Source organism: Arthrobacter sp. FW306-1B-F12A (genome assembly GCF_058781865.1).
In genome coordinates this window covers 1-44,477 of sequence record NZ_JBYSXD010000041.1, presented here as the reverse complement: position 1 = coordinate 44,477, position 44,477 = coordinate 1, and the positions used below count along the sequence as shown (strand labels likewise).

The window sequence follows — 44,477 nt, the reverse complement described above, 5'->3', positions numbered from 1 at the left end:
CTCCCCGGCGCCGCAGGGGACGTCCCGCCGCCGGATCCGGCTCCAGCCCCGACCAAATCCTCCCCCGCGGCCGTCCCGCTCGTCTCAGCGCAAGCATTGGTCAATGACGACAATTCCGCCCAGGTTCTGGCCGTGTTCAACGCCATCAATGCCTACAGGACGTCGCTTGGCTTGAACCCGGTGAAGTACAACCCCACGGTGTCCAGTCTTTCGCAGGACTGGTCCAACAACATCGCCAGCCGCCAAGTGATTGAACACCGCCCCAACTTCTGGACCGATCCCAGGGCCTTGAACCCCAACAACGGCGCAGGTGAAGTCATCGCTGTCCGCTGGGATCGGGATGCCGCCCAGCTTGTCGAATGGTGGAAAAGCTCGCCCGCCCACGACGCACTGCTGCGTGATCCACGTTTCAACGTGATTGGCGTCGGCATCACTTTCACGGACGGCAACTACCAAACCACCCCCAATAGCTACACGATGTGGGGCGTGGTCAATCTCTTCGGCTACACGACTCTGCCCGCCGGCACAGTCAACAGCCCGGGCGCGGGCACAGCCCCTCCCCAACTTCCGCCACCGACGGTCTGCGACCCCATCGTGAAGCACGAGCCGCCCACGCTGGACCTCAGTGCGGCAGCCATCCGCAGCGCAGGTGACCTCGTCGCCGTCGACCCTTCGGGAAACCTGAGGGACTACCCTGCACTTGGCAACGGCACGTTCGGTCCTGCCCGGACAGTCGGGACCGGTTTCGCCGGGGCGAAAGAAGTGATGACCACTGATTGGGACCGCGACGGCGTGATCGATGTCCTCGTCCAGATGCTGGACGGCAGGCTCCTCCTCTACCCCGGAGTGGTGAGCGGAGGGTTCAAGGCCCAAGTGGTGTTGGGCCTATCGGGTTGGCAGTCGATGACCATGGCCGTGGGCATCTGGTGCGGCAACAACCGGCTCCCGCAGATCCTCGCCATTGATTCCAGCGGCGCGCTTTACCTGTACCGGAACGTGGGGCTAACCGCCATGGTGGGGCGGACTCAAGTGGGCACGGGCGTCAGTGCCATCCGGCTCAGCATGGTGGACTACGACGCCGACGGCTTCCAGGACCTGCTGGCCGTGGAAGCAAACGGGAACCTGCGCCTCTACCGCGGCTCCGGGCTCACCACGCCGAAGTCGGAGGCAAGGCTGGTAGTGGGAACCGGATGGACGGACTACTCCGGATTGCGCTCGCTCAACGGTGTCACGGGCCTCAACACGACTGGAATCGCGGGCCTCCTGAGCAACGGAACGATCGAATATTGGGACCTGACCGGCGGACGCCTCACGACGCCGAGCACTCCGGTCACCGGCTTGGGCGGACTCAAGCTGGCGCAGTAACTGGGCCCTAAGCCTCGGAGGTCTGCTCCTCGATGACCGACTTGAGCTGCTCCAGCTGGACGACTTCCTCTTCCATGGTCTTCTGGATCATGCTGTTCATGAGTTTCTGCAAGCCCTTGGGGTGGTACTCCAGCGCGAACCGCAGGCGGGTATTGGGCCCCTCGGTGCTGAGGTAGTAGCCGCCGGTGGGCCGCGCAGGACCGGCAACGACGGCGAAGCGCACTTCGGCGCCCGGCCTGGCTTCAGTGATTTGGAAGTCAGCCGCGATCGGCCGCCCGCCCGGCCCCGCCAAAGTCTGCTGGTAAACGGCGCCTTTTTCGCCGGCATGTCCGGAACGGAGGGAAATGCTGCGGATTCCACTGCGCCACAGGGGATTGTTGAGCCCGTCCACCAGGAACTGGTAAACGGTCATGGCGTCGCGACCAATGAGTACTTCATGCTCTGCAAATGCCACGGAATCCTCTTTCGGCGTACGGCTCTTGGACATAGCCGGGTTCCCCATGACACAGCAGCTAACTGCTACAGAATAGTCAGGCGTGGCGCAGCGCAACACACCCACGTCGAGCCTTAACCGAATCTTTACGAGCCCGGCAGGGAATTTGATCAGACCGTGATACCGGTGAGTCTGTGTCCGGATCAGCGCGCCATCTGCGCTAAGCTGGGATCTGCTCCGGCTGGTTTGCGGAGCAATGCGGGCGTAGCTCAATGGTAGAGCGCTAGCTTCCCAAGCTCGATACGCGGGTTCGATTCCCGTCGCCCGCTCCATTTCTGCCCTGATACAAGGTGCCCAAGCCCTTGGGTGTATCGTCAGGAGCTAGGAGCCATTTCGGCTCTGCTCTAGGGAGCGATCATGGCTGACAAATCACCTCGCCAAGCTGCATCGAAAAAATCCGGCAAATCCATCAAAGAAAAGCGCGCGGATAAGAGGGCTTCAGAGTCCTCCGCAACCACGGTGGCCAAGCCGGCAACCGGCAACAAAAAGTGAGCGGCCATATAGGCGCCATGACCCTCGGCATCCTGTCGACATCGCGGAAGCCGGACGAGCGCCGGCTGCCCGTCCATCCCCTGCATCTGGAGCGCATTGCTCCGGAACTCCGGCAACACATCCGGCTGGAGCGCGGCTACGGCGAGCGCTTCGGCTTTTCGGACAGCCAACTTGAGCCGCTGGTCGGTGGCATGGCAAGCCGTGAAGAACTGATCTCGAACTCGGATGTCATCCTCCTGCCCAAACCGCAGCCGGAAGACCTGGCCGACCTCCGCGACGGGCAAGTCCTCTGGGGTTGGCCGCACTGCGTCCAGGACAGGGCCATCACCCAACTCGCCATCGACAAGAAGCTGACCTTGATCGCCTTCGAGGCGATGAACCACTGGGCCAGCGACGGCGGCTTCGGGCTTCACGTGTTCCATAAGAACAACGAACTTGCAGGCTACTGCTCCGTCATCCATGCCCTTGCCCTGACGGGCTCGACGGGTGACTACGGGAGGCGGCTGAGCGCCGTCGTGATTGGTTTCGGAGCTACGGCGCGTGGCGCGGTCACCGCCCTGAACGCGCACGGCATCCACGATGTCCAGGTGCTGACCAACCGCGGAGTTGCGGCGGTCGGTTCGCCCATCCACTCGGTGCGCATAGTGCAGTTCGACCACGACCAGAACGCCCCTTTCCTGAGCGAGGTCATTACCGATCGCGGACGCAAGCCGCTGGCTCCGTTCCTTGCCGCCGCCGACATAGTGGTCAACTGCACGCTGCAGGATCCGAACTCGCCGCTGACGTACCTGCGGACCGAGGACCTGGATGCGTTCCAGCCGGGCAGCTTGATTGTTGACGTCTCCTGCGACGAAGGCATGGGCTTCAGTTGGGCGCGGACCACGACGTTCGCCGAGCCCATGTTCACGGTGGGCGACCACATCAACTACTACGCCGTGGACCACAGCCCGTCCTACCTGTGGAACTCGTCCAGCTGGGAAATCAGCGAGGCGCTCCTGCCGTTCCTCGAGACTGTCATTTCGGGCCCCGAGGCCTGGGACGCCAGCGAAACAATCTCGCGAGCCATCGAGATCCGCGACGGCATCATCCGGAACCCGGACGTGCTCCAGTTCCAAGAGCGCTCAGCCGACTACCCGCACCTCGCGGCGTAGTCGCCTCGTAACCTCATAATGCGGCTGAGCCGGGCGCCTTGTGGGTGCCCGGCTCAGCCGCGTTTTGGCGACACTCCGCTACGCCGACTGCGGGACGATCCGCACCATCCGGCGTCGGTCCCGGACATTCACTTTGAGCCGCAACTCAGACTTCCGGGCCAGCACGACGGCGACCGTCGCCGCGGCGAGCGCCGGCACCCCGCCTGACACCAAGAGTGCAGCGTGCGGGTTCAAGTGCTCGGCAAGCCAGCCCATCATGGGTCCACCGATGGCTTGGCCTCCGATGAGCACCATGATGTAGAGGCTCATGACGCGGCCGCGGATGCTCATGTTGGCGCTGACCTGGACCAGCTGGTTGGCGGCGGTCAGGAACATGAGGCACCAGAATCCGGAGAGGACCATGGCAGCGGAGAGCCACACCATCGATGGCGCCAACGCGGCCAGGCACAGCATCAAGCCATACATCCCGGCGCACAGCACCACCGAGCGCAGGCGCAACTGGCGGCGGCGGGCCGACGTGATTGCTCCGGCGAGCGCGCCAAGGGCCACCATGGCGTTGAGCAAACCGTAGCCGCCGGCACCGGCATGGTAGATGTGGTCCGCGAAGGCAGCGAGGAGCACGGGCAGGCTCATCGCGAAGACCGCTACAAAGCCGGCCATGAGCCACGGCCAGTAGATCGTGGGCTTGCTGAGTGCGTATCGCAGTCCCTCCTGCAGCATCCCCTTGCGTTTTGGCACGGGCGTGCTGACATAAAGTTCATTCTTGCGCAGCATCAAGAGCATGGTGACCGTGGAGCAGCAAGCCACCGCGTTCGCCGCGAAGGCCCAGCCCGCTCCGACCGCGGTCAGCAGCACGCCGGCCAGGGCGGGACCAATGAGGCCGCCCAACTGGAATGTGGTGGAGTTGACGCTAATCGCGTTGCGCAGGTATTTCGGCCCCACGAGTTCGTTGACGAAGACCTGCCGTGCGGGCTGGTCGAGGACCGTCACGAGGCCCAGGACAAAAGCGATCACGTAAACGTGCCACACCTCGATGTGGTGGCTCAACGCCAACACGGCAAGGATGGCAGCCAGGGAGGCCGCGACGCTTTGGCACAGGATGAGGATGCGTCGCTTGGCGAAGCGGTCCGCCATCATGCCGCCCCAGGGGCCCAGGAAAAGCGACGGCGTGAACTGCAATGCCACCGTTATTCCGACGGCGGTGACGGATCCGGAGAGCTGTAGTACCAACCAGTCCTGGGCGATTCTCTGCATCCAGAGTGCGATGACAGCTACGAAGTGGCCTACGGCGAAGATCCGGAAGTTGGGTACTTTGAGGGAAATGAAGGTGTGCCGCCAAGGCAGCCGTTCGTTGACGAGGGCGATCGGCTGGGTGACCGTGTCAGGGTCGGCAGCGTGCGGAATTCGGCTGCTTGCGGCGAGTGAATCGATGGCAGGTTGGCTGACGTTTGCCGCTGAGGGCGGTGGGGGTGCCAAAAGTAGTCCTTGGATAGGCGTTTCGCTGGGATGCCTTTAACGCTAGGGTTGGCCGCGGTGATTATGGAAGTGAATTGGCCGTATAACTAGGATTGCGAAGTGCAATACGCCGGCGTGAGCGGCGGTGAAGGTAGCTATCCAAGGAGTCCCGTGTTCGAACCCGTGCAGCTGCGGTCCTTCCTGGCCGTGGCCGAGACTTTGAGTTTCACGAAGGCAGCCGAGCGCCTCGGCCTGGCCCAACCCACGGTCAGCCAGCATGTGCGAAAGCTGGAGATGGCGGCCAAACGGGCGCTCGTAGCCCGCGACACCCGGGATGTCCGGCTCACCGACAATGGCGACGCCATGGCAGGCTTTGCCCGCAACATCCTCTCAGCGCACGATTCCGCGGCGAGGTACTTTTCCGGTTCAGCCATGCGCGGCCGTTTGAGGTTCGGAACCGCCGACGACCTCGCGATCACGGGGCTGCCTCGGATCCTGCGCGAGTTCCGGCAGCTGTACCCCCAGATCAACCTTGAACTCACGGTCAGCCAGAGCGACCAGCTCTACAAACGGGTCAATGCGGGCCAGTTGGATCTCGTCTTCGTGAAGTGGGTGGGCGAGGCGAAGGACGGCACGGTGGTGCGGCACGACAAATTTGCCTGGGTCGGGGTCGAACAAACGGTGCTGGACCCGGCCAGCCCCGTGCCGCTGATCTGCTATCCGGCTCCGAGCGTCAGCCGGAAACTGGCCATCGACGCGCTGGAGGCCATGGGCCGGACGTGGCGGGTCACCTGCTCGACCAAGCAGATCGCCGGTGTCCTGGCAGCGGTGCGTGCGGGCATCGGCGTCGCCGTGATGCCGTCGTCGTTGGTTCCCGAGGACCTCACGGTGATCACCAAGCGCTTCGACCTCCCGCCCGTGGGCGACGTCGACTTCACCTTGATCCGCAACCCCTTGGCGAACGCCGAGGTGGTGGATGCGCTGACGCAGGCGATCATCGGCAGAACACTCAATAAGCAGGCGTAGCAAGGGCCACCAAACCGCGCGTGGCTAAACCGCGCTGCGCTCCGGGGCGAGCGCCTGCGCGGCGAGAAGGACGGTCCGGACGATCGCCTTCCGGCGCCGCTCCGCCCTCATTGGCCCCTTGCTGCCGGCCATGAGGCCATCCAGCTCGGGCAGTACCGGCCACGCGTCACACAACGCAATGATGGTGAGCATCAGATCGGCCGCGTCTTCCTTGGACGTCCCCGGCATGGCCCGGATGACACCGTCAACCTTGTTCCTGCAGTTCGCGGCCCGGTCCGGACGGTTCACCACATATTCGCCCCGCTCCAGGCCCTCCCAAAACAGCAGCCTCGGAAGGGTGGCGTCCTGGTGGTGATGGTCGAACAGGCGTCCGGCGTAATCGGCCAAGGCTTCGGGACCGGCGCCCTCGATGCGGACTTCGTCCACCACTTTGCTGAGCTGGGACGCGATCACGGCGTCGAAGAGAAGATCTTTCTTACCGAAGTACTGATAGATGCGTTCCTTGTTGACTCCGGCCGCAGCAGCGATGCGGTCCACCCTGGCGCCGGCGAGTCCGAATTGGCAAAACTCGGCAGTCGCCGCCTCAAGGAGGAGTCGCTTGGTCCGCTCGGTATCCCATGCCATGTGTCCACCTTAACAGATTCCAACCAAGTAGTTGCAGTTTTCGAGGGTGGGGTCTAGTCTGAACTCACGCCGAAAGCAACCAATTAGTTGGAGAATGTCATGAACACCCAAATCCCCGTTGCCGCATCCGCGGACAGCGCCGCGGTTGCGGCGTTTGCCGAGCCGGCCGCACACGCGCACTCTGCGCATCTGCCTTCCATGCACACACCGTCGGTGCATATGCGTGCCGTGATCACCTGGCTCGCCATTTTTCCCCTCGTGGCGATCGGCATGACGATCCTCGCTCCGCTCACGGAGTCATGGCACCCCGCGCTGCGCGCCCTCGTCCTGACCCTTGTTGTGGTTCCTACCGCCGTCTACCTCGTTGTCCCCAAACTGATCGCTGGCTACGGCTCGCTGAAGAGGCGGCAGGCACGGAAGGCCGCCGCCAAGGCCTAGCGTGTGTCAGGCATCACCCGGCGATCCGGCGGCCACACGCTAAACTTGTCACGTTATGAACCGCACAATGTTTAAGTCCAAGATCCACCGTGCCACGGTGACCCATGCCGATCTGCACTATGTAGGTTCAGTAACGGTCGACCTGGATCTGCTGGATGCTGCGGATATTCTCCCCGGCGAGCTCGTCTCCATTGTTGACGTGACGAATGGCGCGCGCCTGGAGACTTACACCATTGCCGGTGAACGCGGCTCCGGCGTCATCGGCATCAACGGGGCCGCGGCGCACTTGGTGCACGTGGGCGACGTCGTCATCCTCATCACCTACGCGGAGATGACCACCGAAGAAGCCAAGGCCTACCAGCCCAAGGTTGTCCATGTGGACAGGGCCAACAAGATCGTCCAACTCGGCAGCGATCCCGCCGAAGGCATCACTCCGGGCATCATGCGCCCGCCGCACGCCCTCAACAACGCCCAGCTGAACTAGGCTTCCCGTAGTCGCGGGGCACCTCCTTACGTGGTCCACATGGCGGAACATGCCGCCGTCGTGCCTTACGGGCGAATAAAGCTGATTTAGGCTGGGACTGTGAACCCACGCCGCCCCGCGCCCGTCCCCCTCCGGATGTCGTAGTGCTGGGCGTCCTTTCCGGGTTCTTCGTGGTGTGGGCCATCATCCTGGTGGGCATGTTCGTCGGCAAGCGCGGGATCCTGGGGGACAATGCGCGTTCGGTCCTCAGCGGCCTGACTTTCTTCGTCGCGAGCCCTGCGCTTCTCTTTGAAACCCTGGGCAAGGCCCGTCTTCACGATGTCTTCGCCGCTCCACTCCTGGTCACGGCGGTGGGCGCCGTCGCCACAGGCAGCCTTTTCTTCATCGTCGTGAAGTTCTGGCTCAAGCGTTCCCTGCCCGAATCGCTTATGTCCTCCATGAGCGCTTCGCTAGCCAACTCGGCAAACCTCGGCATCCCTATCGCGGTGTTCGTCCTCGGCGACGCCAGCTATGTGGCGCCCCTGCTGATCTTCCAGCTCGCGTTCTTCACGCCCATGTACCTGATGGCGCTCGATGCCAGCACCAGCAGCCACCGCACCACTCCCCTGCGCTTCGTCCTGATGATCGTCCGGAACCCGATGATCGTAGGATCCGCCCTCGGTTTGGTGGTCGCCGGGACGGGCTGGCAGGTGCCTTCGCTCATCATGGAGCCGATCCATTTGATCGGCGGTGCCGCAATTCCCGCGATGCTGATGGCGTTCGGGATGAGCTTGAATGGTTCGCGGCCCCTGCAGAAGGACACGGGCCGCCGGACGGATGCCCTCCTGGCCAGCGGTTTCAAGCTCTTTGTCCACCCCACGATGGCGTACCTGTTCGCCCGCTTCGCGCTGGGCCTGGAAGCGCACGCGTTGTTCGCCGTGGTGGTCACGGCGGCCCTGCCCACCGCGCAGAACGTGTTCGTCGCTGCGAGCCGCTACAACACGGGAATCACCGTGGCCAAGGATACGGTCCTGATCACCACGGTGGTGGCCGTCCCGGCAATGATCGCCGTGGCCCTCCTGCTTACCTAAGCCCAACTGACTCGCATTTGTTGTCGTTTTGGGCGCCGAAAACGACATTAAGTGCGAGTCAGTTGGGTGGGGCGGCTGGCTGGTGTCCTTGCGCCTACTCTTCGTCCACTGAGTCCAGGTACCTGTCCAGGAGCTGTGCGCAGCGGATGAAACCCAAATGCGAATACGCCTGCGGGTGGTTTCCCAAGTGGGTTTCCGTGCCGGGATCGAACTCCTCCGGAAGCAGCCCGGTAGGACCGAAGAGCGCCACCAGCTGGTTGAACAACTCCAGCGCATCGTCCAGCCGGCCCACCGCCAGATACGCCTCAATCAGCCAGGTGGTGCAGATGTGGAACCCGCCCTCCAAACCCGGCAGGCCGTCGTCGTACCTGTACCGGAACACGGTGGGACCCACCCGCAGTTCCCGCTCGACCGCGGTGACGGTGTCCAGGAAGCGCTGGTCGCGGACGTCCAGCAGGCCTGAAAGCCCGATGTGCAGGACAGCCGCGTCCAGGTCGGGGCTGTCGTAGGCCACGGTGTAGGAGCTCGCGGAATCATCCCAACCCTCCCGGAGGACCTCCGAGCGGATGGTGTTGGCCGTTTCCTCCCACTCGGCCCCGATGGGGCGTCGGAACCGGACCGCCGTGTGCATGGCCCGGTCCAGCGTCACCCAGCACATCACCTTGGTGTAAATGTGGTGCCGCGGCGCGCGCCGGGCTTCCCAGATGCCATGGTCAGGTTCGTGCCAGCGGGCCAGCACGGCGGACGCCATCTGTTCCATGAGCTGCCAGTGCTCGTCCGGCAGCGTGCCGCGGCGCCTGCTGAGGGTCTGGATGAGTTCGGCGATCGGGCCGAAGACGTCCAGCTGCACTTGGTGGTCGGCGGCGTTCCCGATCCGCACGGGCCGTGAGCCGGCGTAACCGGGCAGGCTCTCGATAATTGCCTCGGTGGACAACGGGGAGCCGGTCACGGAGTACAGGGGGTGCAGCCATTCCGGCCCGGGCGCGTTCTCCAGGATGCGGCCCAGCCAGCGGAGGAACCCGTCTGCCTCCTCGGTGGAACCCAGGTCCACGAGCGCATTGACCGTCATGGAGCCGTCGCGGAGCCAGCAGTAGCGGTAGTCCCAGTTGCGGGTGCCGCCGATCCCTTCCGGCAGCGACGTGGTTGGAGCCGCGAGGACGGCCCCGGTCGGCTCGTGCACCAGCGCCTTGAGGACCAGTGCCGAGCGCCGCACCAACGAAGGTTTCATGTCGGGCAGTTCCAGCCCACGGACCCACTGCCGGGATTGGTGCGCGACGGCGGCCCGCCGGGCAAGCTCTCCGGCGGGGTCCGGCGTCGTCGGCTCAGTGTCTCCGCACCTCAGGTTCATGACGATAGGACCGTACGCGAGGCTGACTTCAGCGGTGGCGGTTCCGTACTTGCCGTCGCTCGTGACTGTGAAGGACACTCCGGGGGCGAACAGGATGATGGGATCCGAGGTGCCCACGACGTGCAGTTCTTCGCCGCGGATCTCCATGTTGAACGGAGCGTTGGCGTAGTCCGGCCGCGGGGCGAAAACAATCCGCGCGCTGCCGGTTCCGGAGAGGACACGGACCAGGCTGGTGATGCCGTCCGGTGCCGGCTCAAGGTAGTCGGTGACCGTGACGTCCGCCCAGCGCGTCTCCACGATCATGGTGTTGTCCACGTAGCGCTGGCCCAGCACCTTCGACGCCTTGACCGGTTCCACACTGAAGTGGCCGGCCGGGTCTCCACCCAGGATGTGCGCGAACAAGGACCCTGAATCCGGGAGGGGATGGCTCATCCAGCAGATCTTGGCCTCCGGGGTGAGCAGCGCCGTCGAGGTCCCGTTGCCGATCATCGAATGCCGCTCCAGCCCCACTGCGTCCTCGCCGAACAGCCACGCTCGGCGCAGTTCGAACAGGATGGCGAGCACTTTGGCGAAGGATTGCGGGTCCGGCAAGCGGTGGCGCGCCTTGGTTTCTCCATCCCCTACGTGCAGGCCAAGATCCGGGCCCCGCAAGGTGGCGATCGCGAGCTCATCGCTGTCCGCGTCGCCGGCAAACAGGGCCGCGCTGGCCCCCAACTGTGTACGCAGATGCTCCAGCGCGGCGTCTTTGGAGGGTTCCACGATGGACAGGTCCAGAACGGATCCGTCCACAATGAAAAACAGTCCCACTTCACGGGCGATCTGGTGCGCCTCCCGGGTCACCCTGGCGACCACGGCAGGCGTGGCCGGCCGGGTGTGGATGGCTACCGCCACGGGCTTGCGCTCGATGCTGATGCCCTTTTCGAAGCCAATGGATTCGTTGAGGGCCGTGGCTGCCTGTTGAAGGACGGCTTCCGTGGCCATCGAGATGCTGTACGCGTAAGTCATGTCGAACTCGGCGCCGTGCGAGCCCACCAAGTGGACTTCCGCCGGCAGCCGCGACACTGCGGCAAGGTCCCGCAGCGACCTGCCGGAGATGACGGCAGTGTGCGTGTTCGGCAGCGCTGCCAGTGCCCGGAGAGCGACGGCGGCACTCCCCAACGGGAGTGTCTCAGTGGATACGCCTTCCGCGGCGCAGAGTGTTCCACCGTAGTTGCAGGCCACCAGGAGTCCCGGAGTGCGGGCCAGCATCCTCAGTTCCGCGAGCAGCTCCGGAGTGATTCCATCGTGCGCGGCCTCGGATTGGACTGCCGTCCGCAGGAGACCCAGCGGAAGCGATTTTGTCAGCAGTGCCGAATCGGCCACGGACAAATTGAGCGGAGTAGCCATGGGGACGATCCTTCCGGGGTGGATTCGTCCAGTTTCCGCCCGGCGGGTTTCGCCTCCATGACCCGCGTATTGCCGGGGTGTAACGAGTTTGCCTAGTTACGTTTAGGCGGCGCCCTACACCCGCGTCAGCCCCACGGCCTCCGCCACCAGCTCCACCGAACGCAGGCGCTGCTCCGTACCCGTGCTTTGGTGGGCGACGATCAGTTCGTCGGCGTCGGCGTGGCGGGCAAACTCGTCAAGGTAATCGCGCACGACTTCCGGCGTACCCACTGCCGAGTACTTCACCATTTGCGCGATGTGCTGGCCTTGGGGCGAATCGAGGATGAGGTCCGCTTCGGCGTCGGTGAACTCGCGTCCACCGCCCAGGAAACGGGAGACGCGGTCCCGCTTGACCTCAAGGAAGAGCCGTTGGGCTTCAGCCGCCGAATCCGCGGCCACGACGTTGACGCCCGCGATCACGTATGGCTCCTGCAGCTGCTCGGACGGCTTGAACTCGCGACGGTAGACGGCGACGGCGTCCTGCAGCGCATTGGGTGCGAAGTGCGAGGCGAAGGCGTAGGGCAGGCCGAGCTGCGCCGCCAAATGCGCGCCGAACAGCGAGGACCCGAGGATGTAGAGCGGCACGTTGGTGCCCTTGCCCGGTGTCGCTTCGACCCCTTGGATCCGGGTGGGTCCCGTGAGGTAGCCCTGCAGCTCCAGTACGTCTTGAGGGAAGGTGTCCGCGGCCATGGGATCGCGGCGGAGTGCACGCATGGTGTTCTGGTCGCTGCCGGGCGCCCGTCCGAGGCCGAGGTCGATGCGGCCCGGGTGCAGCGTCTCAAGGGTGCCGAACTGCTCTGCGATGGTGAGCGGCGAGTGGTTGGGCAGCATGACGCCGCCTGCACCGAGTCGGATAGTGCTGGTGTTGGCCGCGATATGGGCAATCAGCACGCTCGTAGCCGAGGAAGCGATCGAGCCCATGTTGTGGTGCTCCGCGTACCAAATCCGGCGGTAGCCGAGCCGTTCGGCCAGTTGCGCCATGGCGACGCTCCCGGCGAAACTCTCCGCCGCCGTCTGGCCTTTGCCGATGATTGCCAGGTCGAGGATGGAGAGGGGAACAGTCACGTGATGCCGGCCTTTCGAAGGTGGTTTCGTTCGAGGGGCCGGTCTCCCGGCCACTCTTGCGACAACGACGGCGGTGCCCGGGTTATTTCTCCAGCTTGCGTGGGTTCCGTCTCAGCTCGCGAAGATACTGCACATCGTTGAATTCGACCAGCACGCGCTCGTCTCCTAGCGAAGAGAACCATTCGGCCGCCATCGACCGCCAAGACTCGATTCCCGTGTATTGCCATTGCCCCCAGGAATCGTAGATGTGGACGTTGTCGTTGTAGAGCGCCGCGAATGCGTCAACGTCCTTCGCGTGGACAGCGGCTGCGTAAGCTTCCAGCGCCTGATTGACCAGGGTTTGCTCGTTGCTCACGAAAAATCTCCTCATGTGTCGGCAGTTGTGTGGGAAGCCTACACCGCGGTTGTTTTGTGACCCTTCGGGACCTCGAATGAACCCCAGTTAACCCTTGTATCCCCGCGTTTCAGAGCGCTTTGACCGGCTCTTGGCGCTGCCGGATAGTTGCAGCAACGCACACCATCCATCACTTTCGAAGGGGATTCCATGGCTATTTCACGACTCAAAACAGGCGCCGCACTGGCACTCGCCGTGACCACGACTCTCGGCCTCGCTGCTTGCTCTGACCCGGGCGCCTCAGCGGCGTCAGCGCCGTCGTCGTCCGCTTCCGCGGGCAAGACTTTCAACCTGTCGCCGGAGCAGAACCGCTTCCCTGTCACCAAGGACGACGCCGCTGCGGCGCTCGTCCCGGAGGCCATCAAGGCTGACGGCAAACTCACCGTGGTGACCACAGGCGGCACCGCTCCGTTGAGCCTCTTCGCGACGGACAACAAGACCCTCATCGGCAACGAAGTCGACCTCGCCTACGCAGTCGGAGAAACCTTGGGCCTAAAGGTTGAGGTCCTTCCCGTGGCTTGGGCCGATTGGCCCTTGGGTATTGAATCGGGCAAGTACGAGGCCGTCCTCTCCAACGTCACCGTCACGGAGGCGCGTAAGGAGAAGTTCGACTTCGCCACCTATCGCACGGACCTCCTGGGCTTTTATGCCAAGAGCGACTCCCCGATCGGTGAGATCAAGGAAGCCAAGGACGTGGCGGGCAAGCGGATCATTGTGGGCTCGGGCACCAACCAGGAAGCAATCCTGTTGCGCTGGGACGCCGAGAACAAGAAGAACGGCTTGAAGCCGGTTGAATTCCAGTACTACGACGACGACTCGGCTTCCTCGCTCGCCGTGCAATCCGGCCGCGCGGACCTGACGTTCGGCCCGAACGCTGGAGCGGCGTACAAGGCCGCAAAGGACGGCAAGACCAAGCAGGTGGGAACAGTCAACGGCGGCTGGCCTCTTAAGGCGGACATTGCCTTCACCACCAAGAAGGGCAACGGTCTTGCCGTTGCAGCCCAGGCAGCCCTCAACAAACTGATCCAAAACGGCACGTATGGAAAGATCTTGGACCGCTGGGGGTTGTCTTCGGAGGGTATCGCGAAGTCGGAACTGAACCCGCCGGGCCTTCCGAAGAGCTAGCGCCGGCTCCGGGGTGTAGCTTTCCACGTATCCGGAACCGCTGCGGACCGGACAAGCGAAAGGGAGTTCCATGGGCCAGCGCCTTGCCATCCTCGACGACTACCAAGCCGTGGCCTTCGACTACGCGCCGTGGGCCGAGCTCGCCGAAGACGGCGTCGAAGTCACCGTTTTCGGCGAGCCTCTGGCGGACGTCGCGGACTCGCTCCGCGACTTCGACATCATCATGGCAATGCGTGAACGGACCACTTTCGACGCCGGGCTCTTCCGGCAACTGCCGAAGCTGAAGCTCCTGGTCACCACCGGGATGGCCAACGCGGCCATCGATCTACTCGCGGCCGCGGAGCAGGGCATCACGGTCTGCGGGACGGGCGGCTCGCCGGCCGCGGCGCCCGAGCTCACGTGGGCCCTGCTCCTGGCTTTCGCACGGAGAGTGCCGTTCGAGGACCGCCGGCTGCGCGCCGGAAATTGGCAGAGCACCGTGGGTTTCGAACTGTCCGGGAAGACCTTAGGAGTACTTGGACTCGGTAAGATCGGGAGCAAAATCGCCGGCTACGGCAAGGCGTTTGGCATGGAGGTCATTGCTTGGAGTCCCAATCTCACGGAGGAAACCGCGGCTGCGGCGGGTGCGCGCAAGGTGGGCAAGGAAGCACTCTTCCGGGAGTCCGACGTCGTTAGCGTCCACGTGCGGTTGTCGGAGCGGTCCCGGGGGCTCGTCGGGGAGGACGAACTGCGGCTCCTCGGGCCCAACGGTGTCCTGGTGAATACAGCCCGTGGGCCGATCGTAGACGAGGCCGCGCTCCTCCGCGGACTGAACGAGGGGTGGCTCGGCGGAGCGGCCCTGGACGTGTACGACGTCGAGCCCCTGCCGGCGGACCACCCGCTTCTCATGGCGCCGCGCACCGTGCTGACGCCGCACTTGGGTTATGTTACTTCGCAAAGCTACGCCCGCTTCTACGGCGAGGCCTTCGAGGACGTCCGGGCGTGGTTGCGGGGCGATCCGTTGCGGGTGCTTACGGGTTAGTGCATCAGTTGGGCTTAGATTGTCAGGTGCCTGCCGAATTCTCGCTCCGCCCCGCCCTGCCCGCCGATGCCGCGTGGATCGCGGAACTGCGCGCCGTCGTCATGCGACCCGATTTGGAGCGGCTAGGGCGTTGGGATCCGGTCCGCGTCAGGGAGCGTTTCTTGAAGGCGTTCCAGCCGGAACACACCTTTGTCATTGCCGTGGAAGGGCAAGCTGCAGGTGTCATCGCGGTGCGCCCGGAACCCGACGCTCTGTGGATCGAACACTTCTACCTCGCTCCTGAGTTCCAGGGGCAAGGGCTTGGTGCCGGCGTGCTCCGGCGGGTCATGGGCGAGTCCAAGGACCACCGGCCATTCCGTCTCAACGTGCTCCAGGGCAGCCCGGCCCGACGCCTCTACGAACGCCACGGCTTTGTCCTGGAAACCGAGGATCCGGTGGACGTGTTCATGGTCGCCGCGCCTGTCGGGCACTGTTAATCGATCCGTGTCGGACTAAGTGACATCGCAGTTCGCCGGGCGTGTTCCAAGCGCGCGCAGAAGCCTGCCGGCACTTGAACTGGCAATTCATTGATCGGGAACCAGCGGACGTCATCGCTTTCTTCACTCACGGCGATCTCCACATCCGGGTTTGCTGTCGCGGCGAACCCCACATCCCAATGGGCGGCACATGAGAATCCCCCATGCAGATCGTGTCGGTCAAGATCCACGATTGCTGGAGAAAGCAGGACCAGGTCATCAATTCCGGACTCCTCGCGGGCCTCCCTCTTTGCAGCTTCCGCCACCGACGCGTCGTTCGACTCGACGTGACCGCCGAACTGCACCCAGAACTGCCCCTTGCGATGGAAACACAACAGAACACGATCGAATTCAGGCGAAAACACGAAGCAGGACCCGGTGACATGCTCCGGCCCACCATTTCGACGCAACGCGGCGTCCCCCGCCAAGTTCAGGAACTGCAGATACGCGTCCCGTAATCCCGATTCAGGAAGTGTCCTGAGGCTGGCAAGCAGATTGGCAAGAGGCATCCTGCTATTTTGCCGCACAGGGCAACGAACAACTCAATGCCACGACAAGGGGTGTGATGCGTCGGATAGATGTCACCCTAGGTGCCCGTTAGCCGATCCTTTACCGGGGTGGCGCTAGGCGTCCCGGAGAAGGTTCCGCTACGGGGCGCCCTCTCGAGTCGAAGAACATCATGCTGGACATCGAAACTACGCTCTTGAAACGCCCCGATGAGACCCGTTCTCCTCGGGGCTTCTGCCCGGAAACCAGAACCGGGGCAAACCTAGACGCACGGCCCAGCTGAGCCTCATTTGCTCGGGCGGCCGGTCCTTGGTCGACGTAGGCCGAGCACCACCAGGATGATGCCGACGACCACGACGATCAGCCCGATGGAGAGCCACATTCGGTTACCGGTCATGAAACTTCCCGGGATCAGGTTCATTCCCTGCCCGGCGAATACTCCACCGATGATCACAGCGATCACACCGATGGTGATGAGGGCGATGCGCCCGACACTGCTGTTCACGCTGCCCAACTTCCGTCAACCAGGGGAAGAACCGGTACATAGAAAACGGTACTGGGTTTCGCTACAAATTTCGGGACTGCACCGGATTCTCTGTGTGACTCGCAGCGATAAATGGTGGTTTTTTCGCAGCGCTATTTGTCACCCTTCAGCAATTAATGGGATCGTCTATCGGCACGCTTGAAAGAGCATCAACTGCGATCGCCCATCGTCGGCGGTAACCCCGCGAATCTCCGCGAACCGACCGACAAACTGGAAACCCAGAGCCTCGTGCATTTTGATGGAAGCCGTGTTGTGTTCGTTCGCGAAGTAGTAAACGGTCGAAGACCGAAACCATATCCACTCCACACGCGCCCGGGTGAGAGCAGAACCAATTCCCCGCCGACGGGAATTTGGAGGGACGACAACACCTCCTAGATAGTGGCCAGCAGGGGCCTCGCCATCCGGTTCGCCATGGAAGTGGGTCTTCGCCACGCCGACGATCTCATCTTGCATGGCCCCTACCAACACGACCCGCTCGCTTTTTGGGGCAACCATTTCTGGCGTCCAGCGTGCGCGGCCGCTGGCATCGCAGATCGCGCCCACATGTTGCAGGTCGTCCAGGTTCGCCTCGCGTATCTGCATCCCTAGAGCTTACAGAGGGGCTTAGCGAGGCCGTTACGGTTGCCCCGGCCGGTCGTAGATCAACCGCTGCTTCGCCGCCCGGTAACGGATCCCTCAACGTGCATAGGATTTCGAGCATCGACGACCGCAGGAAGCCGCGGTGCGGCGAGTTCAGAATGGCGGTTTCCGGGCCACGTCCAAGGGCTGCATCATCATCGAAACCGGCACGAACTCCTACCGCCTCGCTCACACCGCTGCCCAACAAACCGCTGGCTAGTTTTCCGACAGAAGCAAGGCTGTGGCGATCACCATCGGTAGGGCGAATTTCAACTGGCACCATATGGTCGCATCTGAAGAGCGACTGCAAAGAACCAGAGCATAAGTACCACGGCGATGACTACGGCTGGATGATTCCATTTGGTTGTGACGCGCTCTCCATGTTGCCCGCTCGAACGCCTGTTGAGCCAGGCGGTGGTTACGGGATCCTGGCCTGACGGAATCTCCAGTGAGTCCCCCTCCTCGTCGCTTGTTGTCGTGGAGTCGGGAACAGGGATGTACGTACGGCTTCCCACGGCATTGCTGCCGGGAGGAGCACTCACTTGGCTGACATATTTTTTGCCCCCTGCCTTGATGATGACTTTGTACCGGTTTTGGAGGTCATCGATCGCCGAGAAAGGGATGCAGAGGGTCATCAGCCCGTTGCGCATTTCCAACCCGGATTCGGCAATCGTCACACGAGGCAGCCATGCATTGGCGAAAACCATCCAGGACATGAAGGCGAGCCACGGGATCACGACGCTGCCAAAAGCGTCGTTCCCGTTGAGGAGAAGCTGCGCTCCAATTCCGATAGCGGCGACGACCCAAACGGCCACCGTCAATTGGCGTCCCAGGTGCCTCCGAAAGGTGAGGGACGCTTCGATGGGTCCCTCTTCGTCGTGTGCCATGGACTCATCGTGCCAGACAAGACCCAAGAGGTATCGCCGTATTACTGTCCGGAAGTGCCGGCGTTTACCCCGGCAAACACGGGCCTGACAGCGAATCAAGAACAGTAACGCGGCTCATGTCCTGGCACTGGAGATATTGGCTAGGCTGACGGTAGGGCAAACCGAGCCAGGTACCGTTGTCGCTCGTGGTGAAAGGGACGAACATGGACGCAGATTTCGTGGGAGGTTTGCGCTTCCCTTGGTTTCAGGAAATGGCTCGTCCCTATGTCCTGATGACCATCACGGAAGAGCAGATTGGATTCCATCTCCGCTACGGGTTGAGGCATCTATTCGGAGGCCCGTGGCTTGTCGAACGGCAGCGCATAGCCACTGTCTATCCCGAGCGGCGTGGACTCCTGTCGAACGTCAAAATCATTGAAAGGGGTGGCCTCGCCTGGAAGTTTTGGACATCGCACCCTGACGACGTGGTGCATGCGCTAGGTGAGTGTGGTTACCCCGTGGTAGCCGATGCCCCAACTTCCAGATAGCAACACACAAGCCATAGCGGAGGTCCACATGGTTCTTCCGGCAGCATCCCTGCCGGGGCATGCCACTTCTGTTGGTCTGGTTTAAGGACGCTTCGCTGGGATCGGTCGGCAGCGTCTCCGGTGGTCCTGAATCAGGCGTCTCAGCGGCCCTGAAAAGCATTGACATACTCATCCCCCTTAGGCTCTGCACATGAGCAGGACAAGGGATAGTGACGCCGCAGCCGCATCTGGGCGGCCGGGTTACCTCTACGAAGGCTTCGGTGACGTGCCAATTGGACAGGTAACCACCAAGGACCCCTTTTACAGTTCGTTAGTCAGCCACGACTGGCAGCTTTGGGTTTCCCGAGTCTTAAGACGGCTAAGTTTTGGGATACGAGGTCGTGTGGAGTCGCCCGTCTTCGCATGGTGTACCGACGCCTTAACCCGGACCTAAATGCGCTTCCAGCGACAGTTACGGAGGAGCTGCTCCGTGATGGCGCGTACTCCGAGGAATTCGGATGGAACCACGATGGTCTTGCGAATCATGCCAGACGCCATGGGATGAAAGCCGAACGTCTGCAATTTCCAACACCGGAAGCGTTCATCGACACTGCAAGCAAACCCGGTGCGCTCATCGTCTCCATCGGCCATTCCTTTGAACGGGAGGGCAAGTCCGGACATCTTGCGCTGGTTGCGGGGGTGACGGACGACGGCCATTTACGGATACATCGCCCGTCAGTCAGCACCCGACCCAGGGCAGAGGTCTCCGAGTGGACTTCCCAACCTTCTGGGATCACTTTTCAGGTCGAGGCATCCATTTCGTGTGATGCCCGGTGAAGGACGGTCTTACGGGCAACCGAACCCTGATGAAGCCGGGCCGCAACTGGAGCGCTGAAATGGCGTATGGGTTCAAAGGCTGCTGAAGCTTCTTATTCGCTGGTGCCGTTTCCATTGAAAGCCCCGCGTCAGGTGCCCTAAACGCTCGTCGGGTTCGTCATGGTCCGTATGTGTGCGGCGACACCGAGTCCGCTCCCTCGGGCCGCCCGCTGCCCGGCGCAGCCCCTTACGGCAGGAAGGAATAGAGCCTAGGCTGACATCCGTGGAGCACCCCGATAACGGCATCTTTGCTCCGGCACTTCGATACGAGTTCATCGGCGGTGGCTACAGCAACTACCGGTTTCAAGCCGGCCCTCCCTGGATACGCTTCGTCGTCACCCCGGAACAACTGGAGTTCCACGGCCGCGGCCTGAACCTTTTCCGCATCGGCCCCTGGATAGTGCCACGGAGCGAGGTCAAGGAGGTCTTCTCCAAGCGGCGGCGGCACCTGCTTCCGCCCTTCGTGTGGGAGGTCGAGATCGTCACCACCGACCCCAGCGTGTGGTGGACGTTCTGGTCACCTCACCATTCCGGCCCGGTCCTCCTCTCGATGGAAGAGTGCGGTTATCCCGTTGACTGGACCCCGCACAACTGGGCAGGCATGCCGATCGAGTGAGCGGGCGAAGCTTTCGTCACAGCCTCGTCCCACTTCCTTGGAACAGGAACACCCCTCAGTGGGACACTCCCCGCGCATTGGTGTCGGTTTCCGAAGTCGTCTGCACAACCACTCCCGGTCCGCAAGGGGATCCTTCAACGGACAGGCGGCGACTTCTACTGCCTGAGGGAGCGGCCCGGAACCCGGTGCGGCATGATGGTGGCATGCTCGTGGAACAGATTCGGCACTGGGGAAAGGCGGCTTTAGGTGCCCCTGCATCGGCGGACGCTGTTCTATCGTGCGAAGCCCAACTAGGGTACAAGCTCCCTGACCAACTTCGGCAACTTCTGGCAGAGACGAATGGCATCGAGGGTGAGTACGGTCTGGGCATGCTTTGGCCTGCGCACCGAATTGCTGAGGACAACGCCTATTTCCGGAATAATTCAGACTTCCGGCGGCTCTATATGCCCTTCGCAGGACTCATCTTCTCTGCTGACGCCGGCAACGGTGACCAGTTCGGGATCTCTCTCACCGGAAATCACGACATCTACGTTTGGAACCACGTGGATGACAGCCGTGTATGGGTCGCACCGACCGTCATGCGCTACCTCGAGGATTGGATGAACGGGACACTCAAGGTCTGAGGAGCACGTTCTATCACGACGCAGCGCCGGGTCCCGGCAACGTCACGAACCGGTAGTTAGGCGTCTCGCGAACGTCTAACGGGCGCAGAACTAGGTGGACCCAAGCAGAAGATTTACAGCAGCGAATTCCTCAGATGTGAACACATCCAGGCCGGGTACTGCTTTCCGTCGTCATTCAGTCCCGCCTGGTGATGTGCTGGTGGTATCGGCCGGCTGTGGCAGTCTTTCCGCTTCCTCCTTGGTGGCCCGAATGATCCCGAGAAAGTCGTCCCGCTGCAGGTACTCCCACCTGGCTTCCGGATGACACGGCCCAGGTACGGATCGCGCTGCTCCAGCTCCTTCAACCCGTTCCACAGCGTGGTGTAGCCGGCCTCCTGCTCCGCCTCTATCCTGATCGGGACCCACACGATCAGCAGGGCCACCGGAATCGTGGGGATTATCATGGCAAGCACAAGGACATTGGTGAACCACGACTGCGGAATCCCCGATCTACTGAGGAGTAGCACGACGCCAAGTCCGGCCAGTGCCACCGTGGTGCACTTGTAGCGCAGCTTCAGCAGCTCGAACGCCGTGCGTCCCTTGATCAGGCCGCCACTGTGAGCCTCGTTCATCGGTTCAACTCCCCCAAGCCGGGCCGCAACGCGGCGCTTCGGCCTGATCCTATGCCGGAGCCGGTTCGAGGGCATTGAGCCTCGCGGTGAACCAGCTGACCTGCTGGCCGATGCCCGACCCTGCATCGGAACAAATACCGGCCACGGCCGTCCGGTTGTGCATTCCTCACCGTGCACATGGATACAACCATTGGAGAGGTCCGGAGAGGGACCGCCTTACGTGTGCTCTGCTTTGCGCCCAGCGCTACAGTTGACCGGACCGCGCGATTCATCGGTACATGGCAGGTAGGGAGGCCGACGGTGGGAAAGTACTTTGAGCATGAAGTTCTTAGGGGCTTCTACCTGGAAGACAGCTGGGTATTGGACATCAATGCAAGCCGAGGACAGCTTGTCATTACCGCGGAGTTCGTACTGACCGAGGGACACCCCTCTTATGCCCCGGCACGCCCCGGAGAGCAATACTGCTACCGCAAGGGGGTGCTGGTGTTCGATGGTGTAGCAGATTTGACCTGGACGGGTCAGCTCAGTTCCCGGCCTTCGCGTGACCCTGACGGGTCAGTTGACTACGGCAATATCGACTCACTCATCATCGAGGGAGACCACTACACCGTTGAAGGGGACCTCGGCAAAATCGACCTCCACGCTGCATCCATCCGCGTGGCACTGGTCTCGGACGGCACGATCCTCACTTCGCACGGCGTCGCTGCTGACCTCTAGCACGCGTCCGGTGAAGGATCGCCGATCAACTCATGCGGTTCGCCAAGCTCGACGGTATCGGACCAGCACGCTACGTTGAGGAGCACCAACTCGACCAACTCAACCGATTCGGATGGAAACTGCAATGACCAATTGGGCCGGTCTCGTACGATTTCTCTCCGCTGCCGAGGGGGGTCGCCGTTCGGGCCCTCCGCCTGGTCCAACCTATATGACTACAGCGGTCCCCTACTTAGGCGGCGAGGCCGAAGTGCTTCCGGGCTGGCCAGCAACCGGTCCGCAGTTCAGCATTGTGCTGGAATTGCTCGGCCGCCCGGACGAAAACGGATGGATGAAAGCATCGGTCAGAGCGCTTGTCGAAGATGCCCCAGGCTCGGAGGCGCTTTACCCTGGCGCGCAACTAGTTGTCCTCGAGGGTCCAAGAGAGGTTGCCCGTATGCTAATGAGTCTCGATGAGGGGAGCAGTGAGTGATTTTGTCGAAGCCGGTTGTGGTGTGGGGCACGCGAGTCGTTTCTTCCTACTGCAGTGGTCGGTAATGGCATGAAATTAGGGATGGCGAGGCTTGGCTGCCAGCTGGAGGAATCTGCGGTCGCGTAAGAATCGTCGGCATACCCGGCAGCTCAGGAACCGGCGGCACTTGTCGAGAGGAATCGTTGCCAATCACCGTCGATCAGTGACTTCATCAGCAGGCGTTGACCGGCCTCGGTCGCGAGACCATCAAAGGACGTCCCTGTCTGAACCAATGGTTCAAGCTGGACCGCGAGAACGCCCAGCAGTTCGGTCCGTCGTTCTGCGTCATCGACTACTTGATCAAGGTCGAGCAAGGCCTCCAGATTCCGGCGGTGTTCTGCTGGGACCAATGCCTCCAGACGACTCTGAACGTGACAGTGGGTCGGCTTGGGGTTTGTTGCGGCGCTGAAGCCCAAGAACCAAAGGCCGACGTTGAGGTAGTAATGCGGACCGTACTGGGACTTCTGGAGGTTCAGAACGGCGATGGCGTCAGGTCCGGTGACATACCACGAGCCGGACTTCTTCGATCCGCCCAGAGACCTGCCGAACTCGTCGAAGGTCCTCTGGATGACGTTGCGCCTGCTCATGGGCTGTAGGTTACCGCGCTTCAGTCCGAACCGTGTTGGCGACGACACAGAACCAGTGGGCAAGTAACCGAGGACGCTGTTCGGTCCAAAGAGCCCTCGCACCATGCCCGTAAGCCGGTCCCCCACCGGCCAGCTCAACACCTTCATGCCTTCCCTTCAGGAAAGCCTTAATGTGGGTACTCTCTGATTCCCGTATGACCCGCCCGCAAAAGTGCCCGGTGAAGGCGCCCTAAACGCTACACTTCAGGGCGCCCGGCAGCCCTGAAAATTCGAGGACGCACTAAGGCTTCTCGGCCCGCGAAGGTGTCCCGATGACCACCGCCCGCGGGCTTCACCGTTTAGGGCCTCCATGGGAACCACCGTGATGAATGCCGGCGTTCATCCCCAATTGGCCGCTCAAGAAAATTGTGGATATGGTTTTGGCTATGGAGATTGAGGTCGACAGAGCCTAGCCACCTGACGTTCGGTGGCCGCCCGGTTGTTTGCGCTCATGCGCACCCGGCGAGAAATCTCGCTTTCAGTTGTCCGCAGGCGCTATTCCCTGCGGTCCAGCTTCGCTGAAAGATTCCGTACGTCAGGTGCAGTGCCCTCCGAAGTAGCGCGCGTTTTCGCGCCCCGGAGTGAGCACGTCGACCCATGACTGCGCCCTTGATGGGCAAGAACCAAAGGACTGTGTCTCATGTCAGCACATTCAGCCATCACCTTGCACGACCTGTCATTCGAGTGGCCGGACGGCACTCCCGCTCTTCACCGGCTCAATGGCACCATGGCCACCGGGCGGACCGGACTAGTCGGCCGCAATGGTGCAGGAAAATCGACCCTGCTCCGTTTAATCGCCGGCACACTGACGCCGACCCTGGGCCGGGTCGAAACCGTCGGTGACGTGGGCTATCTTCCTCAGACCCTCACCCTCGGGCAGCACACGACGGTCGCCGCGTTGCTCGGCATCGACGGCATCCTCAGAGCGCTCCACGCAATTGAGGGTGGCGACGTTGCTGAGCGCCATTTCGACACCGTCGGCGACGACTGGGACATTGAGTCCCGGGCAGACGAAGCGCTGCACGAAATCGGCTTCTCCGCGGGTGACCTCAAGCGCCAGGTCGGGGAGCTCTCAGGTGGCGAGGCAATGCTCATCGCGCTGACCGGGCTGCGCATCCGCCGCACCCCGGTCACGCTCCTCGACGAGCCAACCAACAACCTTGATCGGCGCACCCGGGCCAAACTTGCCGACTTCGTCGACAGTTGGCCGGGCACCCTCGTGGTGGCCAGCCACGACCTCGAGTTGCTTGAGCACATGGACTCCACTGCTGAGCTTCATGCCGGAAAGCTTGACGTGTTTGGTGGCCCGTACAGTCTTTTCACCGAATATCGCGAGCAGGAACAGGCCGCCGCCGTCCAGGCAGCACGGAGCGCCCAGCAAGCGCTGAAGGTCGAGAAGAAGCAACGCGTCGAAGCCGAGACGAAGCTTGCCCGCCACGAGCGCACAGCGAAGAAAACCCAAGCCAGCGGCGGCATCCCGAAGATCCTGGCCGGCAACCGGGCTAGCAAGGCGCAGGCATCTGCCGGCTCGATGCGCTCGACCCTCGACGACAAGGTGCTGTCAGCCCAGGCCGCCGTCGACGCCGCCGACGCGAGGGTCAGGGAAGTTGAGCACATCCACCTCACCCTTCCAGATCCCGACGTGCCACGGAGCCGCCGGATCGCCGAGCTGAGCGACGGTTCCCGCACGATCGTCATCCAAGGCCCCGAGCGCGTGGCCCTGGTGGGACCCAACGGCTCAGGCAAATCGACGCTCCTCAAACACCTCGTCGAGAGGCGCCCTGCAGAATCCTCGGGCCGGATCACCGGAAAGCTGCTGACCGGCCGGGTGGGATACCTCCCGCAACGGCTCGACGGCCTGGACGATTCCCGCTCAGCGCTGGACAACGTGCGGGCAGCGGCTCCGGCGTCGGCGCCCGGAGACATCCGCAATCAACTCGCACGCCTCCTCCTCCGGGGATCCACCGTTGATCGCCCGGTCTCCAGCCTGTCAGGAGGAGAACGGTTCCGGGTCAGCCTCGCGAAGCTGCTCCTGGCGGAGCCGCCCGCCCAGCTGCTGATCCTCGACGAGCCGACGAACAACCTCGACATTGCCAGCGTCGAGCAGCTCGCCGAAGCCTTGGACGCCTACCGTGGCGCATTGCTCATCGTGAGCCACGACCTCGGGTTTCTCCGGCGCCTCAACATCGACACGGTAGCCGAGCTCGACGGCGAAGGGGGCCTGCGCGAGCGCACGGAGCCACTCACCTAGGGCCCGCAACAAATCAGAGCTGTTGTTCCCACACGGTCAGTTGGAGCCGCACCAGCTCCGCGTCCGTGTCGCGCGAACCGCCGTCGTCGGTCTGCAAGCCGACGACGGCGGCCGCGACTCGCGCACGGAAGCTCACCGCGCGCCCCCGGCGGGTACCGACTCCAACGACTCCGAGCGCGCCGGCGTCGCGAGGCCCAGGTTCTCGCGGAGGGTCCTGCCGACGTATTCCGTGGGGTACACGCCACGTTCCTGCAGCTCGGGCACCAAGTGGTTCACGATGTCGTCCAGGCCGGTGGGGATAAGCCATGGCGAGATGTTGAAGCCGTCGACGGCACCCACCCGGGCGTACTCGGCCAAGGTATCGGCCACGGCTGTGTAGGATCCGGTGAACGTCGCGTCAACCCTGGACGTCCTGGAGCTCACGAACTGCCGGATGGATAAGCCCTTCTCGGCAGCCTCGGCGCGCCATTGCTCGGCGAGCTGCCGGGCTTTGGCCCCGTGGAAGCCGCTCCCCCGGGTCTCGGAGGTCTCCTCCACCACCGGATCGATCTCCGGAAGCGGACCATCGGGATCGTAGGCGGACAACTCCCGGCCCCAGAACTGTTCGAGATACGCAACTGCCTGCTGCGGCCCGATCTGCAGGCCGCGGACCCATTCCTTCTTCTCGCGGGCTTCCTCGTCAGTCGCAGCGAGGATGAATTCGCTCGCCGGCATGATCTGGACGTCGTTGGCACCCCGTCCGGCAGCCAGGGAGCGCGAGACGATATCGGCGCGGAACTCCACGGCGTCGTCGAACTTCGGGTGCGCCGAGAAGATCACATCCGCTTGGCGGGCGGCGAAGTCGCGTCCTTCCGGGGAATCCCCGGCTTGGAACAGCACCGGCCTGTACTGGGCGCTGCGCGGCAGCCGGGGGGTGACGTCCACGGAATAGTGCTGCCCGGAGTGGTGCACGCGCCGCGCATGGCCGGGAACCGCCCAGGAATCCGCGGAGACGGACGAGGAGACCGCTCCGTCCTCCCACGAATCCCAGATCTTCTTGGCGGTCTCCACGAATGCTTCGGCGTGGATATAGCGATCGGCGTGGTCCAGGTAGCCGCCCCGGCGGAAGTTGGCCCCGGTCCACGCGTTGTCCGTGGTGACGACGTTCCAGGCGGCGCGCCCGCCGGAGAGCAAGTCGAGGGAGGCGAGCCTGTGAGCGAGGTCGGCGGGATCGTTGTACGTCGTATTCTGCGTGGCCACGAGCCCGATATTGGACGTCACCGACGCGAGCGCCGCCAGCATGGTCTGCGCGTCCGGCCTGCCCGCGACGTCCAGGGCGTGCGGTCGTCCGAGATGTTCCCGCAAGCGCAGGCCCTCGCCCAGGAAGAAGGCTGCGAACAGCCCGCGCTCGGCGGTCTGGGCGATCCGTCGGAACGACTCAAAGTCGGTCTGCGAACCGGATTCAGGCGCTTTCCAGATGGTGCCGGAATTGACGCCCTGGAAGAAGATCCCGAACTGGATCTTCCCGCTCGGCTGGAATTTAGCACGGTTGTGCTGTGTCATCGTCTCTCCTCAGTTTTCCAAGCCAACGACGGCGGCGCCCGCCGCGCCCACGCTCGCGTACCGGCTCAGCGGCCGTTCAAGACCCAGCAGTTCCCGGAACGTGCCGCCCTGGGCAACAGGCTTCAGGACCGCACGGCGACGGAGCTCAGGCAGCACCAGCTGCGCCAGTTCCTCAAGCTCCACGTCCAGCACAGCCGGATGCAGCCTTACGCCGTCGGCCACAGCCAGCAACCCGGCAAGGAAGTCCGCCAATTCCGCCGCCGTGCCGACGAAGCGCGCCCGGGAACTGGTCCACGGAGTAAACGCGTCCAGTTCGGCGAGCCGCGCGGAGGCGCTTTGCCCACGCGAGTCAAGGACGACGTCGAGCTCCGCCACTACCGACGGGCCGCCCCCAACAGCCGGGCCGCCCCCAACAGCGGTCCGGGCACGCACGTCCGCAACCTCCTCGGCGAGAAGTGAAGGCGTCGGAGCGGACACCAGCACCACGTCGGCGTCCGAACGAAGCAAGTCGGCCTGCGCAACTACGGGCAATTGCCCCTGCAGCGGGCGCGGAATGATGGAGGGACCCTTCACGGAATACCCGGCCCCTGCGAAATCCGCTGGCGTCTCGAAGTCGATGTAGTGCAGTTTGTCCACGTCAAAGTACCGCCCGGTGGGGACGTCGCGGATCACGGCGTCCTCCTCCCAGGAATCCCAAAGCCGCCGGCTCACTTCCACCGACGCCGCGGCCTCCTGCGCCAAGGCGGCACCTTCAACAAATGAACGCCCGACGGCGGCAGCCTCCTCCGCGTAACCGCTCGCCGCGACGAGCCAACCGGCCCGGCCGCCGGAGACGTAGTCGAGGCTCGCGAGCTGCGTCGCGATGTGGAAAGGCTCGGTGTAGACGGTGTCGACTTCCGGAACCAGCACAATGGAACTCGTCACCGGCCCCGCGAAGGCGGCGCGCTGAAGGGCGTTCAGGCGGCCTGCAACATCTCGCCCGCCAGCGCCGGAGCCGTCAGTCCCAGACCCATCAGCGAACGTCGCCACATGAATCCCGGCCGATTCCGCCGCCAGCACCGTGTTCCGGATCCGCGAACCGTTCAGCAACTCATCCGGGGCATGCCGGGCTTTGCGCCAGGCCGCGGGGTGGGCGCCGTCGCCGTCGAGCTCCAAGGCCAAGAATCCGGGCTGGCCCGGACGGGAGATGCCGCTCATTGCTGCTCCTGCCTTTCGTAAGGGATCTGTTCGCCGGCTTCGATGGCCACGCTCAGCCGGTTTTCCGAGGGTGGGAGCGGGCACGTGGCAAGGTCCGTGTAGGCGCACGGCAAGTTGACGGCACGGTTGAAGTCGAGCACCACGGAGCCGTCCGATTCCGGGGTCACCGTGAGCGAGCGATTGGCCGCGTAGGTGGTCTTGCCCGACGTCGCATCCGTGAACAGCACCGAGAGTGTGCCCGGCGCATGTCCGTTGAAGGCCGTGAGCACCAAGTCCTGGCCCGCGAGGTTGAAGTGGAGCTCGCCGGGCGCCTCGTAGACGTGCTGGATACCCTCGACGGCGGCCCCCACTGTGGTCGGTCGGGGAACCTCAAACGGCACGAACGTACCGTTCACCGCGAACGATGCATCCGGTGCGTATGCGGGCGTTCCGCGGTATTCGTTGAGCAGCGGATTCCCGGGGTGCCGCGGCCGGACGATGTACTCGCCGCCGCGCTTGGCGAGCTCGACGACCGTGTCCCCCGCGTTGAGGTTGAGGCCGTCTCGTTCCGCGATGGGGCCGAAAACGACGGTGGCCCCGGCGGCGTCGGTGTTGAGTTCCCGGCCATCCCGAAGCAGGCTTTCGCCTGGTCCTAAAACCACAGTGACGACGTCGTTCTCCACACTCCAGGCGCCGGGCACCCCGTCGAGCGGAGCAGCTTCGGAACCAAGCCAGTGCAGATGGGTGACAGCGAGGAATCCGTGCGGATCGGCCCGGTGACGCTCGTGCTCGGCGTGCCATTCCTGCCAGGCGGCGGTGAAGGCCGCAGTGGTGGACGTAGCCGTTTCAGTGGGCGTAGGCATGATTCCTCCTGTGGTTTGCATGATCTGTGGTGACAGTTCCGGAAGCGTCCGGTGACGTGGCGCCAGCGAATTCCGGGCGGCCACCAAAGGGATCCGCCGGTTCCCACAAGGTCGTGGGCGCGGCGGCGCGGACGGCCGGGATGACCTCGAGCGCGAACCGCTCCAGGATCTCCAGCTGCTGCTCGAAGGGCAACGTGGTGGGCAAGGAAATGGACTGAAGATCGTGGCCGTAGAGCGAGTGGTAGCTCAGGATTTTGTCGATCACCTGTTCCGGACTGCCCACCAGTGCTGGCCCTTCAGCCACGGCATGCTCGATGTCCCGGAACGGCGAATTGTTGCCCGGGACGTTGCGTCCAGCGGTCAAGGCCTCATAAACAGGCCCGAACTGGCGCTTGGCTTCCTGCGTGGTGTCCGCGACGAACACGCCGCCTGCGCCGGAACCCGAACCGAGGTACTGGTGCCGAGGATCGTGGCCGTGGCGTTCGTATTCCTCGCGGTAGTGGTCGATCAGGATCTTGTAGTTCTCGCGAGGCTGGATGGCGTTGGCCGTGAAAAGTGGATCGCCCCACTGGGCGGCGAGGGCAGCCGAGGTCAGGGTTGTAGCCGAGCCGTGCCAAATCCGCGGCGAACCCGCAAACGGTCGCGGCGTCGTCGTCGTCGCTTCGCTCAATGCGGGCCGGAAACGGCCGGACCAGGTGACGTTTTCTTCACGCCACAGCCTCCGCAACAAGACATACTTTTCGGCGAGCAGCTCCCACTGATCATCGAGGGAGAGCCCGAACAACGGATATTGCAGCACTTCGTTGCCCTTGCCGATCACGAGTTCCAGGCGGCCCCGGCTCAGCTGATCGATCGTGGCGTAGTCTTCGGCCACCCGCACGGGATCGAGCACCGACAAGACGGTGACGCCGGTCTGCAATCGAATACGGTTGGTGACCGCCGCGATGGCGGCGAGGACCGTCGTCGGGGACGATGAGATGAACTCACCGGCATGCCTCTCCCCCACAGCGAAACTATCGAAACCCAATTCCTCGGCCCGGCGCGCAGTCTGCACCACTTGGTTGAGCCGCTCGGCCGTCGAGACGATTTCTCCCGTCAGCGGGTTCTTCAGGTGCGGAATGATGTCGAGTACCTGGAACTTCACTGTGTTTTCCCTGTCTGGGCACTCCCGAAGTTTGCCTCTGTCACGGTCTTCGATTCCGGCAAGGCTTCCTGCGAAAGGCCCCAGCGGTCCAGGACCTTCCCGTAGGAGCCATCCTTGATCGCCGAATTCAGGGCATCCGTGATGGCCGGAGCCAGGCCGTTGCCTTTGAGGGTGGTGGCCGCGACGAGGGTCTCTGAAGGCCAGCCAGCGTTGACTTTGCCCACCACTTTCAGGTCGTCCCGCGTGTTCTCGCGGTAGGAGACGGACGGATAGGGCGCGATGTTCAGGTCCGTCCGGCCCGAGGAGAGCGCCAGGATGGTGTCGGCGTCGGAGGAGTAGTACTGCAGTGTTGCCGGAGCCTTGCCACGGGATTCCAGGTCCTTGTTCCAGGCCAGGAGGATCTTCTCCTGGTTGGTGCCCGAGCCCACCGAGACCTTCAGCCCGGAGATGTCGTCCGCACCCTTGATGTTGTACGTGGACGATTTCTTGGCTTCGAATCCCATGTACGCGGCGCGGTAGGTGGAGAAGTCGAACAGTTTCACCCGGTCCTTATTGATGCCCACGTTCGAGAAGACCGCTTCGAAATCGCCCGACTGCGTCTTGAGCGGCCAGTTCTCCCAGGAGGTGACCTGCACGTCCAGTGCGAGGCCCAGCTTGTCGGCCACGAGCTGGGCGATGTCCACCTCGACTCCGATCGGGGTCTTGTCATCCGTCGCATGGAAGGACAGCGGGATGGACCCGGCCGTGGTGGCAACGGTCAGTTTGCCGTCCTTGCCGATCGCGGCCGGCACGGCGGCTGCCGCGGCGGGATCCTTCTGCGCCCGGATACGGTTCTGCTCGGGCGAGGTGTTGTAGACGACGCCGTTGCGGGCGGCACTCGCCGACGGGCTGGCCCCGGCCGCGGAGGCACCGGGGTCGGAGCACCCGGCGAGCGCCGGGAGTGCGACGGCGGGCAGCACCGCGAGCGCGAGAAGCCTGGTTTTGATGCGTGGCATTAGGTTGGTTCCTCAGATGTTGAAAGCTGGTTCGATGACTTTGGAGAAGAAGCTCCGCGTCCGGGGTTCACGGGGATTCGCGAAGATCTCCTGGGGACTGCCTTGCTCAACGATCTGGCCCTGATCCATGAAGACCACGGTGTCTGCGACGTCGCGGGCGAAGCCCATTTCGTGCGTGACGATGATCAACGTGGTGCCGGAGGTGGCAAGTTCGCGGATGACGTCCAGGACCTCGTTGACCAGCTCCGGATCGAGGGCCGACGTCGGTTCGTCGAAGAGCAGGATCTTAGGGTCAAGGGCAAGCGCCCGGGCGATGGCAACGCGCTGTTGCTGGCCGCCGGACAACTGCCGCGGATAGGCGTCGGCCCGGTCCTTGAGGCCCACGCGGTCCAGGAGTTCCAGCCCGCGCTTGCGCGCTTCGGCCTTGTTCCGGTGGAGCGCGACGACGGGTGCTTCCGTCACGTTTTCCAGCGCGGTGAGGTGCGGGAACAGGTTGAAGTTCTGGAACACCATGCCGATGTCCGTGCGTTGCTTGAGGATGTCCTTTTCGCGCAGTTCGTGCAGCTTGTTTCCGCGGACCTGGTAACCCACCAATTGGCCGTCGATGGTGATGTACCCGCCGTCCACCTTTTCCAGGTGGTTAATAGTCCGCAGAAGCGTGGACTTCCCCGAGCCGGAGGGTCCCACGATCACGGCGACGCCGCCTGGCGGCACCGTCAGGGACACACCCTTGAGGACTTCCGTTCCCCCAAAGGACTTGCGGACGTTGGTGATTTCCACGTGGCCGCGGGTTGCAGCGGCGGCTGGCGCCGCCGTCGTCGGGCTCTCAGCGGGAAAAGCAGCGGTGCTCATCGGGCGTCCTTCGCTCGGTCAAGGTTCACGGGTGCGTGGGTGGCAAAGAACTTCCTTGCCTTCTGCAGCGGAGTGAGCGGCAAGTTGCGGACGGCGCCCTTCGAATAATGCCGCTCGATGTAGTACTGGAAGACGCTCAGCACCGAGGTAATGGCGACGTACCAGAGGGTCGCCACGAGGAGCAGCGGAAGGACTTGCTGGGTGCGGTTGTAGATGACCTGCACGGTGTAGAAGAGCTCGGAATAGGCCAGGACGTAGACGATTGAGGTGCCCTTGACCAGGCCGATGATCTCGTTGAAAGCGGTGGGCAGAATGGCCCGCATGGCCTGCGGCAGGACGATCCTGGTGGAGCGTCGCCACGCCGGAATGCCTAGGGCCGCGGCTGCCTCGAGCTGGCCCTGATCCACCGAGAGGATGCCGCCACGGATGATCTCCGCCGAGTACGCCGCCTGGTTGAGGGTCAGGCCCAGGACTGCCGCAGCGAATTGGCTGATGAGCGTGGTGGTCTGGACCTCGAAGAAGCGGATATCCGTGAAGGGGATGCCCAAGCTGATTTTCTCGTAGAGGTAGCCCAGGTTGTACCAAAGCAGCATCTGCACCAACAAAGGAGTGGAACGGAAGATCCAGGAAAACGTCCAGGACACCGACAGCAGCAGTGGCGAGGCCGACAGCCTCATGAGGGCCAGGATGAAACCGAGGACAAAGCCGAGCGCGCCGGAGATGGCCGTCAGCTTGAGTGTCTCCACGAGGCCGTTCACCACGGACTGCGCGGTGAACCATTGCGCCACCACGCCCCACTCCCAGCGCGGATTCGTCGCGAGGGACCAGGCCACCGCCACGACGCCAAGCGCCACCACAACCGTGCCTACCCAGCGCCATGGATGCCGGGCCGGGACCAGCTTGTAGCCGGAGTAGTCGGTTGGGGCACCCGGGGCGGCAGCACCCTCGGCTGCACTCCGGGCGGCGGCACCCGGCCCGGCGGCCGGCGTCGGGCTTTCCGTGACGGCGCTGGCGGGCGCCGGTTCCGGTGCAGATTGCTGTGCGGACTGCGCCACTGTGGTTGCTGCTGAACTCATGCGCCACCTCGCTTCGTATGGGTTGTTGGCTATCGGATGGCTGCCAATCTAGGGGCGCTCCCGAAGCGGCTGCAAGGCAGGTTTTTGCACTTCTTCATGGGGATTCATCGCGCTTCGCGCGGCTTCATACGGAGCCATATGAGTCCGTTCTTTGCGCTTGTTGACGCACCGTGACGCGTGGTGAACGGCCGTTACCCGGGCCTCGACCGAGGGCCCGCCGGGTCCCTAGGCTCGGGTACCACCAGCCACCGCCAACAGGAGTTGCCATGCCGCCCTTCGCCCCCACGATCGTGTTCATTGGCGGTGGCCCGCGCTCAGCCGGCATCCTCGAACGGCTCGCGGCCAACAGGTCCGGCCTCTTCGACGGGCCCCTCTCCATCCACGTCGTCGAGCCGTACGAACCCGGTTCCGGGAGGATCTGGCGCTATGACCAGAGCCCGGGACTACTGCTCAACTCCACGGCAGCGGACGTCACGATGTTCACCGACAACTCCGTGGCCTGCGACGGTCCCTCCGTTGACGGTCCGGGCCTCGCCACATGGGCAACGGGCGTGCTCGACGGTTCCATCCGCGACGTCCCGGAGCTGGAAGCCCACCTCCTCGAGCAGCTCCGGGTGCTGACACCGGCCTCGTTTCCTAGCCGGCAGCTCCAGAGCAAGTACCTCGAGTGGTTCTTCCGCCGGGCCGTCGCGGCACTCGGCCCGGACGTTACGGTGACGGTCCACCCGGACACGGCAACCGCCGTCGAACGCCACTCTCCGGAGGGTCCGGGAGGGCCCGACGGCGGTGCGAAGTACCGCGTGCGGCTCGCTTCTGGCGGGGTGCTGGAGGCTGACCTCGTGGTGTACTCGCTGGGCCACACGGACTCCCGCGCCGAGCCGGAATCGGCGCGGTTGGCCGAGTTCGCCGCCCGGCACGGCGGGTTCCACGCGGCGCCGTCGTACACCACCGACGTCGACTATTCGGCGATCGCACCCGGCCAGGACGTCCTGGTTTCGGGCATGGGGCTGGCGTTCGTGGACCTTCTGGTGCTCTTGTTCGAGGGCCGCGGCGGCCGCTTCGAAGACAGGCCCGACGGCGGCCTGGACTATGTGCCGTCCGGCGCCGAACCGCGGCTCTGGGCAGGCTCCCGGCGCGGAGTGCCGTACCACTCCAAGATCTCCTCCACCCTGCGCGGCGAACCCGTCGGCGCACCCCAGTACTTCACCGCGGACGCCGTGGAGTTGCTGCTCGCCGCGCACGAGGAGCTGGATTTCCGTACCCAGCTGTGGCCCCTCATCGCCAAAGACGCCGGCTACGCCTACTACCGCGAGCTCTTCACCGGCTATCCGGAACGCGTCCAAGGCGGCTGGGACGAATTTTCGGCGCGCTTCGATGCCCTGGATTGGTACAGCCGCGAACGCGAAAACCTCGTGGCCTCGGCCGTCCCGGACCCTGCCCTCCGTCTCGACCTCGAGGCCCTGGACCAACCGTTCAGCGGCTGCGCCTTCGCGGACCATGCCGCGGTGCAGAGATCGGTGGCGAGCTACATTGAACGCGACCTCAAGCTCCGCACGAGTCCCGACCATTCGGAAACCTTGGCCTTGTTCACGGCCCTGCTCCGCGTCTACATGGAACTAGGCCGGCTGGTCCCCCAGGAGCGGCTCAATTCGCGTTCCCAACAAGCGGTGCACGGATGGTGGCACGGTTTCTTCAGCTTCGTGGATTCCGGCCCGCCGCCGCACCGGCTGCGCGAAATCCTTGCCCTGCACCGGGCCGGATTGTTGCAGTTCCTGGGTCCGGGCATGTGGGTGCGTCCGGACGAGGCCAGCGGGCGGTTCGTGGCTGGTTCCTTCCAATCGCCCGTGGTGGTGGACGCGGCGGCGTACATCGAGGCCCGCTTGCCGTCGCCGTCGGTGGCGCGATCGGCCAACCCCGCGCTGGCGGACCTGCACGACGCCGGATGGGGCACCGAACAGTCACTCCTCACCTCGGACGGCCCGCACTCCACCGGTAAGCTGTTGGTCTCGGGTTCGCACGAAGTCCTGGCTCCCGACGGCGGACGGCAGGCGGGGCTTTTCGCCGTCGGACCCTGGACCTCGGGTTGGGGCGCTGGTGCGTTCGCGCGTCCCGGAACCAACGCAGCGCCGTTCCGCGAGAACGACGCCCTGGCCCGCCGCCTCCTGGCCGAACTCTCCGCCCCTCACCCAAGCAGCCCCGTCCACCCAACCAGCCCAGCCCACCCAACTGACTCGCAGTTGTTGTCGTTTTGACGCTCCATAACGACAACAAATGCGAGTCAGTTGGGGATATTCACGAAAGGTAAGCCATGACAACAACGCCGACCCTGCCGCCGTCGGGCCTTTCCGTCCTGACATTGCCCATGCGCGATCCCCGCGTCAAGCCCCTCCTGGACGAACTCGCCGTCGAATACACCACGCGCTACGGCGACCTCTTCGGCAGCGGAGGCGCGGCCGAGGAACTCAACAGGTACCCGGCTGGCGAGTTTGCCGCACCCCACGGCGCGCTGCTCATTCTGCAGGAGAACGGGGAAACCGTGGCTGGCGGGGCTTTCCGCCGCTACGACTCCCGCACGGCGGAGCTCAAGCGGATCTGGACGCATTCGGCGCACCGCCGTCGAGGACTGGCCCGGGTTGTCCTCGCGGAACTGGAAGCCGAGGCATCCCGCCGCGGCTACCGCCGCATCTACCTCACCACCGGTCCGCGGCAGCCCGAAGCCAAGAACCTGTACCTGGCCACGGGCTACACCCCGCTGTTCGACGTCGACGCGGATCCGGAAGAGATCAAGCACCTGGCGTTCTCGAAGGACTTGGCGCCCATCGAGGCGTGAGCCTACCCCACAGCCTGGCGCGCCGCGGCTTCGATCCGGGCGCGGTGATCGGCCCATTCTTCGGTGGTTCGCTGCGACAGGTTCAGGTCCCCCGGACCTTTCCCCGCCGAGCCGTCGATCAGCTCACGAAGTATGTCGGCATGCCCCAAGTGCTGGGCTGTCTCGACGCACATGTGCACCAGGATTTGATGGAGCGTCACGCGTCGGCGTTCTTCCGGCCACCACGGCACTTCCCCCGGAGCGTCGAGTGGGAGCGATTCGATGGTTGCATCGCTGTGCTCGGCCGAGAAGCGGTGCAGTTCGATGATCTCTTCCCTGCTCTCTTCCTGCGGAACCCACAGGTCCGCGTCAGGTTCGGCATCGTCGGCAAACCACGGTAAGTCCCGGCCGCTGGGCCGGCCAAAGACCTCCCCGAAATACCCAAGCTCCACACTGGCCACATGCTTGACCAGTCCCAAGAGGTTGGTGCCGGTGGGGGTCATGGGCCGGCGGACGTCGTACTCGTCGAGTCCGTCGAGCTTGGCGAGGAGCTCGCCGCGGCGGGCGCGCAGATATTTGAGCAGAACCGCTTTGTCATCCATCCGGGCACTATACCGTTGCGGAGCACGGCAAAACTTTCCCGCCACACCGCGGCCCTGGACCACTAGGCTATGCGCATGGCCAAGAAAACAACAGCTGAAAAACTTGCCACGATCCAGCAGGGATACACCCTCGATGGGCCCACGATCGAGCTGGGTGCCGCCATCGTCCACGGCGAAGTCCACAAAGAGGCCCAAGTCCGGTTGCCGCTGTCCATGATGAACCGGCACGGCTTGGTGGCCGGGGCCACAGGCACCGGCAAGACCGTCACCCTGCACATGGTGGCCGAACAGCTGTCCACGGCCGGCGTCCCCGTCTTCCTGGCGGACATCAAGGGAGACCTTTCAGGACTCGCCACCGCGGCGACGGCCAGCGAGAAACTCACGGCCCGCACCGCAAGCCTCGGCCAAGAGTGGGTAGGCAAGGCCTTTCCGGTCGAGTTCCTCTCATTGGGCGGGGATGGCAACGGCGTTCCCGTCCGGGCAACCATCACCTCGTTTGGCCCCATCCTGCTCTCGCGCATCATGGAACTCAACGACACGCAGGAATCCAGCCTGCAGCTGATCTTCCATTTCGCCGACCAGAAAAAACTGGAACTGATCGACCTTAAAGACCTGCGGGCCGTCATCCAGTTCCTGACCTCGGATGAGGGCAAGGCTGAACTCGAAGACCTCGGCGGACTCTCCAAGGCCACGGCCGGCGTCATCCTGCGCGAACTCGTCAACCTCGAGGCCCAAGGCATGGAGAAGTTCTTTGGCGAGCCGGAGTTCGACACCGCAGAACTCCTCCGCACAGCCCCGGACGGCCGCGGCGTGATCAGTTGCCTTGAACTTCCCACGCTCCAGACCAAACCCATGCTGTTCTCGACGTTCCTGATGTGGTTGCTTGCGGACCTTTTCGAAGACTTGCCCGAAGCAGGAGACCTGGACAAGCCCAAGTTGGTGTTCTTCCTCGACGAAGCCCATCTGCTCTTCTCCGACGCATCCAAGGCCTTCCTCGAAGCCATCACCACCACTGTGCGGCTCATCCGGTCCAAGGGGGTCGGGATCTTCTTCGTCACCCAGACACCCAAGGATGTCCCTGCCGCCGTCCTCGGTCAGCTTGCCAACCGGGTCCAGCATGCCCTGCGCGCATTCACCCCGGAGGACGCCAAAGCCCTCAAGGCCACCGTGTCCACGTTCCCGGTGAGCGACTACGACCTTGAGGAAACCCTCACTTCCGCCGGTATCGGCGAAGCGGTCATCACCGTCATGAACGAAAAGGGCGCGCCCACGCCCGTGGCGCTGACCAAGCTGCGTGCCCCGGAATCCGTGATGGGACCCAGCACGGACGAACTGATCCGCAGCACCATCGCCGCTTCCCCGCTGCTGCCGAAGTACGGCACTGCCGTGGACAACATTTCGGCCTACGAGAAACTCACTGACAAAGGGACCGCGCCCTCCACCGGAGAAGCCGCACCGGGTCGGCCACCGGTACCAGCCTCCGTTGATCCTCAATCCGTGGACGCCGAAGCCCGCAGGATCGAGGAAGAAATCCTTGGCCGTCCCAGCAGCCGCCCGCTACCAGGCTCCGAAGCGTGGCCGCCCGCACCCGCGCCGGTCCAAGCACCGGCTCCGCAGCAAGGCGGCGACGGCATGATGGGCGATCTCGCGGGCGTCCTGGGTGGTGCGCTCGGCGGCGGAATCAAAAGCATGGCACGGTCCTTCGGCACGCAACTCGGCCGGGAATTGCTCCGCGGAGTGTTCGGAACCTCATCGCGCCGGCGCCGCTGAAACGGAGCTGCCACCCGCCGTCGGACTCTTCGCAAATGCGTGTCCAGATGTCACGGGAGGGGAAGGATGCCGGGGTATTGCGGAACCGGCGGGTAACGTAAAGGGCGTGCAGTTGAGTCAAGCGTTGGTCAAGACCGCGGCCGGGTGGCTGCTCGGTCTGATGCTTGCTGTGGCCGCTGCGATCGTTTCCATCAACCTGGTGAGCAACTCCATAGCCAGCCCCCAGCAGCAAGTGCGCGATTACCTGTCGGCCCTCCAGCAGGGGCACGGCGGGGAAGCCCTCGGACTCCTGCACGCCTCCGTGCCCAACGCCAATGCGGCCATGCTGGACGGTACCGCCCTGCAGACGGCGGCGTCGAAGATCACTGATATCAAACTCGGCAACGCCGAATCCCGTGGCGGAAACCGGGTGACGGTCCCCATGGACTACCAGATCGACGGCAAGGCGCTGCATTCGGACTTCCTCCTGGAACGGACGGGAACCGAGTGGCTGTTCTTCGGTAAGTGGTCCTTCGTGCCGTCATCCTTGCCGACCATTGAGGTCACCGTGGTGAACGCCAACGAGGCCACCCTGAACGGGGTCCCGGTAAACCTGCCCAACGGCCGCAACAGCTTTGCCGTGTTTTACCCCGGCCAATACGAAGCCAGCCTCGCCGGCAAATACTTCTCGGCGCCGACTACCAGCACGTCGGTGACTACAGGCGCCCTGCCGCAGGCGCCCCTCAACCTTTTGACCAAGCCCACCGACGCCATGATCAAGGTGGTGAGCGACAAGGTCAAGGAATTCCTGGACACCTGCGCCGCGGATGCCACCAAGCAGCAAAAGCTTCAGCCCGATTGCCCGTTCTACCACGTGACCAACAGCCGGGTGGTGGACGGGACCATCAGGTGGCAGATCACGGAGTACCCCAAGGTCAGCATCGACCCCTTTAACGGGCAGTGGGTCGTGGCGCCCCTCAACGGCAAGGCCAAGGTAACCGCCCGCGAAATTGACCTCTTCAGCGGACTGGTCGGCGACCTCAGTGCCGTTCACGACTTCAGCTTCACCACACGGTTGGACATAGGCGCGGACACCATCACGGTCACGCCGCTGGTGAGCTTCTAGGTTCGGCTGCGGCCCGCCCGGTCCAGCCAGCCCCTGCCTAGTCCATCCCGCGCAGGTCAAGCACCAACTCGGAGTCGCCGTCGGCCTGCATGACCACGGGGATGCCCCAGTCTTGCTGGTAGAGGTGGCACGCGGCGTGATCCGGGATTTCGCCGTCCTCGGTTTCCGGGCCATCACACGCAGCCGCGCGGGCCGTAATGTGGAGGATCCCCTCAGGCACGTCCGCGGACAGCTCGACGGTCCGCAGCAGGCCTACCGACGTGCCACCGCCGGAAAGCAGCAGCTCAGGCGGGGTCGAGGAGATCTTCAACTGCGTAGGGTCGCCCCAGCGGTCGTCGAGCTTCTGTCCGGTCGGGGCCGTGAAGCGCACGGTCAGCTCCACGTTCCCTGGCGCCACGGGGCTCTTGGGCCGCTGCGTCTGGGATGCTCCCTCGTCCACCTGCTGGGCTTCCTTGGGGATGGGAACGAGAACCAGCTGGTGCTTGTTTGATTCCACCACCACCAGCAGCGGTTCGCCGCCTTCCGGGTAGACCACGACGACGTCGCTCGGCTCGGCGAGACCCCTCGCCAGGGTGGACACTGCCTTAGCCGCCGGATCGTAGCGCCGAACGGCACCGTTGTAGGTGTCCGCGACGGCCACGGAGCCATCGGGGAGCACTGTGACGCCGAGGGGGTGCTGCAGGCGGGCTTCCGTGGCCTCGCCGTCGCGGAAACCGAAATCGAACAGGCCCTTGCCCACGGCCGACTCAACAGTCACACCTGATTCGCCTACGACCAGCCGGCGCAGCGCCGAGGTCTCGGAGTCGGCCACCCAGATGTTGTCATCCGCATCGACGGCCAGGCCGGAAGGCTGGGCGAACCAGGCTTCCTCGGCGGGGCCGTCAAGCAAACCTTCAAGGCCCGAGCCGGCCAGGATGGATACCTCGCCGCTGAGAGGCTCAAAGGCGAAGATCTGGTGCGTGCCGGCCATCGCGATGACAACGCGCTGCAGCTTCTCGCTCCACACCACGTCCCACGGCGAGGACAGGGACACCCCGGTCCCCACACCAAGTACCCCGACGTCGAGTGCGTCGGCCGCGAAGTCAGCCGGACCGCCGTCGGGGTGTTCAGCCCAAACGCCGGCACCGCTTTCCGTCACCCGGGCCGGGCCGGCGTCGAGCAGGCGCTGCACGCCGTTTCCGGCAACAGTCTGCACGTAACCCGAGCTGAGCGTGACGCCGCGGAGGCGGTGGTTCACGGTGTCCGCGACCACTGCTTCGTAGCCAAGCTGCCAAGCCAGCGACGACGGGAGCACCGCCACGCCCTGCGGCTCGTTGAACTGCGCGATTTCCGCCGCACCATCCAGGTAACCCTTGGTTCCGGAGCCGATGACACGCTCAACCGTCTCAAGGTCAGGACGAAGTTCCACCAAACGGTGGTGGCCGGAATCGACCACCAGGTAGTTGCCGTTGTCCAGCTGGGTCGCCTTGCCGGGGAAGCGCAAGGTGCCCGACGTCGGGACGGGAGCCACGTAGGGGCCGTCGCCGCGGTGAAGGGTCCCCTTGGCTTCGTGCTCGGCCACGAGTTCCTCGAGGAGCACCGCAAGGCCGTCTGCGTGGCCCTCACCGGAAAGGTGCGCCACGATGTAGCCCTCGGGGTCCACAACCACCAGCGTCGGCCAGGCGCGGGCCGTATAGGCCTTCCACGTAGCGAGCTCGGGGTCGTCCAGGACGGGGTGGTGGATTTCGTAACGCTCGACGGCGGAAGCGAGGGCCACGGGATCGGCCTCGTGCTCGAACTTGGGAGAGTGCACGCCTACCGTCACCAGGACGTCGGAGTACTTCTCCTCGAGGGGGCGCAGCTCATCCAGGACATGGAGGCAGTTGATGCAGCAGAACGTCCAGAAGTCCAACAGCACGATCTTGCCGCGCAGCGCTTCCAGGTCCAGGGTCTTCCCACCGGTGTTGAGCCATCCACGGCCCACCAGTTCAGAGGCTCGGACACGCAATTGGGTGCGTACGGTTTCGCTCATCAGCGTCCTTCCAGGTTGGTCTTGCTTTCGGGCTGCTTGGAGTCCCGATCGATCAGTTTCGCATCGCGGTCTGCAAGCCGCGCAAACATATCGTTGTAAGCATTCAGGTCGGCGTCGTTATTCCTGTCCGCCGCCCGGTCGGTGCGTTTGGTCTCGCGCTCATCCGAACGCGACCACATGACCGCGACGCCGATCGCCACCAGCAAGGTGGGAACTTCGCCGATTCCCCAGGCCACGGCGCCGCCTGTCTGCTGGTCGAGCAAAGCCGATTGTCCCCAGGTCCGGCCGAGGTTGCCGAAGTAATCGGCGGCGAGCAGTCCAGTGCCTCCCATGATGGATACGCCGAAGAACGCGTGGAAGCCCATCGTGGCGAGCAAGAGAAGCAGCCGCATCGGGTAGGGCGCACGACGCGGCAGCGGGTCCGTGCCGATCATGGTGAGGACGAAGATGTAGCCGGTGAGCAGGAAGTGCAGGTTCATCAGTTCGTGGCCCACGTGCTCACGCATCGCCCAGCCGAACGCGTCCGAGAAGTAGAACAGGACGATCGAACCGGCAAAGTTCGCCGCGGCGAAGAGTGGGTGGGTCACCACTTGGGAGAACTTCGAGTGCACGAACACCAGGAGCCATTCACGAAGGCCACGGGAGCCATCTCCGCGTGATCCCTCGCCGCGCGACGGCAGGGCCCGCAATGCCAACGTCACCGGGGAACCCAGAACCAGGAACAGCGGCGCCACCATCGTCAACGCCATGTGGTCCACCATGTGGGCGGAGAACAGTATGCGGCCGTATACCGACGGCGGCCCGGACGTGATGTAGGTCAGGACGAGCAGGCCGATCATCCAGTTCACCGCACGGAACCACGACCAGGAGTCACCGCGGCGACGGACCTTGGCCACGCCAAGGATGTAGCTCGCCGCGCCGAAGAGGGCCACAGCCACCCAAAGCCAGTCGAAGCGCCACTCGGTCAACCATCGCGCGGGCGTCAGTTCGGGCGGCAGCTCGTAACCGGACAGGATGAAGGCCGGCGAGGCGTCGGGCGCGTAGGTGGTGGGCAGCGGCGGTGCCGAACTGGCCAACGCGACGGCGAGTCCCGACGTCGCGCCCATCACCAGAAGTTCAACCAACACCAGCTGCCACAGCACGCGGCGCGTGGTCATCGACTTGCGGCCCAGCTGCGGGATCACCCACTGGCGGTGCATGAAACCGATGCCGCCGAGGACAACTGTGGCAAGCGCTTTCGCCAGGATGATCTGCCCATAGGGGGTGCCAACCAAGGCTGAAAAACTGGTCACACGAATGCTCGCGTTCACGACGCCCGAAGCGAAGACCAGCACGAAGGCGAAGCCGGCCAACGCGGAGAACCGGCGCAGGGTCTGCTCAGTAATGTCCTTGGTGCCTGTTGCCTTGGAACCCCGCAGGAGGCTCGAGAGGACCGCAAGCATGATGATGCCGCCCACCCAGGTGGACACGCCCACCAAGTGAAGGCCGAGCGAATTGATGGCGCCCTCGTGGTCGTTGGAACTCGCGGAGTGCCCGATCAGCGCACTCGGGATTAGTCCGCCCAGGGCCAGGACGAGCGTCAGCGCTAGTCCCGCCAGCGAGCGGACGCCGAACAGCGCCGTCGTGACAATCGCGGCGATAATCGTCACGGCGAGCCACGCCTGGCCCGTCTGGATGTCCGTCATGAAGTAGACGAGGGATGCAGTGAACTGCGCGTCCCCGGAGAGGCTCTGCCCGGCCACATCCGAGTACGTCAACACAAGGACAGCGACGGCGGAGAGCGTCCAGGCAGCGCCTGCTGCTGCCGCTACGGCCAACGCACGCGTGAACGCCGGGTGTTCCGGGGCGTCATCGCCCCTGGATCGGGACAGGTGCTTGGGAAGGATAACGACGGCGAAGATCAGCCCGCCGATCACAGTCGCCAAGGAGACATTGTGAATGGCTTTGGCGACGGGCAGCCCCCAACGAACCAAGGCGCCCGGGTCAGAGACTTGGCGCGCGGCCGAGGCGCCGGAGAAGATCAATGCGCCCGCTAGAGCCAGGAAGAGCGCAGCGAAGCCCGCAAGCTGCCACGGTAGGGAGATCCCCTCCACGGCAGCGCCTGCCTTCGTTCCCGGCTTGGAAGCGGGCGAGGGGGCAGTGGAGGGAGTTTTGGCTGATGGCACCTATCCATTGTCCGCTAACGTCGGCGGCGCGGCGAATCGAGCGGGTTAAAGCAGAAAGGCGGCAACCGGCAGGTTGCCGCCTTTCCTAGGCGTTCGCCGAAGTGTCTTACTTCTTGGCGACAGCTGCCTTCAGCTTGGAGCCGGCGGTCAGCTTGACGCTGTGGCCAGCGGCGATCTGGATGGTCTCGCCGGTCTGCGGGTTGCGGCCCGTGCGAGCTGCGCGGTCGGTGCGCTCGATGGCGAGCCAGCCCGGAATGGTGATCTTCTCGCCAGCGGCGACGGAAGTCTCGAAAACTTCGAACAGGGCATCGAGCACGGAGTTGACTGCAGCCTGGCTGGTGCCAGCCTTGCCAGCTACCTCGGAAACCAGTTCGCTACGGTTCTTAGCCATTTGTGTCCTCCTGGACTTTACGATTTTGGAGCCCACACACGGCATGCGTGCGAGCCACTGTTCGAAAACTTACCAGCTTGGGAGGACTCGGCCAGCAAATTCCGCGTGTTTCCGCGCTTTTTTGACCAAATTCACCCTATTTCGGGCGCTTTTGGGGGTCAATTCCGCCGCGGGCGAACTCCCGAACCCCCGACGCCCGCTCACTTATAGGGGGTTTTGAGCGGACGCCCGCTCACATGTGGCGGCTCCCGGCGGGACGCCCGCTCACATATACCGGCTCCCGGCGGGACGCCCGCTCACTTATGGCGGCTCCTGGGCGGACGCTCGCTCACATCTGCCGGGTTCCGGTCGGATGCCGGCTCACATCATGTGGGCGGGCGTGGGCCGTGGAACCCGCATGTCTGAGCGGGGGTTTGGGATTTCCGGGCCATAGGTGAGCGGGGTCCGGGGAAGCCGGGTCATAGGTGAGCGGGGGTCCGGGGAAGCCGGGTCATTTGTGAGCGGGGGTTGGCTCGTGTGCCGTGTGTTGGGGTGTGTTGGGGTGTGTTAAGTGGGTCAGGCCCCCCCCCCGGGGGTGGGGGGCGGGGCGGGGGAT

General features: G+C 64.0%; 43 protein-coding genes and 1 tRNA gene. 19 read left to right on the top strand and 25 right to left on the bottom strand.

Annotated elements, in window-relative coordinates; translation table 11 throughout:
• Positions 1-1,365 (top strand): CAP domain-containing protein (locus AC3WJU_RS17270; RefSeq protein ID WP_492260444.1); only part of this gene is annotated, 1,365 nt, incomplete at its 5' end.
• Positions 1,366-1,372: 7 nt separating this feature from the next.
• On the opposite strand, the gene AC3WJU_RS17265 is transcribed toward AC3WJU_RS17270, so the two are convergent.
• Positions 1,373-1,819: an SRPBCC family protein gene (locus AC3WJU_RS17265; RefSeq protein WP_284991138.1), complete on the bottom strand. Its 447-nt coding sequence runs from the start codon at positions 1,817-1,819 to the stop codon at positions 1,373-1,375.
• A gap of 237 nt (positions 1,820-2,056) precedes the next feature.
• On the opposite strand from AC3WJU_RS17265, the gene AC3WJU_RS17260 reads away from it, so the two are divergent.
• From AC3WJU_RS17260 to AC3WJU_RS17250, 3 genes are all read left to right on the top strand, one after another.
• Positions 2,057-2,130: transfer RNA gene (locus AC3WJU_RS17260), tRNA-Gly, on the top strand.
• A gap of 85 nt (positions 2,131-2,215) precedes the next feature.
• Complete coding sequence (locus tag AC3WJU_RS17255; RefSeq protein WP_264637052.1) at positions 2,216-2,350, top strand: hypothetical protein; 135 nt, start codon at positions 2,216-2,218, stop codon at positions 2,348-2,350.
• 17 nt (positions 2,351-2,367) lie between these two features.
• Positions 2,368-3,501 carry a N(5)-(carboxyethyl)ornithine synthase gene (locus AC3WJU_RS17250; RefSeq protein WP_370872243.1) on the top strand — a complete coding sequence of 378 codons (1,134 nt, stop codon included), beginning with the start codon at positions 2,368-2,370 and terminating at the stop codon, positions 3,499-3,501.
• 78 nt (positions 3,502-3,579) lie between these two features.
• On the opposite strand, the gene AC3WJU_RS17245 is transcribed toward AC3WJU_RS17250, so the two are convergent.
• The gene (locus AC3WJU_RS17245; RefSeq protein ID WP_306963174.1) at positions 3,580-4,977 is read right to left on the bottom strand and encodes an MFS transporter; all 1,398 of its coding nucleotides are present in this window, start codon (positions 4,975-4,977) and stop codon (positions 3,580-3,582) included.
• A 150-nt stretch (positions 4,978-5,127) separates the two neighbouring features.
• On the opposite strand from AC3WJU_RS17245, the gene AC3WJU_RS17240 reads away from it, so the two are divergent.
• Positions 5,128-5,982 (top strand): LysR substrate-binding domain-containing protein, encoded by an 855-nt coding sequence (locus AC3WJU_RS17240; RefSeq protein WP_059389831.1) that lies wholly within the window; start codon positions 5,128-5,130, stop codon positions 5,980-5,982.
• Between the two features lie 24 nt (positions 5,983-6,006).
• Here the strand turns inward: AC3WJU_RS17240 and AC3WJU_RS17235 are convergent, their stop codons facing one another.
• Positions 6,007-6,606 carry a TetR/AcrR family transcriptional regulator gene (locus AC3WJU_RS17235; protein WP_441432975.1) on the bottom strand — a complete coding sequence of 200 codons (600 nt, stop codon included), beginning with the start codon at positions 6,604-6,606 and terminating at the stop codon, positions 6,007-6,009.
• A 99-nt stretch (positions 6,607-6,705) separates the two neighbouring features.
• On the opposite strand from AC3WJU_RS17235, the gene AC3WJU_RS17230 reads away from it, so the two are divergent.
• The 3 genes from AC3WJU_RS17230 to AC3WJU_RS17220 all read left to right on the top strand — a co-directional run bounded on the left by AC3WJU_RS17230 (position 6,706) and on the right by AC3WJU_RS17220 (position 8,598).
• Positions 6,706-7,044, top strand: coding sequence for a putative antibiotic biosynthesis monooxygenase (locus AC3WJU_RS17230; RefSeq protein ID WP_284991136.1), 339 nt, complete (start codon positions 6,706-6,708; stop codon positions 7,042-7,044).
• 55 nt (positions 7,045-7,099) lie between these two features.
• Positions 7,100-7,528 carry an aspartate 1-decarboxylase gene (gene panD, locus AC3WJU_RS17225; protein ID WP_172465683.1) on the top strand — a complete coding sequence of 143 codons (429 nt, stop codon included), beginning with the start codon at positions 7,100-7,102 and terminating at the stop codon, positions 7,526-7,528.
• Between the two features lie 143 nt (positions 7,529-7,671).
• On the top strand, positions 7,672-8,598 hold the full coding sequence (locus tag AC3WJU_RS17220) for an AEC family transporter (protein WP_059389827.1): 927 nt from the start codon (positions 7,672-7,674) through the stop codon (positions 8,596-8,598).
• A 94-nt stretch (positions 8,599-8,692) separates the two neighbouring features.
• Here AC3WJU_RS17220 and AC3WJU_RS17215 read toward each other — a convergent pair whose 3' ends face one another.
• From AC3WJU_RS17215 to AC3WJU_RS17205, 3 genes are all read right to left on the bottom strand, one after another.
• Positions 8,693-11,332, bottom strand: coding sequence for a trehalase-like domain-containing protein (locus tag AC3WJU_RS17215; RefSeq protein WP_492260443.1), 2,640 nt, complete (start codon positions 11,330-11,332; stop codon positions 8,693-8,695).
• A 114-nt stretch (positions 11,333-11,446) separates the two neighbouring features.
• Entirely contained in the window at positions 11,447-12,436 is a 990-nt protein-coding gene (locus tag AC3WJU_RS17210; protein ID WP_492260442.1) for an LLM class flavin-dependent oxidoreductase, read from the bottom strand.
• 82 nt (positions 12,437-12,518) lie between these two features.
• Positions 12,519-12,791: a nuclear transport factor 2 family protein gene (locus AC3WJU_RS17205; protein WP_492260441.1), complete on the bottom strand. Its 273-nt coding sequence runs from the start codon at positions 12,789-12,791 to the stop codon at positions 12,519-12,521.
• A 189-nt stretch (positions 12,792-12,980) separates the two neighbouring features.
• Here AC3WJU_RS17205 and AC3WJU_RS17200 point away from each other — a divergent pair, with 189 nt between their 5' ends.
• The 3 genes from AC3WJU_RS17200 to AC3WJU_RS17190 all read left to right on the top strand — a co-directional run bounded on the left by AC3WJU_RS17200 (position 12,981) and on the right by AC3WJU_RS17190 (position 15,452).
• Entirely contained in the window at positions 12,981-13,955 is a 975-nt protein-coding gene (locus AC3WJU_RS17200; protein ID WP_492260440.1) for an ABC transporter substrate-binding protein, read from the top strand.
• 70 nt (positions 13,956-14,025) lie between these two features.
• Positions 14,026-14,976 carry a D-2-hydroxyacid dehydrogenase family protein gene (locus tag AC3WJU_RS17195; RefSeq protein ID WP_492260439.1) on the top strand — a complete coding sequence of 317 codons (951 nt, stop codon included), beginning with the start codon at positions 14,026-14,028 and terminating at the stop codon, positions 14,974-14,976.
• Positions 14,977-15,002: 26 nt separating this feature from the next.
• A complete protein-coding gene (locus tag AC3WJU_RS17190; protein ID WP_492260438.1) occupies positions 15,003-15,452 on the top strand; it encodes a GNAT family N-acetyltransferase in 450 nt (149 codons plus the stop codon).
• On the opposite strand, the gene AC3WJU_RS17185 is transcribed toward AC3WJU_RS17190, so the two are convergent.
• The 5 genes from AC3WJU_RS17185 to AC3WJU_RS17165 all read right to left on the bottom strand — a co-directional run bounded on the left by AC3WJU_RS17185 (position 15,449) and on the right by AC3WJU_RS17165 (position 19,270).
• A complete protein-coding gene (locus AC3WJU_RS17185; RefSeq protein ID WP_492260437.1) occupies positions 15,449-16,000 on the bottom strand; it encodes an NUDIX hydrolase in 552 nt (183 codons plus the stop codon). The genes AC3WJU_RS17190 and AC3WJU_RS17185 overlap by 4 nt on opposite strands.
• Before the next feature lie 284 nt (positions 16,001-16,284).
• Positions 16,285-16,503, bottom strand: coding sequence for a hypothetical protein (locus AC3WJU_RS17180; RefSeq protein ID WP_439181091.1), 219 nt, complete (start codon positions 16,501-16,503; stop codon positions 16,285-16,287).
• Positions 16,504-16,668: 165 nt separating this feature from the next.
• Positions 16,669-17,124, bottom strand: a complete 456-nt coding sequence (locus AC3WJU_RS17175) for a GNAT family N-acetyltransferase (protein ID WP_492260436.1) — start codon at positions 17,122-17,124, stop codon at positions 16,669-16,671.
• Positions 17,125-17,429: 305 nt separating this feature from the next.
• Complete coding sequence (locus AC3WJU_RS17170; RefSeq protein WP_492260435.1) at positions 17,430-18,047, bottom strand: hypothetical protein; 618 nt, start codon at positions 18,045-18,047, stop codon at positions 17,430-17,432.
• Between the two features lie 956 nt (positions 18,048-19,003).
• On the bottom strand, positions 19,004-19,270 hold the full coding sequence (locus AC3WJU_RS17165) for a hypothetical protein (RefSeq protein WP_492260434.1): 267 nt from the start codon (positions 19,268-19,270) through the stop codon (positions 19,004-19,006).
• 382 nt (positions 19,271-19,652) lie between these two features.
• On the opposite strand from AC3WJU_RS17165, the gene AC3WJU_RS17160 reads away from it, so the two are divergent.
• Both AC3WJU_RS17160 and AC3WJU_RS17155 read left to right on the top strand, forming a co-directional pair.
• Positions 19,653-20,045: a hypothetical protein gene (locus AC3WJU_RS17160; protein ID WP_492260433.1), complete on the top strand. Its 393-nt coding sequence runs from the start codon at positions 19,653-19,655 to the stop codon at positions 20,043-20,045.
• 203 nt (positions 20,046-20,248) lie between these two features.
• Positions 20,249-20,668, top strand: coding sequence for an SMI1/KNR4 family protein (locus AC3WJU_RS17155; protein WP_492260432.1), 420 nt, complete (start codon positions 20,249-20,251; stop codon positions 20,666-20,668).
• A 113-nt stretch (positions 20,669-20,781) separates the two neighbouring features.
• Here the strand turns inward: AC3WJU_RS17155 and AC3WJU_RS17150 are convergent, their stop codons facing one another.
• Positions 20,782-21,279 (bottom strand): hypothetical protein, encoded by a 498-nt coding sequence (locus AC3WJU_RS17150; protein ID WP_492260431.1) that lies wholly within the window; start codon positions 21,277-21,279, stop codon positions 20,782-20,784.
• A gap of 300 nt (positions 21,280-21,579) precedes the next feature.
• On the opposite strand from AC3WJU_RS17150, the gene AC3WJU_RS17145 reads away from it, so the two are divergent.
• Entirely contained in the window at positions 21,580-21,996 is a 417-nt protein-coding gene (locus tag AC3WJU_RS17145) for a hypothetical protein (protein WP_492260430.1), read from the top strand.
• 618 nt (positions 21,997-22,614) lie between these two features.
• Here the strand turns inward: AC3WJU_RS17145 and AC3WJU_RS17140 are convergent.
• Positions 22,615-23,091, bottom strand: a complete 477-nt coding sequence (locus AC3WJU_RS17140; protein ID WP_492260429.1) for a DUF4304 domain-containing protein — start codon at positions 23,089-23,091, stop codon at positions 22,615-22,617.
• A gap of 679 nt (positions 23,092-23,770) precedes the next feature.
• Here AC3WJU_RS17140 and AC3WJU_RS17135 point away from each other — a divergent pair.
• The gene (locus tag AC3WJU_RS17135) at positions 23,771-25,381 is read left to right on the top strand and encodes an ABC-F family ATP-binding cassette domain-containing protein (RefSeq protein ID WP_492260428.1); all 1,611 of its coding nucleotides are present in this window, start codon (positions 23,771-23,773) and stop codon (positions 25,379-25,381) included.
• Positions 25,382-25,394: 13 nt separating this feature from the next.
• On the opposite strand, the gene AC3WJU_RS17130 is transcribed toward AC3WJU_RS17135, so the two are convergent.
• From AC3WJU_RS17130 to AC3WJU_RS17095, 8 genes are read right to left on the bottom strand one after another with little or no spacing between them, the layout of a single operon-like run.
• Positions 25,395-25,517: a hypothetical protein gene (locus AC3WJU_RS17130; protein WP_492260427.1), complete on the bottom strand. Its 123-nt coding sequence runs from the start codon at positions 25,515-25,517 to the stop codon at positions 25,395-25,397.
• A complete protein-coding gene (locus AC3WJU_RS17125; RefSeq protein ID WP_492260426.1) occupies positions 25,514-26,923 on the bottom strand; it encodes an NtaA/DmoA family FMN-dependent monooxygenase in 1,410 nt (469 codons plus the stop codon). Before AC3WJU_RS17125 ends, AC3WJU_RS17130 begins: the two co-directional genes overlap by 4 nt.
• 9 nt (positions 26,924-26,932) lie before the next feature.
• Positions 26,933-28,120, bottom strand: a complete 1,188-nt coding sequence (locus AC3WJU_RS17120; RefSeq protein WP_492260425.1) for an LLM class flavin-dependent oxidoreductase — start codon at positions 28,118-28,120, stop codon at positions 26,933-26,935.
• Positions 28,117-28,962: a DUF1684 domain-containing protein gene (locus AC3WJU_RS17115; protein WP_284991122.1), complete on the bottom strand. Its 846-nt coding sequence runs from the start codon at positions 28,960-28,962 to the stop codon at positions 28,117-28,119. Before AC3WJU_RS17115 ends, AC3WJU_RS17120 begins: the two co-directional genes overlap by 4 nt.
• Positions 28,946-30,106 (bottom strand): LLM class flavin-dependent oxidoreductase, encoded by a 1,161-nt coding sequence (locus tag AC3WJU_RS17110; protein ID WP_492260424.1) that lies wholly within the window; start codon positions 30,104-30,106, stop codon positions 28,946-28,948. The genes AC3WJU_RS17115 and AC3WJU_RS17110 overlap by 17 nt, the downstream gene beginning before the upstream one ends.
• Positions 30,103-31,101 (bottom strand): ABC transporter substrate-binding protein, encoded by a 999-nt coding sequence (locus tag AC3WJU_RS17105; RefSeq protein ID WP_492260423.1) that lies wholly within the window; start codon positions 31,099-31,101, stop codon positions 30,103-30,105. Before AC3WJU_RS17105 ends, AC3WJU_RS17110 begins: the two co-directional genes overlap by 4 nt.
• Before the next feature lie 12 nt (positions 31,102-31,113).
• Positions 31,114-31,953 (bottom strand): amino acid ABC transporter ATP-binding protein, encoded by an 840-nt coding sequence (locus AC3WJU_RS17100; RefSeq protein ID WP_441432987.1) that lies wholly within the window; start codon positions 31,951-31,953, stop codon positions 31,114-31,116.
• Positions 31,950-33,029, bottom strand: coding sequence for an amino acid ABC transporter permease (locus AC3WJU_RS17095; RefSeq protein ID WP_492260422.1), 1,080 nt, complete (start codon positions 33,027-33,029; stop codon positions 31,950-31,952). Before AC3WJU_RS17095 ends, AC3WJU_RS17100 begins: the two co-directional genes overlap by 4 nt.
• Positions 33,030-33,295: 266 nt before the next feature.
• Here AC3WJU_RS17095 and AC3WJU_RS17090 point away from each other — a divergent pair, with 266 nt between their 5' ends.
• Together AC3WJU_RS17090 and AC3WJU_RS17085 are read left to right on the top strand one after the other, a co-directional pair.
• On the top strand, positions 33,296-35,281 hold the full coding sequence (locus tag AC3WJU_RS17090; RefSeq protein WP_492260421.1) for an FAD/NAD(P)-binding protein: 1,986 nt from the start codon (positions 33,296-33,298) through the stop codon (positions 35,279-35,281).
• Positions 35,282-35,337: 56 nt separating this feature from the next.
• Positions 35,338-35,859, top strand: a complete 522-nt coding sequence (locus AC3WJU_RS17085) for a GNAT family N-acetyltransferase (RefSeq protein ID WP_284991114.1) — start codon at positions 35,338-35,340, stop codon at positions 35,857-35,859.
• 2 nt (positions 35,860-35,861) lie between these two features.
• Here AC3WJU_RS17085 and AC3WJU_RS17080 read toward each other — a convergent pair whose 3' ends face one another.
• Positions 35,862-36,440, bottom strand: a complete 579-nt coding sequence (locus tag AC3WJU_RS17080) for a DinB family protein (protein ID WP_059389807.1) — start codon at positions 36,438-36,440, stop codon at positions 35,862-35,864.
• 75 nt (positions 36,441-36,515) lie between these two features.
• On the opposite strand from AC3WJU_RS17080, the gene AC3WJU_RS17075 reads away from it, so the two are divergent.
• Together AC3WJU_RS17075 and AC3WJU_RS17070 are read left to right on the top strand one after the other, a co-directional pair.
• Positions 36,516-38,210 (top strand): helicase HerA-like domain-containing protein, encoded by a 1,695-nt coding sequence (locus AC3WJU_RS17075; RefSeq protein ID WP_492260420.1) that lies wholly within the window; start codon positions 36,516-36,518, stop codon positions 38,208-38,210.
• Positions 38,211-38,322: 112 nt separating this feature from the next.
• Positions 38,323-39,315, top strand: coding sequence for a zinc ribbon domain-containing protein (locus AC3WJU_RS17070; RefSeq protein ID WP_306963243.1), 993 nt, complete (start codon positions 38,323-38,325; stop codon positions 39,313-39,315).
• A 37-nt stretch (positions 39,316-39,352) separates the two neighbouring features.
• Here the strand turns inward: AC3WJU_RS17070 and AC3WJU_RS17065 are convergent, their stop codons facing one another.
• From AC3WJU_RS17065 to AC3WJU_RS17055, 3 genes are all read right to left on the bottom strand, one after another.
• Positions 39,353-41,326: an NHL domain-containing thioredoxin family protein gene (locus AC3WJU_RS17065; protein ID WP_492260419.1), complete on the bottom strand. Its 1,974-nt coding sequence runs from the start codon at positions 41,324-41,326 to the stop codon at positions 39,353-39,355.
• Positions 41,326-43,491, bottom strand: coding sequence for a bifunctional copper resistance protein CopD/cytochrome c oxidase assembly protein (locus tag AC3WJU_RS17060; RefSeq protein WP_492260418.1), 2,166 nt, complete (start codon positions 43,489-43,491; stop codon positions 41,326-41,328). Before AC3WJU_RS17060 ends, AC3WJU_RS17065 begins: the two co-directional genes overlap by 1 nt.
• 106 nt (positions 43,492-43,597) lie before the next feature.
• Complete coding sequence (locus AC3WJU_RS17055; RefSeq protein ID WP_184739845.1) at positions 43,598-43,882, bottom strand: HU family DNA-binding protein; 285 nt, start codon at positions 43,880-43,882, stop codon at positions 43,598-43,600.
• Between the last annotated feature and the right edge of the window lie 595 nt (positions 43,883-44,477).

What these genes read in the sequence shown, in the direction of transcription:
- AC3WJU_RS17065 (WP_492260419.1), bottom strand. Translation starts at nt 41,326, where the DNA reads ATGAGCGAAACCGTACGCACCCAATTGCGTGTCCGAGCCTCTGAACTG.
- AC3WJU_RS17255 (WP_264637052.1), top strand. Translation starts at nt 2,216, where the DNA reads ATGGCTGACAAATCACCTCGCCAAGCTGCATCGAAAAAATCCGGCAAA.
- AC3WJU_RS17235 (WP_441432975.1), bottom strand. Translation starts at nt 6,606, where the DNA reads ATGGCATGGGATACCGAGCGGACCAAGCGACTCCTCCTTGAGGCGGCG.
- AC3WJU_RS17250 (WP_370872243.1), top strand. Translation starts at nt 2,368, where the DNA reads ATGACCCTCGGCATCCTGTCGACATCGCGGAAGCCGGACGAGCGCCGG.
- AC3WJU_RS17135 (WP_492260428.1), top strand. Translation starts at nt 23,771, where the DNA reads ATGTCAGCACATTCAGCCATCACCTTGCACGACCTGTCATTCGAGTGG.
- AC3WJU_RS17095 (WP_492260422.1), bottom strand. Translation starts at nt 33,029, where the DNA reads ATGAGTTCAGCAGCAACCACAGTGGCGCAGTCCGCACAGCAATCTGCA.
- AC3WJU_RS17120 (WP_492260425.1), bottom strand. Translation starts at nt 28,120, where the DNA reads ATGAGCGGCATCTCCCGTCCGGGCCAGCCCGGATTCTTGGCCTTGGAG.
- AC3WJU_RS17080 (WP_059389807.1), bottom strand. Translation starts at nt 36,440, where the DNA reads ATGGATGACAAAGCGGTTCTGCTCAAATATCTGCGCGCCCGCCGCGGC.
- AC3WJU_RS17125 (WP_492260426.1), bottom strand. Translation starts at nt 26,923, where the DNA reads ATGACACAGCACAACCGTGCTAAATTCCAGCCGAGCGGGAAGATCCAG.
- AC3WJU_RS17100 (WP_441432987.1), bottom strand. Translation starts at nt 31,953, where the DNA reads ATGAGCACCGCTGCTTTTCCCGCTGAGAGCCCGACGACGGCGGCGCCA.
- AC3WJU_RS17195 (WP_492260439.1), top strand. Translation starts at nt 14,026, where the DNA reads ATGGGCCAGCGCCTTGCCATCCTCGACGACTACCAAGCCGTGGCCTTC.
- AC3WJU_RS17200 (WP_492260440.1), top strand. Translation starts at nt 12,981, where the DNA reads ATGGCTATTTCACGACTCAAAACAGGCGCCGCACTGGCACTCGCCGTG.
- AC3WJU_RS17215 (WP_492260443.1), bottom strand. Translation starts at nt 11,332, where the DNA reads ATGGCTACTCCGCTCAATTTGTCCGTGGCCGATTCGGCACTGCTGACA.
- AC3WJU_RS17175 (WP_492260436.1), bottom strand. Translation starts at nt 17,124, where the DNA reads ATGCAGATACGCGAGGCGAACCTGGACGACCTGCAACATGTGGGCGCG.
- AC3WJU_RS17155 (WP_492260432.1), top strand. Translation starts at nt 20,249, where the DNA reads ATGCTCGTGGAACAGATTCGGCACTGGGGAAAGGCGGCTTTAGGTGCC.
- AC3WJU_RS17075 (WP_492260420.1), top strand. Translation starts at nt 36,516, where the DNA reads ATGGCCAAGAAAACAACAGCTGAAAAACTTGCCACGATCCAGCAGGGA.
- panD (WP_172465683.1), top strand. Translation starts at nt 7,100, where the DNA reads ATGAACCGCACAATGTTTAAGTCCAAGATCCACCGTGCCACGGTGACC.
- AC3WJU_RS17230 (WP_284991136.1), top strand. Translation starts at nt 6,706, where the DNA reads ATGAACACCCAAATCCCCGTTGCCGCATCCGCGGACAGCGCCGCGGTT.
- AC3WJU_RS17090 (WP_492260421.1), top strand. Translation starts at nt 33,296, where the DNA reads ATGCCGCCCTTCGCCCCCACGATCGTGTTCATTGGCGGTGGCCCGCGC.
- AC3WJU_RS17055 (WP_184739845.1), bottom strand. Translation starts at nt 43,882, where the DNA reads ATGGCTAAGAACCGTAGCGAACTGGTTTCCGAGGTAGCTGGCAAGGCT.
- AC3WJU_RS17150 (WP_492260431.1), bottom strand. Translation starts at nt 21,279, where the DNA reads ATGAACGAGGCTCACAGTGGCGGCCTGATCAAGGGACGCACGGCGTTC.
- AC3WJU_RS17085 (WP_284991114.1), top strand. Translation starts at nt 35,338, where the DNA reads ATGACAACAACGCCGACCCTGCCGCCGTCGGGCCTTTCCGTCCTGACA.
- AC3WJU_RS17185 (WP_492260437.1), bottom strand. Translation starts at nt 16,000, where the DNA reads ATGCCTCTTGCCAATCTGCTTGCCAGCCTCAGGACACTTCCTGAATCG.
- AC3WJU_RS17140 (WP_492260429.1), bottom strand. Translation starts at nt 23,091, where the DNA reads ATGAGCAGGCGCAACGTCATCCAGAGGACCTTCGACGAGTTCGGCAGG.
- AC3WJU_RS17115 (WP_284991122.1), bottom strand. Translation starts at nt 28,962, where the DNA reads ATGCCTACGCCCACTGAAACGGCTACGTCCACCACTGCGGCCTTCACC.
- AC3WJU_RS17105 (WP_492260423.1), bottom strand. Translation starts at nt 31,101, where the DNA reads ATGCCACGCATCAAAACCAGGCTTCTCGCGCTCGCGGTGCTGCCCGCC.
- AC3WJU_RS17165 (WP_492260434.1), bottom strand. Translation starts at nt 19,270, where the DNA reads ATGGCCGTCGTCCGTCACCCCCGCAACCAGCGCAAGATGTCCGGACTT.
- AC3WJU_RS17170 (WP_492260435.1), bottom strand. Translation starts at nt 18,047, where the DNA reads ATGGCACACGACGAAGAGGGACCCATCGAAGCGTCCCTCACCTTTCGG.